The sequence below is a fragment of the Maribacter sp. HS genome, from assembly GCF_048059195.1.
Lineage (GTDB): Bacteria > Bacteroidota > Bacteroidia > Flavobacteriales > Flavobacteriaceae > Maribacter > Maribacter dokdonensis.
Genome location: NZ_JAYLVV010000003.1, coordinates 922,532 through 964,596, shown reverse-complemented (window position 1 = coordinate 964,596; position 42,065 = coordinate 922,532). Strand labels below are relative to the sequence as shown.

Annotated in this window: 39 protein-coding genes (1 of these 39 cut by a window edge); 22 read left to right on the top strand and 17 right to left on the bottom strand. The window is 36.4% G+C overall.

The genetic code is table 11. The annotated features are described in order from the left end of the window. Window positions 1-155: 155 nt before the first annotated feature. The 9 genes from VBZ51_RS09320 to VBZ51_RS09280 all read left to right on the top strand — a co-directional run bounded on the left by VBZ51_RS09320 (window position 156) and on the right by VBZ51_RS09280 (window position 9,444). Window positions 156-791, top strand: coding sequence for a hypothetical protein (locus VBZ51_RS09320; protein WP_058104453.1), 636 nt, complete (start codon window positions 156-158; stop codon window positions 789-791). After that, entirely contained in the window at window positions 788-1,819 is a 1,032-nt protein-coding gene (locus VBZ51_RS09315) for a ComEC/Rec2 family competence protein (protein WP_058104454.1), read from the top strand. Before VBZ51_RS09320 ends, VBZ51_RS09315 begins: the two co-directional genes overlap by 4 nt. A gap of 172 nt (window positions 1,820-1,991) precedes the next feature. Next, window positions 1,992-2,444 (top strand): hypothetical protein, encoded by a 453-nt coding sequence (locus VBZ51_RS09310; protein ID WP_058104455.1) that lies wholly within the window; start codon window positions 1,992-1,994, stop codon window positions 2,442-2,444. Window positions 2,445-2,742: 298 nt separating this feature from the next. Beyond that, window positions 2,743-3,180 carry a DUF6326 family protein gene (locus VBZ51_RS09305; RefSeq protein WP_245188876.1) on the top strand — a complete coding sequence of 146 codons (438 nt, stop codon included), beginning with the start codon at window positions 2,743-2,745 and terminating at the stop codon, window positions 3,178-3,180. A gap of 167 nt (window positions 3,181-3,347) precedes the next feature. Then, on the top strand, window positions 3,348-4,121 hold the full coding sequence (locus VBZ51_RS09300; RefSeq protein ID WP_416576730.1) for a DUF6090 family protein: 774 nt from the start codon (window positions 3,348-3,350) through the stop codon (window positions 4,119-4,121). A 150-nt stretch (window positions 4,122-4,271) separates the two neighbouring features. Further along, window positions 4,272-6,086: a hypothetical protein gene (locus tag VBZ51_RS09295; protein WP_416576729.1), complete on the top strand. Its 1,815-nt coding sequence runs from the start codon at window positions 4,272-4,274 to the stop codon at window positions 6,084-6,086. A gap of 92 nt (window positions 6,087-6,178) precedes the next feature. Next, on the top strand, window positions 6,179-7,726 hold the full coding sequence (locus VBZ51_RS09290) for a fibronectin type III domain-containing protein (RefSeq protein ID WP_416576728.1): 1,548 nt from the start codon (window positions 6,179-6,181) through the stop codon (window positions 7,724-7,726). Between the two features lie 394 nt (window positions 7,727-8,120). After that, window positions 8,121-8,840: a 3'-5' exonuclease gene (locus tag VBZ51_RS09285; RefSeq protein ID WP_416576727.1), complete on the top strand. Its 720-nt coding sequence runs from the start codon at window positions 8,121-8,123 to the stop codon at window positions 8,838-8,840. Between the two features lie 94 nt (window positions 8,841-8,934). Beyond that, a complete protein-coding gene (locus VBZ51_RS09280) occupies window positions 8,935-9,444 on the top strand; it encodes a DUF3124 domain-containing protein (RefSeq protein ID WP_416576726.1) in 510 nt (169 codons plus the stop codon). Window positions 9,445-9,450: 6 nt separating this feature from the next. Here VBZ51_RS09280 and VBZ51_RS09275 read toward each other — a convergent pair whose 3' ends face one another. Both VBZ51_RS09275 and VBZ51_RS09270 read right to left on the bottom strand, forming a co-directional pair. Continuing rightward, window positions 9,451-11,649: a S8 family serine peptidase gene (locus VBZ51_RS09275; protein WP_416576725.1), complete on the bottom strand. Its 2,199-nt coding sequence runs from the start codon at window positions 11,647-11,649 to the stop codon at window positions 9,451-9,453. A gap of 164 nt (window positions 11,650-11,813) precedes the next feature. Next, window positions 11,814-12,791, bottom strand: coding sequence for an endonuclease/exonuclease/phosphatase family protein (locus VBZ51_RS09270; protein WP_416576724.1), 978 nt, complete (start codon window positions 12,789-12,791; stop codon window positions 11,814-11,816). A gap of 110 nt (window positions 12,792-12,901) precedes the next feature. On the opposite strand from VBZ51_RS09270, the gene hflX reads away from it, so the two are divergent. Continuing rightward, the gene (gene hflX / locus VBZ51_RS09265) at window positions 12,902-14,113 is read left to right on the top strand and encodes a GTPase HflX (RefSeq protein ID WP_058104467.1); all 1,212 of its coding nucleotides are present in this window, start codon (window positions 12,902-12,904) and stop codon (window positions 14,111-14,113) included. A gap of 275 nt (window positions 14,114-14,388) precedes the next feature. Here hflX and VBZ51_RS09260 read toward each other — a convergent pair whose 3' ends face one another. The 12 genes from VBZ51_RS09260 to VBZ51_RS09205 all read right to left on the bottom strand — a co-directional run bounded on the left by VBZ51_RS09260 (window position 14,389) and on the right by VBZ51_RS09205 (window position 25,535). Beyond that, window positions 14,389-15,309 carry a DUF3078 domain-containing protein gene (locus VBZ51_RS09260; protein ID WP_416576723.1) on the bottom strand — a complete coding sequence of 307 codons (921 nt, stop codon included), beginning with the start codon at window positions 15,307-15,309 and terminating at the stop codon, window positions 14,389-14,391. A 71-nt stretch (window positions 15,310-15,380) separates the two neighbouring features. Then, window positions 15,381-15,887, bottom strand: a complete 507-nt coding sequence (locus VBZ51_RS09255; protein ID WP_058104469.1) for a DUF2480 family protein — start codon at window positions 15,885-15,887, stop codon at window positions 15,381-15,383. 29 nt (window positions 15,888-15,916) lie between these two features. Continuing rightward, entirely contained in the window at window positions 15,917-16,249 is a 333-nt protein-coding gene (locus VBZ51_RS09250) for an SUF system Fe-S cluster assembly protein (protein WP_058104470.1), read from the bottom strand. Between the two features lie 5 nt (window positions 16,250-16,254). Further along, a complete protein-coding gene (locus tag VBZ51_RS09245; RefSeq protein WP_058104471.1) occupies window positions 16,255-16,680 on the bottom strand; it encodes a SufE family protein in 426 nt (141 codons plus the stop codon). A 73-nt stretch (window positions 16,681-16,753) separates the two neighbouring features. Then, window positions 16,754-17,968, bottom strand: coding sequence for an aminotransferase class V-fold PLP-dependent enzyme (locus VBZ51_RS09240; RefSeq protein WP_416576722.1), 1,215 nt, complete (start codon window positions 17,966-17,968; stop codon window positions 16,754-16,756). 75 nt (window positions 17,969-18,043) lie between these two features. After that, complete coding sequence (locus VBZ51_RS09235; RefSeq protein WP_416576721.1) at window positions 18,044-18,637, bottom strand: outer membrane protein; 594 nt, start codon at window positions 18,635-18,637, stop codon at window positions 18,044-18,046. 124 nt (window positions 18,638-18,761) lie between these two features. After that, window positions 18,762-20,078, bottom strand: a complete 1,317-nt coding sequence (gene sufD / locus VBZ51_RS09230; protein WP_416576720.1) for a Fe-S cluster assembly protein SufD — start codon at window positions 20,076-20,078, stop codon at window positions 18,762-18,764. A gap of 76 nt (window positions 20,079-20,154) precedes the next feature. Then, complete coding sequence (gene sufC / locus VBZ51_RS09225; protein ID WP_058104475.1) at window positions 20,155-20,907, bottom strand: Fe-S cluster assembly ATPase SufC; 753 nt, start codon at window positions 20,905-20,907, stop codon at window positions 20,155-20,157. A gap of 56 nt (window positions 20,908-20,963) precedes the next feature. After that, window positions 20,964-22,409 (bottom strand): Fe-S cluster assembly protein SufB, encoded by a 1,446-nt coding sequence (gene sufB / locus VBZ51_RS09220; protein ID WP_058104476.1) that lies wholly within the window; start codon window positions 22,407-22,409, stop codon window positions 20,964-20,966. A gap of 79 nt (window positions 22,410-22,488) precedes the next feature. Then, entirely contained in the window at window positions 22,489-22,818 is a 330-nt protein-coding gene (locus VBZ51_RS09215; protein WP_074671006.1) for a HesB/IscA family protein, read from the bottom strand. A 123-nt stretch (window positions 22,819-22,941) separates the two neighbouring features. Further along, window positions 22,942-24,288: a hypothetical protein gene (locus tag VBZ51_RS09210; protein ID WP_416576719.1), complete on the bottom strand. Its 1,347-nt coding sequence runs from the start codon at window positions 24,286-24,288 to the stop codon at window positions 22,942-22,944. After that, complete coding sequence (locus VBZ51_RS09205) at window positions 24,288-25,535, bottom strand: choice-of-anchor B family protein (protein ID WP_416576718.1); 1,248 nt, start codon at window positions 25,533-25,535, stop codon at window positions 24,288-24,290. Before VBZ51_RS09205 ends, VBZ51_RS09210 begins: the two co-directional genes overlap by 1 nt. Before the next feature lie 127 nt (window positions 25,536-25,662). Here VBZ51_RS09205 and VBZ51_RS09200 point away from each other — a divergent pair, with 127 nt between their 5' ends. After that, window positions 25,663-27,120, top strand: coding sequence for a Gfo/Idh/MocA family protein (locus VBZ51_RS09200; RefSeq protein ID WP_074670997.1), 1,458 nt, complete (start codon window positions 25,663-25,665; stop codon window positions 27,118-27,120). A gap of 98 nt (window positions 27,121-27,218) precedes the next feature. Further along, window positions 27,219-28,262 carry a thiamine-phosphate kinase gene (gene thiL, locus VBZ51_RS09195; RefSeq protein ID WP_058104480.1) on the top strand — a complete coding sequence of 348 codons (1,044 nt, stop codon included), beginning with the start codon at window positions 27,219-27,221 and terminating at the stop codon, window positions 28,260-28,262. Window positions 28,263-28,278: 16 nt separating this feature from the next. Here the strand turns inward: thiL and VBZ51_RS09190 are convergent, their stop codons facing one another. After that, entirely contained in the window at window positions 28,279-28,500 is a 222-nt protein-coding gene (locus VBZ51_RS09190; RefSeq protein ID WP_074670994.1) for a hypothetical protein, read from the bottom strand. 251 nt (window positions 28,501-28,751) lie between these two features. Here VBZ51_RS09190 and brnQ point away from each other — a divergent pair, with 251 nt between their 5' ends. Together brnQ and VBZ51_RS09180 are read left to right on the top strand one after the other, a co-directional pair. Next, the gene (gene brnQ, locus VBZ51_RS09185; RefSeq protein ID WP_416576717.1) at window positions 28,752-30,029 is read left to right on the top strand and encodes a branched-chain amino acid transport system II carrier protein; all 1,278 of its coding nucleotides are present in this window, start codon (window positions 28,752-28,754) and stop codon (window positions 30,027-30,029) included. Window positions 30,030-30,121: 92 nt separating this feature from the next. After that, on the top strand, window positions 30,122-30,742 hold the full coding sequence (locus VBZ51_RS09180; RefSeq protein ID WP_071340890.1) for a fasciclin domain-containing protein: 621 nt from the start codon (window positions 30,122-30,124) through the stop codon (window positions 30,740-30,742). 58 nt (window positions 30,743-30,800) lie between these two features. Here VBZ51_RS09180 and VBZ51_RS09175 read toward each other — a convergent pair whose 3' ends face one another. After that, window positions 30,801-31,571: an exodeoxyribonuclease III gene (locus VBZ51_RS09175; RefSeq protein ID WP_416576716.1), complete on the bottom strand. Its 771-nt coding sequence runs from the start codon at window positions 31,569-31,571 to the stop codon at window positions 30,801-30,803. 9 nt (window positions 31,572-31,580) lie between these two features. Then, window positions 31,581-32,873, bottom strand: coding sequence for an aminopeptidase P family protein (locus VBZ51_RS09170; protein WP_416576715.1), 1,293 nt, complete (start codon window positions 32,871-32,873; stop codon window positions 31,581-31,583). Window positions 32,874-33,020: 147 nt separating this feature from the next. On the opposite strand from VBZ51_RS09170, the gene VBZ51_RS09165 reads away from it, so the two are divergent. The 8 genes from VBZ51_RS09165 to VBZ51_RS09130 form a co-directional block, all read left to right on the top strand. Continuing rightward, window positions 33,021-34,472, top strand: a complete 1,452-nt coding sequence (locus VBZ51_RS09165) for a M20/M25/M40 family metallo-hydrolase (RefSeq protein WP_416576714.1) — start codon at window positions 33,021-33,023, stop codon at window positions 34,470-34,472. Further along, window positions 34,460-36,220, top strand: coding sequence for a M28 family peptidase (locus tag VBZ51_RS09160; protein ID WP_416576713.1), 1,761 nt, complete (start codon window positions 34,460-34,462; stop codon window positions 36,218-36,220). Before VBZ51_RS09165 ends, VBZ51_RS09160 begins: the two co-directional genes overlap by 13 nt. Window positions 36,221-36,257: 37 nt before the next feature. Further along, complete coding sequence (locus VBZ51_RS09155; RefSeq protein ID WP_416576712.1) at window positions 36,258-39,104, top strand: WD40/YVTN/BNR-like repeat-containing protein; 2,847 nt, start codon at window positions 36,258-36,260, stop codon at window positions 39,102-39,104. 4 nt (window positions 39,105-39,108) lie between these two features. After that, window positions 39,109-39,447, top strand: a complete 339-nt coding sequence (locus tag VBZ51_RS09150) for a cupin domain-containing protein (RefSeq protein WP_416576711.1) — start codon at window positions 39,109-39,111, stop codon at window positions 39,445-39,447. Window positions 39,448-39,459: 12 nt separating this feature from the next. Further along, window positions 39,460-39,849 (top strand): DUF2721 domain-containing protein, encoded by a 390-nt coding sequence (locus tag VBZ51_RS09145; RefSeq protein WP_058104488.1) that lies wholly within the window; start codon window positions 39,460-39,462, stop codon window positions 39,847-39,849. Between the two features lie 110 nt (window positions 39,850-39,959). Beyond that, window positions 39,960-40,391, top strand: a complete 432-nt coding sequence (locus tag VBZ51_RS09140) for a hypothetical protein (protein WP_074670976.1) — start codon at window positions 39,960-39,962, stop codon at window positions 40,389-40,391. Window positions 40,392-40,559: 168 nt separating this feature from the next. Continuing rightward, window positions 40,560-41,240 carry a succinate dehydrogenase cytochrome b subunit gene (locus tag VBZ51_RS09135; protein ID WP_074670975.1) on the top strand — a complete coding sequence of 227 codons (681 nt, stop codon included), beginning with the start codon at window positions 40,560-40,562 and terminating at the stop codon, window positions 41,238-41,240. 12 nt (window positions 41,241-41,252) lie between these two features. After that, window positions 41,253-42,065: the 5' end (the start) of a fumarate reductase/succinate dehydrogenase flavoprotein subunit gene (locus tag VBZ51_RS09130; RefSeq protein WP_416576710.1), read on the top strand. 1,203 nt of this gene lie beyond the right edge of the window; 813 of the gene's 2,016 nt are visible here — the first part of the coding sequence; its start codon is at window positions 41,253-41,255; its stop codon lies off the right edge, out of view.

Below are 42,065 nucleotides of genomic sequence, written 5' to 3'. Positions count from 1 at the left end.
AACCTAAGCGACGATATCTTTCTCAAGTATCTAGCCGAACCTCGAAATCACTCTTCCCTTTAAACTAATTTATCATTCAAAATATAGTATCTTCAAACTAAGAACCAAACATACGAGCCGAGACCGTTGTGCGTCATGTCGAAAAACCAATATAGATGAATAACCAAAAAACATTAAAAGAACAAAATGCAAAATTGATTTGGACATTTTTTTCCTTCAATGCTTTATTATTTTACACTTTAGCTATTGTACCTAGCTTCGAAATAAATGAATTTGATTGGGAAGAATTTGTTACAGGCAAAGGTATTTGGCTTTTAATAACTCCACTATTATTATTTATAATAAATGGCTTGATTAGTAGTAATCAGAAAGCTATAATTACATTTTGGAGAATTAAAAATCCTTTACCTGCCTGTAGAGCATTTTCTCATTATTCCAAAAAAGATGATAGGATTGACCTAAATAACCTCGAATTAAATTATAGTCCTCTTCCTCAACTTGCAAAAGAACAAAACTCATTATGGTATAAAATTTATAAAACCTATCAAGAAGAACCTTTAGTAAAAAAGAGTCATAAAGACTTCTTACTTGGTAGAGATATGTGTTCAATCGCTTTATTGTTTTTAATTTTTGGAGGTATAATTGGATTATTTATGATGCCAAGTAATACCAAATGGTGGTATTTGTTTTTTACTATTTTTCAATTTTTCATTTTGGCTATTGTGACTCAGAACCATGGAAAAAGATTCGTTTGTAACGTTCTTGCTCTTGAAACATCTAATAAAGTATGATAGATATAAGTATAGATATGCTTTCTTTAGGGAATGCAGATTCAATAATTGTTTGGCTCAAAGACCATAATAATAACAATTTTGTAATTCTCATTGATGGTGGAAATAAAAGCGATGGTGATAAGGTAATTGACCATATGGACAAATACATTTTGAAAGATGCAGGTAAGTTTGCGCCAGATTTAGTTATTTGCACTCATCACGATAAAGACCATATTGGAGGACTTATTAAAGTTGTTGAACATTATGGTAATAAGATAAAGCAAGTATGGATAAATAATCCAGCGGAACATGTTAGTTCAGCAACCTATCAAACTCTTAAAAAACATTTTCAATTAAAATCTGCAAATAAACAGTATCAAGTAATACTTGAATCCTTAACTAATGTAGATGATTTTATCAATTTAGTTGATTCCAAGGGTATTACTAGAGAAAATGCTCTTTATGGTCAATCGCTTTTCAACGGTGTAATAAAAATATTAGGACCTTCGAAAGAATTTTATGACTCGCTACTTCCTGGTATGGGAAATATAGAGAATTACGTTTCATCTGAAGCGTCTTATGCATTCAACTCAATTTTTGGAACAGCGATAGTTAACGAAACTTTAGAAAAAAATTCGCCATGTCCAATAGTTGATGAGGAAAATTCCACTTCGGCTACAAATAATTCAAGTGTTATACTTGAAATAATCGCAAAAGAAAATAGTCGATATTTATTTACTGGAGATGCAGGAGTACAAGCATTTGAAGATGTTGAAAATAGATTTAATCTGGAAAATATTCATTGGTTAGATGTTCCTCACCATGGTTCTAGAAGAAATCTATCCTCGAGACTTATTGAAACTATGTCACCTAATGTATGTTATGTTTCAGCCAAAGGAGGACATAAACATCCGAGAAGAGCTTTAGTCAATTGTCTAAAAAAGCATGGAGCAAAGGTATATAGTACTCATAAAGGAGGAGACAAATGGCATCACAGAGGGAATTTTCCAGATAGAGAAAACTATTCGTCAGCACCTGAAATATAGAATAAACACGAACGCACAAAAACGTATATAAAAAATAGCGGTTTAATCGCTTAATCATTACAAAATGAACAAATTAAAGGTTAGTTATAATCCGAAAAGTTAGTACTTAAAATCCGCTACTTTTCATATACAAGACCGTAGACGCTAACTGAAAAAAACCAATCTGAAATAAATGATATTTAAAGGAATTAATGACCAAACTGTTGAATTTAGCATAACTAACTACCAGTTTCCTGAAATAAGTGATTGCGAATATGACTCAAATTGGTTGTTGGTTTATTTAAAAGTAAAAAGTGATTATGGAAATTGGGAAACGATTGATCCTTCACTTTTGGTAAAAGATTTAAAAGAAATAATCGAATGGTTTGAAAAACTTTCAAATGACATTGAAACGGATTCTGATTCGCTTGTGTTTATGGAACCGAATTTGAAATTTGAATTAATAAAAAATCAATCAGATTTAAAAACTGTCCGACTAATATTTGACTTGGAATCTCGACCGCAAAATGCAAATGATAATAAAGAATATTATGTTGACTGCGAAATGGACAATGCGGAATTAAAAAAAGTTGCGAAGGAATTGACGAAAGAATTAGAATCGTTTCCCGAAAGAATAATCGGATGAAAAAAGCCAGCAAACAACAAAGTCTGAACGTAATGCAGAGTTTAGAGCTTAATCGAAAAGTCTGTATATATTTATAAAGTCGCTACCCCGATAGCTGTCGGGAATAGATTTAGCTTTGGATAAGAAAAAATAAAACTAAACAATAAGCTTTAGCTGCGTGCTAAGAAGGTAACATAAGGTTTCCTTGCCCATGTACTAAACTTCACCAAACGGATGGCTACAAGCTAAAAACCTAACAAGATTTAGAATTCAGGCAACCATTTAATTAGATTTTGCGTCTTTATATATACAAAGGCACTTGAAATCTAAAACTTTAAAGGACATGTTAGAAAACCCAAAGGTGAATATCAAAATTAAACTTGCTGCTTTATGGGCTTCAGCAACTTTCTGTTATTTATATGGAGATTATTTTGAACTCTACACACCAGGAAAAATAAACAGTTTACTTACCGGAGAAAATATTCTAGATAGTCCCACTAAATTATTATTAGCCTCAATGATTTTGGCAACTTCATCAGTAATGGTTGCACTTTCAATTCTCCTAAAACCGAAAATAAATCGTATTCTAAATATTGTATTTGGAATATTGTTTACAACAATGATGCTATTTATTGGCTTCAATTCAAATACCGAGTGGTATAGTTTCTATGTGTTCTTGGCATTTTTAGAAAGTATCATTACCGCATTAATTGTTTGGTATGCTTGGAAGTGGCCTAAAGAAAAACAAATACTTTAAAAAAAAGCCAGTTACCTTCAACGTAAATAATTTATTGCTGGTTCTAGTCTACTTACCAAAATTCATACAGATTGCCTATTCAGTTTTTATTTTCTAATTTAGGTACTTAACCACGCAGCAAACCATAGCCAAACATCTTGATCGTCATTATGATAACCCACTAAACAATGATAAAATTCTTTAGAAAAATTAGGCAAAATCTGCTCTCGGAAAGCAAATTCAGTAAGTACCTTATATATGCTATAGGAGAGATTATACTTGTTGTCATTGGGATATTGATTGCTTTACAAATCAACAATTGGAATGAAAAACAAAAAGAAGAAAAGAGTGAACTATTAATCCTTAAAACGCTACAAAAAGATTTTATCGAAAATAAAAAAATGTATTCGGACATTGTTGATAAACAGCAGTTTGTTATTGATAATTGTAAATCACTAATAAAATGTTTTGAAAATAAAGTTGTTGAATACAAAAGAGATTCTATTGGTACATTTATCTACTATGGTGCTTTTAATTACTATAGGGCAGAACCTATCTTAGGAAGTTATGAAGCTTTGATCGGAAGTGGAGATTTAAAAATACTGACCAACGAAACCCTAAAATCAAAACTGGCTTTATTTTCATCTGAAATAAATCAAGGATTTGAGGATGAAATATCAGCTATGAATTTACTGAATACATTAAATGATGAATTCTCATCAATTGGAACCTTATTTTTAGATCATAAACTTAGACAGTCCATGGGCTTAGGCAAGCTTAAAGAAAATATTGAGATAAAGGATAAAACAATTTCAGACCTATATCAAAATTCCAAAATTCTACATTCACTAGCTATGAAAACAGGTGCTGAACTTAATAGATTAAAACTACATATTAAAATGTTAGATTACTCCATTGAGATATTGAATTTGATTGAATCTGAACTGCAAGAGAAAGAATAAAGCAAGTATAAGAACGTATATAGCTAGTTCTCGTATACTTCTGAAAATATTACCCAAATTTTTATTTAATAATTATTGCCAAGTTTACCAATATCCCACACAACTATTCTCTTATAAATACGTTCTAAAAACCGAATCAATTATCAATACATGAAAAAAATAAGCTTTCTATTTCTACTTATCATAATTGCCTTTGTAGGTTGTAGTAAAGACAATAGTGAAGCAACTACCGCCGGCGATTTAAATGTCCGTGTAGTTTTAAACGGCAACCAACCAGTTGGTAATGCAGTGGTATATACCAATCCCCCATCAAAGCAGGGAACTACTGATGATTTTGGAAGTGTGCTGCTAACGGATTTAGAAAAGGGCAGCTATGAGGTATTTGCAAGCTTAGAGAATGTAGGATCAGGAAAATCAGTAGTCAATATTCAAACAAGTGAATTATCTGAAACAACCATAAACATAATACCGGGCATAAACGAAGGGCTTGCTCCTGTAATTCAAATAGTCTTGCCAGCAACATCGACCGAATATTCAGAAGGAGAAGACATTACATTCAGTGCAGACATTATAGATGATGAAACCCCTAACCAAGACCTAAAAGTTATTTGGGAAAGTGATGTAGATGGAGAATTAAACACAAATTCTCCAGATGTAAATGGAAATGCCACATTTACTACGAACACGCTATCTAGAGGCATACACCAAATTACCATAACTGCAGAAGATTCTGACGGCTATAGTTCAAGTGCATCTATTGAAGTAAGCACGCTATCCCCAAGTACAATAACATTATTAGAGCCCATTAAAAATGAAGGGAAAGTTCTTTTAGAATGGACGGAATATCCAAATTCAGATTTTTTAAAATATGAAATCTATAGATCGAACGGAAATTGTTCTGAATTTAATCAGGAATTGTTAGGAACCATATCCGAAAAGGAAACTTTAAACTTTACCGATGAACTTCCTCCTTTGGAATTTCAAGTATGTTATTTCATAAAGGTTACAAACAATGAAAACAATTCTAGAAATAGTAATCAAGAGACAGTTGATACACCAGGTGGGCACGTATTCAATTTTGAGCCATATGATATGCTAAAGCATCCAACGGAAGATTACATTTACCTGATAGACCAAGCCGGTCAAAAATTGATAAAATTTGATTATATAAACTTAGAGGTAGTCAATGAAACAAATCTGCAAGGTATTATAGGTTATAGTGATATTGGAGATAATGGGTATGGTGTCGAGATTTATACCCCAAGTGATAATGGATATATTTATGTTTACAATGCAGATAATCTTAGTTTAACAACATCTATAAACACAGGTTTAAAGACTGCAAGTGTAGTAACAAACGGATTAGGACATGTGATAGCCTCTGTTGAACCTTCACCATGGTGGGAGCAACCTATACGTACCTACTCTAGAGAAAGCGGAATACATATTGACGGAAATGGAGATCATGAAAGAGATAGGTTAAGAATGATACCTGGCAGAAATGAGGTAATTTCCATTACAACAACTGTTAGTCCAGTTGACATGGAATATTTTAAAATTGGTAGTACCGGAGAAATAGAAATACATCAAGATGACCAATATCATGGTGATTACCCCTTAAACCCAAGAATTTTCAGAGTTTCGGATGATGGAACATATTCAATAACATCAGAAGATGGTGCGGTATATTTAGCAAATAGTTCTATGGAATATAAGGGTCAGCTTCAACATGGTACTTTACGGTTTTCAGATTTTGCATTTAGTGATGATGGAGCAATCATTTATGCTGCAACAAGCAATAGAAAGTCAATACAGATAGGACATTACCCCTCTTTAACCAGAGATGATGAATTTTTAACGAAAGGATTTCCAATTTTGATCATCCGAGATGGCGATAAAATAATTTCCTTAAGTAAGGCATCTGAAAACGCTATTAATACAGGAATAGAAATCATTCAACTCTAATTAAGAATTTGCTGTCTAAAAAATAAAATGATATACCTATGCCCTGTTTGGATATAGGTATATTATACCCGAATTCTAATTAAATACCATAGATGTTTACTACTTTAAAATTAAATTTTTCTTATCGAAATATTACTGTTTTTTTAATTTTAAGCCTTTTGCTATCCTGTTCAAAGGGGGAAGATTCTGGTGAAGGTATTAAGCAAAATCCAGATGAAAATTCACCAGAAACTAATTTAACACCTTGTGAAGGCAATCTTAATGTAAATATTGATGAGGTAGGCAGTAATAGTGCCACAATAACTTGGTCCACAGATGCGAACTTTACTATTTACGAATTAGAATATGGCTTAAAAGATTTTACTTTAGGTCAAGGTTCTACATTTCAAGTATATGAAACATCAGCTATAATAAATAATTTAGATATTAATACGAATTATGATTTTTATATAAGGGGTCTTTGTACTGACGGAACAGGAAACTGGACTAGTCCCTTTTCAATTACTACTATATGTAATGAAGGTTTTTTTGAAGGAAGTGTAAGATTGGAAACTCAATCTGAAGTGAATGCATTTGGCGAAATGTGTTATTCAGGGATTAATGGCAATCTAAATATTAATGGATTTTTCGGTAATGACCCAATAACAAGCCTAGAAGCACTAAGTGGGTTAACCGAAGTAACAGGAGGTTTATTTATAGAATACAATGATTCGTTATTACAGCTTAATGGGTTAGAAGGATTAAAAAGTGTAAATCATTTACATTTATATCTAAATAGAAATCTAGTGTCTATTGAAAGCTTATCCGGTTTAACCGAAATTACTAGTATTGGAAATCCTCAAGGCCTTGAGGATGTAGCAGGAATAAGTATAGGCGATTGTTATGCATTAACAAGTCTCGAAGGGCTTCAAAATATTAACGAAGTAGGTAGACTTAGTATTAAAAAAAACTTTAACCTTGAAGATCTTCAAGGATTAAGGGGGGTCAAGCAAGTAACGGACCGTTTAATATTATATCAGAATTCAAAAATTGTTTCCATGGAAGGTTTAAATCTACTTGAATACGTTGGTGAACGATTACAAATAGATAATCTAAATTCATTAACCTCTCTTAATGGATTGGAGAGCTTGAGAACCGTTGGCACAGAATTACGTCTATATAACAATGATTCTTTAGTTTCTTTAGTAGCACTATCAAACCTGCAGTCCGTAAATGAGCTAATAATTCGAAGTAATGAAATGTTGAATAGTTTAAGCGGAATAAATTTGGATGTAATAGAAAACACGTTTTGGTTAGAAAGCAGATCGCTTGTTAATTTTTCTGGCATAACCGCTAACGCAACTTCGGCTTTACTAAACATTGGTTATTGTGATCAACTGACCTCTTTTAGTGGTCTTGAAACTCTTGTAGAAGCAGGTCCTATATATATTAATCAAAATAAATCTCTAGTTAACCTTGAAGGTTTAGATGGATTAAGGTCAGTGAACAACTTCATACAAATAACAGACAATACTATTTTAAGTGATTTTTGCAATTTAAGTGACCTTGTAAATATTGGAGGGTTCTCTGGAGATTGGAATGTCTCTTCCAATTTATTAAACCCAAGTCTTTTAGAAATGCAGAATGGAAATTGTAATTGAACATATTGCGAACCGTTACCCTAAAGTGGTTAGATTATCATGTTTTATAAAAACGAAGATTACAATACTAATTTTATTCTGTACTATTTCTTTTTATGGTTAACAAAAGGAGTTTGAAGTTGTACAGGTTATCTATAGAAACGGAGACACTATAAATGTTAAAATATAAGTACGAAATAGGTGTAAGAGTTAAGATTATCTAAGATATTGGAATAAACCAGACAAAAAAGAATAACACTAGAAAGCTTTAAAAGCTATAGTTGAGGCAATGAATTCTTCCAAACATTGATATTACGTTCTCAAAATTATGTTTTAGCTAAAAAATTTTACATAGCAAAAGAACGATTACACTCAAATTACCATAATTTCTTACTTATTAGTATCTTACCTTTCTATGCCCGATAAAATACATCTTGAAAATATCTTGTTTTTAGATATTGAGACCGTGCCAGAAAAAAGTGCTTTTGACCAATTGGATGATACAACCAAAGAACTGTGGGCACATAAATCTCAATACCAACGAAAAGACGAAATTACGGCAGAGGATTTTTATGAACGTGCCGGTATTTGGGCGGAGTTTGGTAAAATCATTTGTATTTCGGCAGGTTATTTTATTATTCAAGGTGACCGTAGAAGTTTTAGGATCACCACATTTCACGGTGAAGAAAACAAGCTTCTACAGGATTTTAAAGACCTATTGGACGAGCATTTTAACCATGCCAAGCATGTGCTTTGCGCCCATAACGGTAAGGAGTTCGATTTCCCGTACATTGCCCGTAGAATGATTATTCACGGCATATCATTGCCCCAGAAACTAGACTTGTTTGGCAAAAAACCCTGGGAAGTACCACATATAGATACCATGGAGCTTTGGAAGTTTGGTGATTACAAGCATTATACCTCCCTAAAATTAATGGCACATGTACTGGGCATACCATCGCCCAAAGAGGATATTGATGGCAGTATGGTACGCGTGGTCTATTATGAACAGAACGATTTAAACCGGATTATCACCTATTGCGAATTAGATGTGCTTACTACTGCCCAGGTCTATTTACGACTAAGAAACCAACCGGTATTAAAAGATGATGAAGTAAAGAAAGTAGCCAAATAATAGATTTGAGTTAAAAAAAGCATCTAACGATATAAATACATGACTAATGATGTAATTTTGTTTGTACCATCATTGTTTTAAAAGCGACTTATTTATGAAAAAGTGCATCCTATTATTCTCGGTAATTGTCTTAGTAGCAAGCTGTGTGCAAGAAAAGGAAATAAGCTCTATAAATCCTGAAAACTGGACCAGGAGAAAGGCTACCATAAAAACGATGGATTCTTTAGAGCATGGTAAATCTTACTTATCTATCTATTCCCAAATATATAGCAGCTCTGAGCATAAGACCCATAATTTAACGGCTATGGTAAGTTTACGCAATACCAGTGATATAGACACCATATACTTGACCAAGGCCGAGTATTTTGATACCCATGGCGTATCATTACGCAACTATTTTAATCACCCAATATATTTGGCACCTCTTGAAACCGTAGAAATCATTATTGATGAAATGGATGTTGAAGGTGGTACAGGTTCTAATTTTATTTTTGAATGGCATGCACCCAAAAATTCCCCAGAACCATTGTTTGAAGGCGTAATGAATTCCACTGTTGGGCAACAAGGACTTTCGTTTACCACACAATCCAGAAGAATTAATTAAAGCTATTTAGTACTTATAGAACTTAGTACTCTTATTAACATCAAAATCCTGAATCTGTAAAACGTAAAGACCAGAAGGTAGGTCAGAAACGTTGATTCTTGAATTTGTGGCCGCATCCATTTTTAATTCCACACCGCTAGTGCTCATTATTCTATAAACCGCCGTATCAGATGTTTTTACGTTCAACTGAATTTCATCTACCGCAGGGTTAGGGTAAACATTAAAAGGAATTTGAGAATCGGCACTTAAAGCGCTTAACGTTTCCAATTGGGTCTCTTCGCCCATAAAAGTAAACGTAGCTACATCACTATATTCAGAAGCAATGTTCTGTGAGCAGAATGTTCTTAATCTAAAAGAGTAGGTTTGATCCAATGACAATCCCTTCCAAATAAAGCTATTGACAGAAATATACTCGGTAGTCCATTCTTCCTGATATATTTCTTTGTACTGAATTTCATATAAGGCATCATCACTATCATTCCAATTTAAGGTTACTTGAGCTGCTTCTGCTTGTTCCAAGGCAACCTCAGGAGCATCAATAGAACAAGAAGTCATTAAAACGCCAGATACGATCAAGGAAAAATCTTGAGCATCGTTAACAAGTTCTCCCTTATGGGTAACGGTAATGGTATACGTACCACTTGCATTGGGAATTTCAATTCTTTCAAAAGGATCTACTTTATTATCCCCTTTGGTAGCTACACTATTGGCTTGAGCCGGGTTCAATTTCCAAGGTAAAAAAGTTTGTCCGTTTTTTGTAATCCTAATATCAAGATCGTTTACCAAGGCAGCCGTTGTGCTGTTCAGCTCACCCGTATTTACAACGCTAGATTGTACATCTGTCCAAGAAATAGAAGCGATCAATGTGTCATCACCATTGGCAGTAACCTCAAATGAAAAAGAATCGCCGTTTTGTAAAGACTCTTCTGCCACATGGCTTGTAAAATCTTTATTGTTCAATAACTCGGCAGCACTTTTAGCATTCATGATACCCCATCCCATTTTGTAATCAGGACCTTCATCATCTATATCATCTGCAGTATGCAAAGCCAAACCCTTTAATGTAGCGGCTTTCATGTACGCACCGTAAAGCTCATTATGATATTGTTGCAACAATAATAACGAGCCGGTAACCCCAGGTGTAGCCATTGAAGTACCCGAAGATGTTTCATAACTAGTATTACTGGCAGCATCTGTAGACAACACAGAACCACCGTTACCTGCCAAATCTGGCTTAATTCTACCATCATCAACAGGACCAAAGCTACTGTATGCGGAAACATCGGCACTTTTTAGGTTTCCGTTGTTATCTATTCTAGAATTGGCACCGGCAACCGTAATATTGTTCTTAGAAATTGTAAAACCCAATAACACATCAAATCCGTCTGCAGTTTTACCGTATGTAGGTGTGTCATTATCCATGCTTTTTTGAGCATTTCCAGCTGCGGTAACCATTAAATAATAAGGAGCGTTGTACATAATTTTATCCCAGTCCTGAGCAACTTTGGTATAGGCACCAAAATACCAATCTGGTACACGATCAGCCTTAATCCCATAAGAATGGTTAGAAAGCAAAAGACCATTGGCAGCTGCTTCTGCAACCTCTATTTTATCTCTTGTCCAATCATGAGAAATAACATTGGCCTTATTAGCAACGCCTCTAGCATCTTTTTTAAGACCTGTAGAGATAATACTGCCCGTAACATGGGTGGCATGGGTATCTACTTCAGAATTCTCATCTCCGATCGCAATTCTAGAAGTATACTCTACATGATGTTGTAATGCAATACCGGCATCCCAAACCCCAACTTTCATACCATCACCGTTTAAATCCAAACCCATCAAACCATCTGTATTTAAAGTACTTGCTCTTGACACCAAACCTGCTTCATCTGAATATGTTTCGTAGTATAGCGGACTACCATCTGCACCTATACCCTGTAATTCAATTTTTTTACCATTAGCCAACGTTTCTTTAATTTTCCAATTGTTCAGTTTGGCCACCTCTTTTAATTTTGTTCTTTCAAGAGCGTACTCAGAAATTAAGTTAGACCTGAAACTTGCCAAAGCCGTTTTCTTATTGTTTTCCGAAATTTGCAAACGTTGTTGAGAGGTTTGTGCCATGGCCATTTGGCCCATAGTGAACACAAATAATAGTAGCAAAAGTATACTACTAGCACGGTAGGTAGATTTGTAGGTAGTCATCGTTAGGTTATTATTGTAAGATTTGGACTACAAATATAATAACCATGGGCAGTGTTCGGTGAATGAACACTTTTATTCGATGAATTACCTAAACATTACGGCGAACCTGTTGTGAAAACGCTATTTTTTGATGTGTAGGATTTTTCTTTCTAACTATTTCCTTGTTAAGAGTTGAAAGTAAACATAGCATAGACCGGAAAGTGATCGCTATAACCTCCTAGATATTTGTCAGAAACGAAGGTTCTATACGGAGTACCTTTATATTTTCCCTTCTTTTCCCTAAGCGATTTATGGTCAAAAATATCAGCCTTATCAAAACTATGGGTGTTCTTTTCATAATTGAAAAATGAATTGGAGACCAAAATTTGATCGAACATATTCCACTTGCTTCCATACACGGAAGACCCTCGGCTATTTGGTATATGCAACGTTTCCATAGGGTTAAATAGTCCGGCTTCATCTTTTAAGGTTTGCATACTTAAAGAAGATGGATCATCATTAAAATCGCCCATGACAATAATATTGGGGTCCAATTCTTCCATTTTAATAGCTTCAATACGCTGAATTATTTCCTTTGCCGCAATTACGCGTTTATATTCCGTCTCAACACCGCCATCTCTTCTAGACGGCCAGTGATTTACGAATACATGCACCAACTCTTTATTCAACTCTCCCTTTACATATAGTATATCCCTAGTGGTATCTCTTACGCCCCCAACATTGTCTACCAACAAAGCCAATGGTTCTGCATGCAACACTTTAAAAAAGCGTTTACGATAAATTAGCCCAGTATCTATACCACGTTCATCGGGAGAATCAAAATGTATAAAACCATAGTCCACATCTTCTAAAGGATCGGTATCTAATAATGCTTTAAGCACACTATTGTTCTCTGCCTCTGCCACACCTATTAAGGCAGGTGGGTAAGGGTGTTCCTCATCCCCTATCTTAAAAATAGTTTTTGCAAGTTTTTGAAGTTTACGCTGGTATTTTTCAACGGTCCATTTTTTTACTCCATTAGGGGTAAAATCCTTGTCCAAAATGTTCACGTTGCGTTCTGGATCAAATAGATTTTCTAAATTGTAGAAAGCAACCGTGTAGCGCTGTTTTTTAGTCTTTTTCTTAAAAAATGGTAATCGCATGTATAATATTAATGAGTAAACTACTTCCGAGCACGTACTCTTGATTATCGAGTCAATAAAAATACGAAATAGCTTATGGGTAATTGCTTAATTTTGCACTTTACGGTATTATGATAGAAAAGAAGAGTATAGATTATGAAAAAGCGGTTCTTATTGGTATTATCAATAAGGAACAGAATGAAGAAAAGGTAACTGAGTATTTAGATGAGTTAGAGTTCCTTACCTACACCGCTGGTGGAGAAGTAACCAAAAGGTTTGTACAACGTATGGATGTACCTAATCCAAAAACACTGATCGGCAGTGGTAAAATGGAAGAGGTAGAACGTTATGTTCAAGAGAACGAAATTGGTTCTGTTATTTTTGATGACGAACTATCACCTGCACAGCAACGTAACATTGAAAAAATATTACGCTGTAAGATCATTGATAGAACAAGTTTGATTCTGGACATTTTTGCACAACGTGCACAGACCAGTTATGCCCGTACCCAAGTAGAGCTGGCACAATATGAATATTTGCTGCCAAGACTTACCGGACTTTGGACCCACCTTGAACGACAAAAAGGTGGTATAGGTATGCGTGGACCCGGAGAAACCGAAATTGAAACGGATAGACGTATTGTACGTGATCGTATAACACTGCTTAAAAAGAAGTTAGCGAAAATAGACCGCCAAATGGAAACCCAAAGAGGTAACCGTGGCGCTTTGGTACGCGTTGCTTTGGTGGGGTATACCAACGTGGGCAAATCTACCCTAATGAACGTTATTAGTAAGAGCGATGTTTTTGCCGAGAACAAACTGTTTGCCACCTTGGATACCACGGTAAGAAAGGTAGTTCTGGGCAATTTACCCTTTCTTTTAAGTGATACGGTAGGATTTATTAGAAAACTACCTACGCAATTGGTAGAAAGCTTTAAAAGCACCTTAGATGAAGTTCGTGAGGCAGATTTACTTTTACATATTGTAGATATCTCTCATCCACAGTTTGAAGAGCATATAGACTCTGTAAACAATATTCTATCGGATATTAAAAGTTCGGATAAAAAAACCATCATGGTCTTCAATAAAATAGACCAGTATGAGCATGAAACCATTGATGAAGACGATTTAGTTACCGAGCGTACCGGAAGGCATTTTACCATTAATGATTGGAAACATACCTGGATGGAAAAAGTGGGTGACCGTGCTATTTTTATCTCTGCATTGAACAAAGAAAATTTAGATGAGTTTAGAAAACGTGTTTATGATGAGGTAAGAGACATTCATGTAACCCGTTTTCCATATAATAATTTTCTTTATCCAGAGCATTTGGACGAATACTAAATACCAATTTTAATAGAATTGATGCAGTTCATCGATGAAATGAAACCGATGGTAAATCTCACCACACAATGCGATCAGTTCACAACATAAATTGTTTTCAGCAAGACCTTATGCATTAATTTTACAGTGTACTTAAGCAAAGGTATTGACCCCAAATCGATATTTTACTTATGAAAACAAAAAGTAAAACCCCAAATTTTACGATAATTACTTAACCGAAAAAAGCCCTCTGAACAGAGGGCTTTTTTAATTTGTACACTTAAAACTTCTTATACTTAGAACGCATAGTTAAGACCTACCAAGAAGTATGTCTGTAACTTGTTATCTACAGTATCAAATGTTTCAGCAGGGTTATCAGTTAATGCGAAATTTAAAGCTTCTTGCTTGTTGTCACGTAAACCAAATTCAAAACCTAAACCAATACCGTTCCATAACGTGTAACCAAAAGAGTTGATCCAAGTTAAGTTAGAAAGGTCTCCGCTCTTGTAGCTTTGAAACATAGATAGGTTAGACTTGAAATTGATCGCTCCAAATTTTTTGGTATAATCGGCAACGATCTTAGCACCTAAAGAAGACTCAAAAACTGCATCGTTATCACTAAATACAAAGTTGTAGTTTAATGGGTGTATTACAACCACCAAATTGGCATTAGGGTTCCAAGTAGCACCAACCCCTAAATCAAGGTATCCTGGATCGTTGAAGTTATCTAATATAGTTGTTCTATATTCACCTAAACCAGAAATGGCCCACGTTTTGCTAATATTTCTACCGTAAAGAGATGTGATGTTAAATACATCGGTACCTTTTTGAAAGCTATCATCATCGGTATCGTCGTTCTTATCATCGAACTTTACCCATCCAAGGTTTACATTCGCAGAATTTCTCCAAAAGAATTTTTCTTCCTTTAAGTTGGCAAACGCATTTACGGTTACACCAATGTTACCAGAAGCTAAATCTGGAGTTCCTTGACCATACCAGTTGTTAAAGCTGCTCAAGTTTGCACCAATAGTACCAAAGGCACCTTTTTTCCAACCTGGCAAGGCGTCAATTTTACCTTGTATAGCATCTGCTCTACCTTGTATAGCCGCTATTGAATCTTTAGCTGCACCTAACTGCGTTTTTAATTCCTCTTCCGTTTGAGAAAAACCAACGGTTGCTACAAAAGCAAGAGCTAGGGTTAATACAATTTTCTTCATAATACTTAATGTTTATAGTTTATAGTGGCGCAAAGGTAATATTATTGACGCCATCTATAAAAATGAAAATGTTATTTTCTTTTGTATAAAGGCACAGAAGAGCATGCCTCACCGTACATGATAGACTTTGCTACAGGCTTTAAACGCTCAGCCAGAAAAAGATATGCGTTGGCAGGAACAGGTTTTTTACTACAACCTTTTATAATAATTAATCTATCTTGATATTCTGATATATCTATATTTTCAATTACGGATTGATATATACTAGTTTCCAGATCTACCAATGAACCCTGTACCGCCTTTTTGGCAATACCACTAAGCTTTACACTTAGCAATAAGTAAGCCCAGCCAGGTATTATAGCATCTGTAGAACAATGCATGGCAACGTATGCATCTTTGTATTGCGACCAGTCATGGGCATCAACAAAGGCTCTAAATTCTTTTTCTTTGAGAATAAAGCCTTCATACAGCCAATCTTTGATGTCCAAAACCATTCTTTCACCTTTTGGATAGTAATCCTCAAGATTAAAGGTGATCAATTTGCTCTGGGCAACTTTATTTACAATTTCATCTTCCATAGAAGCACGTTATCAATTGCTTGATCTAATTAAAGTAAACCTAATTCTAATTTAGCCTCTTCGCTCATTAAATCTTGGGTCCAAGGTGGATCAAAAGTAATTTCAACCTCTGCATCTTTAATGGCATCCAAAGATTTTACTTTCTCTTCAACCTCTGCAGGCAAGCTTTCCGCTACTGGGCAGTTAGGAGAAGTAAGGGTCATTAAAATCTTTACTTCATTGTCCTCGTTCACCAATACATCATAAATTAAGCCTAATTCATAGATGTCCACAGGAATTTCCGGATCATAAATCGTTTTTAAAATACGAACAATTTTCTCCCCTAATTCTGCACTATCCTCTGCTATATTTTCGTCACTCATAATTTCTATTCTTCAATTTGTGTTTGATACGCCACTGCGTATAACTTCAGTTGTTTGATCATACTCACCAAACCATTTGCCCTCGTGGGCGATAAATGCTCTTTTAATCCAATTTCATCAATAAATTCTGTGTCCGCATCTAAAATATCTTGTGGCTTTTGATTGCTGAACGCCCTAATTAAAATGGCAATAATACCTTTAGTAATAATGGCATCACTATCCGCAGTAAAAACCAACTTATTATCTTCAAGCTCCGCATGTACCCAAACCTTGCTTTGACAACCCTTTATAATATTATCATCGGTCTTGAATTCTTCTTTGATCAATGGCAAAGATTTGCCCAACTCGATCATATATTCATACCGTTGCATCCAATCATCGAACATGGAAAATTCGTCTATTATCTCTTCTTGAATCTCTTTTATTTCCATTGCTTTATTTTATACAAAAATACGATAACAATTGATGCATTTCAAACCTTTACATTACCAATGAAACTTTGTGTTACAACAACATGCTTTTTGCTTTTAAAACACCCGCGATAAGCACATCTACTTCATCTCTAGTATTATAAAATGCAAAACTTGCACGCACAGTACCCGGTATTTTAAAGAAGTCCATTATGGGTTGAGCACAATGATGACCTGTACGTACCGCAATACCCAATTTATCTAGAATGCTACCCATATCATAAGGGTGTATACCTTCTATATTGAATGATATCACAGACGTTTTGTTCTTAGCTGTACCGTAAATTTTAAGTCCGTCTATCTTCAATAGTTCTTGCGTAGCGTACTCTAATAATGCTTGTTCATACTTGGCAATTTCCTCAAAACCTATGGCATTCATATAATCCAATGCCGCGCCAAAAGCAATACCACCACAAATATTAGGCGTACCCGCTTCAAATTTATGTGGCAAATCTGCATAGGTAGTTTTCTCAAAAGTAACCTCCGCGATCATTTCGCCACCACCTTGGTATGGTGGTAACTTATTCAACCATTCTTCTTTACCGTATAGCATACCAACTCCCGTTGGTCCACATATTTTATGAGCGGAGCAGGTATAAAAATCAACATCTAAAGCTTGTACATCTGCAACTAAATGCGGAGCTGCCTGTGCCCCATCAATTAATACGGCAGCGCCAACCTTATGTGCCTTTTCTATAATTTCTTCAATAGGATTAATGGTACCTAACGCATTTGAAATATGATTGCAGAATACCAATTTCGTTTTATTGGACAACAACTCTACGTACGCATCCATCAGTAATTCCCCTTCTTGATTCATTGGAATTACTTTTAAAACTGCACCGGTACGCTCGCATAACATTTGCCAAGGCACAATATTGGAATGATGTTCCATGGCAGAAACAATTACCTCATCACCTTTCTGGATCAATGCAGAGAATCCGTTGGCAACAAGATTTATACTATGCGTTGTTCCGGACGTGAATATGATTTCATAAGATTTTGCAGCATTAAAATGCTTCTGAATCTTTAATCTAGCCTGCTCATATTTATCTGTAGCCTCTTGCGAAAGCGTATGCACCCCACGATGTATGTTGGCATTGTAGTTCTGATAATAATCTACAATAGCATCAATAACCTGTTGTGGCGTTTGCGATGTAGCGGCATTGTCCAAATAGACCAATGGCTTACCATTTACCTCACGCTTAAGAATTGGAAAATCTTCTCTTATCTTTTTAATATCTAACATAGTCAATCTTCTTATATACAAAGATACCCGATAATGAAAACATATCGGGTATGAAGGGTATTGTAATATGTAATTTTAGAATCTAAATCCTACTCCTATTTTTAGGCGATCTATATTTTCTCTAAAATCAATGTTTATTCTTTCATTATCAAATACAACCTCATCTTTAACTTGAAGTAAAATCATATCATACTTTAATTGTAAAAAGAATCTTGATGATATATCATAGGAGATTCCGATATCAAAATTGAATCCTCCATCAGCACCACTGCGATCTGAAAAATCTGTACCTGAAATTGATCCACTAAAATTATTACTCACAACAGAATAACCAATACCGACCATAGGATGCCATTTTGGTGCAAATGGCACACTAAACTCCGCAAACAACTTCGGTTGAAAAAGATATGTTTTAGACTTGAACGTATCTTCATTATTATTACCTGCTTTGTCATATACAAAACCACCATTAAGGTCTAAACCCAAACGAACTAAGTCTGTTCTAAAAAAGCGGTATTTTATACCTAAATCAATTGCTCCATCATTATTGGAAAATGTACCATCATCTAATGTGAATGGGTAATTAGCCTCCACACTCCATTTCTGATCTTGAGCATGTAAAACAATACAGGTAAAAGCTAAAAATGAGGCAAGTAAAAGTCGTTTCATAAAATTCCAGTTAAATATTTATAAGACGAAAATAGCTTAATAGTAGTGTAAGAAAATACAACGGCTCGTTAAGAATAACCTAACGAACCGTTAATTTTAAATAATCTTGAATTGAAAAAATATATTACAAATCAAACCCAAGGTTCACCCCTAGCTTCTTTGCTATCAATTTATTTATTCTAATCTTTAATTCCGGAATACGAACAGATGACAATACGTTATTTGCAAAGGCATACATTAATAATGCTCTTGCTTCTTTCTGTGGAATACCTCTAGATTGTAGGTAAAACAATGCATCTTCATCTAGTTGACCAATAGTACAACCGTGAGAACATTTTACATCATCGGCAAAAATTTCTAACTGTGGTTTTGTATTGATGCTAGCCTTGTCACTGATTAAAATATTGTTATTCTGCTGAAAAGCGTTGGTCTTTTGAGCAATTTTATCAACGATAATTTTACCATTAAATACCCCAGTTGAACTATCACCATAAATACCTTTGTAATCTTGGTGACTTTCACAATTAGGTTCAATATGATGAACTAAGGTATGGTGATCTACATGTTGCTTTTCACCTAATATAGTAACACCTTTCATGGTAGAATCTATATACTCCCCATTCTGATAAAAATTAAGGTTGTTACGAGTTAGTTTACCCCCAAAGGAGAAGGTATGAACCTTAACGACACTCTTATCTTTTTGATCGATATAGGTATTGTCTATTAATGAAGCAGATTCAACATCGTTCTGAATCTTATAAAAATCTACGATAGCACTTTTAGCGGCAAAAATTTCCGTAACCGCATTGGTAAGTACCTCGTTTGAGGTTAAACTCTGGTGACGTTCAATTATTTGTACCTCGGCATTTTCTTCAACAACGATCAAATTACGTGGTTGCAACATTAGTGAAGCCTCATTACCTGTGGAGAAATGTAAAATTTCAATAGGTTTTTTAGGCATCTTGTTCTTAGGAATATAGATATATGCCCCTTCTCTACTAAATGCAGTATTCAAAGATGTCAATGACTCGTCTTTACATGCAATTTTATTGAAATACACATCTATAACCGGTTTGTACATTGGCTTGGTAAGTGCAGCACTCATTAAGCAGATATCTACACCGTCATGCGTAGTCTCAGAAAGGTAAGAACTGTAAATACCATCTACGAAAACAATCTTATAAGAATCGATCTCGTGTAAAAAGTAACGCTTTACATCTTTATATTCCAACGCATTATCCTCCTTTGGAAAAATGCTAAAATCAATTTTCTGTAAGCTATTAAGCGAAGTATATTTCCATGCTTCCTCCTTTTTGGAAGGAAACCCTTTTTCCTCAAAGTTCTTTATAGCCGCCATACGAACATCGTGTACCGGATGCTCTACATCCACGTTGTTCTCAAACGCCATAAAAGAGGAAATCAATTTATCTTTTAAATCCATATATCTTTAGTATTAAGTCCTTAGTACAAAGTAATAAGTACTCTATACTAAGTACTTTGTACTTAGTACTAATTTTTTAAACCGCTGTTTCTTGCTTTAACCAGTCGTATCCTTTCTCTTCTAGTTCCAAGGCAAGTTCCTTACCGCCAGATTTCACAATTTTACCATTGTGCAAAACATGAACATAATCAGGAACTATATATTCCAACAAACGTTGGTAGTGTGTAATTAAGATTACGGCATTATCCTTACTCTTTAATTTATTTACACCACTAGCGACAATTCTTAGGGCATCAATATCCAAACCAGAATCGGTTTCATCCAAGATAGCCACCTTTGGCTCTAACATTGCCATTTGAAAAATTTCGTTTCTCTTTTTCTCGCCACCAGAGAAACCTTCATTCAATGATCTTGATAAGAACTTACGGTCGATTTCCAATAATTCAGATTTCTCACGAATTAATTTCAACATATCCTTGGCAGGCATGTCCTCTAAACCTTTTGCCTTACGAGATTCGTTAATGGCAGTTTTCATAAAGTTGGTTACAGAAACGCCTGGAATTTCCACTGGGTATTGAAAAGAAAGAAAAACACCTTTATGCGCTCTTTCTTCTGGGGATACATCTTCTAAATCTTCTCCGCTTAGTTCAATAGACCCTTGGGTAACTTCAAAGTTCTCATTACCTGCAATTACAGAAGCTAATGTACTCTTACCTGAACCATTTGGTCCCATGATAGCATGCACTTCACCTGCTTTAACTTCTAGATTAATTCCTTTTAATATTTCCTTATCCTCTACACTAGCATGTAGATCTTTAATTTTCAACATAATATGTTACTTTAAATATTCTGGTGCCTATGGCTTTTTTTTAATATTGACTTTTCTTATCCTACAGAACCTTCTAAACTAATTTCCAATAGCTTTTGGGCTTCTACAGCAAATTCCATCGGTAGTTTGTTCAGTACCTCTTTACTGAAACCGTTTACGATCAATGCAATTGCCTTTTCAGTATCTATACCTCTTTGGTTACAGTAGAAAATTTGATCTTCACCAATTTTACTTGTTGTAGCCTCGTGCTCTATCATGGCGCTTTTGTTCTTTGCCTCAATGTACGGGAAGGTATGTGCACCACACTCGTTACCCATCAACAAAGAATCGCATTGAGAGAAATTACGTGCACCTTCTGCACGGCTGTTCACCTGCACCAGTCCACGGTAACTATTTTGGGATTTACCTGCAGAAATACCTTTAGAAATAATAGTACTCTTGGTGTTCTTACCAATATGAACCATTTTAGTTCCGGTATCTGCTTGTTGGTAGTTATTTGTTACTGCAATAGAATAGAATTCCCCTATGGAGTTATCTCCTTTTAAGATACAAGAGGGATATTTCCAGGTAACGGCAGATCCTGTCTCTACCTGAGTCCAAGAAACTTTGGCGTTCTTTTCCACCAATGCTCTTTTGGTAACAAAATTGAATACTCCGCCTTTACCATCTTTTCCTCCAGGGAACCAGTTTTGTACCGTTGAGTATTTAATTTCCGCACCATCTAAAGCAATAAGCTCTACAACGGCTGCATGTAATTGGTTTTCATCTCTAGAAGGTGCAGTACAACCTTCAAGGTAACTTACATAACTATCTTCATCGGCGATAACCAAGGTACGCTCAAACTGACCTGTACCTGCTTGGTTTATTCTAAAATAAGTAGAAAGTTCCATTGGGCAACGAACACCTTTTGGAATGTAACAGAAACTACCATCAGAGAAAACCGCAGAATTTAGGGCTGCGTAAAAATTATCTCTTTTCGGAACTACAGAACCAATATATTTTTTCACCAATTCTGGGTGATCTTTAATAGCTTCTGAAATGGAACAGAATATAATACCTTTTTCCGCCAAGGTCTTCTTAAATGTTGTTGCTACGGATACAGAATCCATTACAATATCTACCGCAACGTTTTGGAGTTTCTTTTGCTCGTCTACAGATATTCCCAACTTTTTGTACATCTCCAACAACTCTGGATCAACATCATCTAAAGTTTTGTTCGGATCTGCTTTCTTTGGGGCGGAGTAGTAAGATATCGCTTGAAAATCTGGTTTTTGATAATGTACATTAGCCCATTCTGGCTCTTCCATTTCTTTCCAGTACTTAAAAGCCTCTAATCTCCAAAGCGTCATCCATTCCGGCTCTCCTTTTTTCTTAGAAATAGCAATAACGATCTCTTCGTTTAAACCATTGGGAAACGTTTCGGACTCAATATCTGTATAGAAACCATACTCGTATTCTTTGGTTTCCAGTTCTTTCTTTAATTCTTCTTCTGTATATGCCATATATTGTACTTAAAAAGCAAAACAAATAGGTTTAAAAACTAACCATATCCCTTTTACATATTTAAAACTTCACTTCATTCTATAATGAAAAACTTTCGCCACAACCACAGGTTCTTTGTGCGTTAGGGTTGTTAAAAACAAATCCTTTTCCGTTTAGACCACCTGAGTATTCCAGCACAGTTCCTACTAAATATAAAAAGCTTTTTTTATCTACGATAATTCGTACATTATTGTCTTCGAACACTTTATCAGCATCATCTTTCTTATTATCGAAGTTTAACTCGTAAGATAATCCACTACACCCGCCACTCTTAACACCAACACGCACAAAATCCTTAGAAGCATCAAAACCCTCTTCTGTCATGAGGCTGATGACTTTCTGTTTAGCCGTTTCTGATACTTGAATCATAATATCTCGATTTAATCTAAAAATAGTTTACAAATATACGTTATAAGTAGGTTTTTACCATAGAACCTTACATTATTATAACGTATAAGTCAATAGAGAAATCCTATGATCAACTGTTGAAGGTTATTTAATTTTTAGAAGTACAAGGTCTGTATTTCCTTTAGAGGTCAAGGTATTAAAATCAGTACTTGCCGTTTCTCCCACCACCATTACACTTCCGTCCTTATTTTCAATGAGATCATATGCAAAATCCAGTCCCGATCCTCCATAGGATTTCTCCCAGACCAATTCTCCTACACTGTTGGCTTTCAACAGCCAAATATCATTCTCACCATAATTAAACGAACTGTTCTTATCATCACTTTTTGAATTACCGGTAATGTAGAAGCCGCCATCTTTACTCTGCACAACAGCTTGTGCCAGATCAAACTCCGATCCGCCATAGGTCTGCTCCCATACAAGGTTGCCTTCGGTATCAATTTTAATCATCCACACATCAGACCCTCCATGATTGACCAATACATCTCCATTGTCACTAAATGTATTTCCTACCACAACATAACCATCATCTGAGGTTTTTGCTATATCATATGCAACCTCAATACCATCGCCCCCAAATGAATGCTCCCAAAGCAGATTACCAAATGCATCTACCTTAACTACCCAGAACTCATAACTACCATTGGTGCTACTAACATCGTAATCATCACTTTCAGTAAAGCCGGCCATTACAAAACCACCATCATTACTCTGAACCACGCTGTGAGCACGGTCATTGTTTGTTCCACCAAAATAACCTCGCCACTGAATACTTCCATTTTCATCTATTTTGGTTCCCCAAAATTCACCCACCCCATGGCTGGTAAAACTGTTTCCTTTTTCAGTATTGCCGTCGGCCCTGGCCGAGGTAATATCTAAAAAACCCGTAAAAAAGTACCCACCTTGTGACGCCTCAAGAATATCGTATGAATGATCATGTCCAGAAAAGCCGTAGCTACTTTCCCATTCCAAAACACCTTGTGCATCTAATTTTAAAATCCAGTTGTCATGAAAACCTTGATTATTGGTAGCATCACCATCACTACTCATGGCATAACCCGTTAGCGCATAACCACCATCTGTAGTTTGAACCAAACTCTGACCGATATCGTCCATACTACCGCCATAAGTTTTGTTCCATTGTAAAACTCCGTTGGCATCAAATTTTAAAAACCAATAATCATTTTCTTCCTCAAACTTTGCAGCAATATCACCATCAATACTACCTGTATATCCTAAAACGGCAAAACCGCCATCGTTTGTTCCAATAATTGCCTGAGCACTTTCGTTTCCACTACCGCCAAAATTTTTGACCCAAACCAACTCCCCTACAAATTCAGATTCTAGCCCGTTAAAAGCAACTTCTGCATCTTCTTTTGCACAAGAAAAAACAACACACAGCACCAAGAACAAAAGAATTCGTCTTATCATCAGTTCGATTTTTTAATAATAAAGAAACCGCTATTGATATCGCTTACAACAATATTGGCACTTTCAAAATAAGGATAAACACTCCAAACACCTGAAAACTGCGTATTATCATTTTCAGGGTAGGTATCAAAATACCCTGTTTCAACAACCACACTGTTCTCAATTTCAGAAATATCCAAAATTCGCACACCGGCAGTATAATTGGCCAAGAAAAACTCATCTTGCAATACATAACCATTATGATCTATGGCATTCGTAGGACCTAAATACGTGTGATGCAATACGGGATTCTCTAAATCTGCCATATCAAAAATTAGCGTACGTGTTTGAAAACCTTGTCTCACCTCATCCAGTTCATCACCTAGGATAAAAAAACGCTGACCTTCCGTAAACCAACCTTGGTGTGTATAGCCAATATTAGGATATGGCAATGTGGCCAAGGTTACCGGTGCACTCTTGTCCGATATATCCACGACTACCACTAAGTCTTCATTAGCACCCACAAATATTTCCGCCCCTTGATAATCAGCATCAGGTCCATTATATGTAATCACTTGGGCATCATGCGTATAGCCATTTAAACCCCAACCACCTGCAAGTACAGGAACAATAGGATTTTGTAGATCAAGAAAATGCACTCCGCCGTTAAACTCATCATCCCTATCAGTACCGACCGGATAGGCAAAACCAGAGGTTTCATTTATTACAATGTTATGTGCATTTCCAAGTCCGGTATAACGCCCATCCGCCGTAAATTCTTGGGGAGGGCCAACAACATTTCGCAACTGCTTTAGATCAAACACCTGAACACCATGACCGTTAGCCTCTGAGACCACATAAGCAAAATCTTCATACACTTTTACATCTCTCCAGGAACTGGCAGTTGTAGCTGTTGGTAGTTTTCCTAAGTACATGGGGTTTTCAGCATCGGAAATATCTATAAATACCGTACCATTATCCAAGCCCATTATGGCATACTCCTTACCTGTTTCGGCATCGGTCCACCCCCATATATCATTAGCCTCGCTAGCAGAAAAATCGTCTAAAGAAATATGCGCTACCAAATCATAGCCATTACAAGGGTAAATGCCTGCCATTCCATTATTGCATGGTACACTTCCTATTTCGTTAGGTATGTTGGAAGGCGTTTCATCTTCTACCTCATCATCTAGCTCTGAATTGGCGCTATCATCTGAAGAACAGCTAAAAAGCAAAGAAAATGTTAAAAACCAAATCACCTTTCTCATGCAATCAATTTATAGTCAACACTTAAAGATACTAAATGCATTCATATAGAATGTATTAAATCCGTTAACCATTTAAATTTCAAAAGAATTCGATTATCTTCATTACCGAATCAAACAACAACAACTTATGTCAAACAACAAAATCAACGACAAAAAGAACACCCGCCGAAAATTTATGAAGAATACCGGTATGGCGGCAGCCGGTTTTATGATCGTACCAAGACATGTACTTGGAGGAACGGGCTTTATTGCTCCCAGCGATAAACTTAACATCGCAGGTATTGGCGCAGGAGGTAAAGGGCAAAGCGATATTGCATCGTTTGCCGAGAGCCCCAACGTTAACATTGTTTCGCTTTGTGATGTAGATGATAGGCAAGCGGTTACTTCTAGAGAAAACTTCCCAAAAGCCAGTTATTACAATGATTTTAGGGAAATGTTAGATAAAGAAGGTAAAAACATTGATGCCGTTTCTGTTTCTACACCCGATCACAACCACGCCGTTGCAGCTTACCAGGCAATGTCAATGGGCAAACACGTGTATGTACAAAAACCTTTGACCCATGATATTTGGGAAGCAAGAATGTTAACAGAGGCTGCCAAAAAATTCAAAGTTGTTACTCAAATGGGTAACCAAGGTGGTTCTGGTGACGGTGTACGTACCATGAAAGAAATTTATGACACCGGAATTATAGGTGAAGTACATACCGTAAAATGTTGGACCAACAGAGCAATTTGGCCACAGGCATTACAAACACCAACTAAAAAAGATCGTGTTCCTAAAGGTCTAAACTGGGATCTTTGGTTAGGTACCGCACAAATGCGAGATTATAACAATGCCTACCTTCCATTTGATTGGAGAGGTTGGTCAGATTTTGGAACAGGTGCACTAGGTGATATGGCCTGCCATATTATGGATCCGGTATATAGAATTCTTCCGATTTTATATCCTGATACCGTAGAGTGTAGTGTATCCGACTCCTTCAGTGGCAATTTCCAATATAAAGATTACCCTAAAAGTTTCCCGAATTCCAGTAAAATACACCTTAGCTACCCAAGAACGGATGGCAAAGGAAAAATAAAAGTAACCTGGATGGATGGCGGACTATTACCTGAAAGACCAGAGGAACTAGGTGATGATGAAGCTTTAGGAAACTGGGATGGTGGTGTATTGTTCATAGGTACCAAAGGAAAGTTAATGGCAGATTGTTATGGTGCAAATCCGCGTTTACTTCCACTGAGCCTAAACGAACAGTTTGAAGTTGAACAAACCATTGCTCGTGTACCAGAAGGGCACTACTTACAATGGGTAAACGCTTGTATGGCCGGTTACGGTAATGCAGAGACCAGTTCATCCTTTGATTATGCCGGACCATTTACAGAAAGTATCCTAATTGGTAACTTAGCATTAAAATCTTATTTTGAAGTAGACCCTACGGTAGAGAACCAAAGCTTTTGGGGCGGTGGCAAACAATACCACGGTAGAAAACGCCTACAATGGGATGCCGCAAATATGAAAATCACTAATTTTGAACCCGCAAATAAATACGTAAAACGCACCTATAGAGATGGTTATTCTTTAGGATAAACACGCAACAACTTTATAATTTTAGTACTAAGACCGATGCTTTTCAGCTTCGGTCTTTTTTATGCCATACATCTTATTTTACTTCTTATTTTTGCAACATGCTAGAAGATAAAGAACAAGAAAGAACATCATTGGAGAAACTGGGCGAATTTGGGCTCATTGAACACCTTACCAAGGGTTTTGAAATAAAACAAGCATCTACACTCAAAGGAATTGGTGATGATGCCACAGTTTTAGATTTCAAGGATAAAAAGACTGTAATAAGTACCGATCTTTTAATTGAAGGCGTTCATTTTGATCTTGCCTATATGCCACTGAAGCATTTAGGGTATAAATCTATCATGGTAAACCTATCCGATATTTATGCCATGAACGCTACGGCTACCCAAGTAACCATTTCTATTGCAGTCTCTAATAGATTTCCGCTAGAAGCTCTTGAAGAATTATATGCTGGCGTAGCTACGGCATGTAAAACATATAATGTTGATTTAGTGGGTGGTGACACTACCTCTTCCAAAACAGGTTTAATGATCAGTGTTACCGCAATAGGTATTGCCAATGAAGAAGATATTGCTTACCGATCAGGTGCACAACCAAACGATTTATTGGTTGTATCCGGTGATTTGGGTGCGGCATATATGGGCTTGCAAGTTCTGGAAAGGGAAAAAGAGGTTTTTAAAGTAAACCCTAATAGTCAACCCGATTTAGAACCTTATTCTTATATCGTAGAGCGACAGTTGAAGCCTGAAGCAAGAAAGGATATACCTGAGTTATTAAAAAAATTGGAAGTTCATCCTACATCAATGATAGATATTAGCGACGGTCTATCCTCAGAAATTCTTCATTTGAGTAAAAGTAGCGGATTGGGAATTGACTTGTACGAAGACAAAATTCCGTTAGACCCTACCGTAATATCTGCTTGTGAAGAATTCAAGATAGACAGTACCCTTGTAGCGCTAAGCGGTGGAGAAGACTATGAGCTATTGTTCACTATTGACCAAAAAGAATTCCCAAAAATTAAAGGCAATCCTAACCTTACCGTCATAGGGCATACCACGGGAAAAGACGAAGGGGCTTACTTAATTTCTAGGAATAATACGAAGATTCCGTTAACCGCGCAGGGTTGGAATTCATTTGACTAATAAATACCTATTATGACTATGCTACCTGTTGTTGCGTAGCCGTATGTCTTCTTTGGTAAATATGTTCTAATGTTCTATTGATATCTTGTAATTCAGGTGTCAATATAGACAAGTTGCCACTTACGTCTGTGGTTACTTCTTTTTGACAATGAATACATTTGTACTCCTTAATGTGAGATGTCACTTTCTTAGAAATGGAATAGTGATGGCCAAAGATGCTGCAGAATATTTTTTTCATGCTGTAGGTTTTATTGCAAGAATTCCGATTTGGGTGATCGAGAAAATGCGGTTAATATATTAGGTTGAAACTCAAGGAAATTAGCATACGCTTATTTTCCTTTTGTTAAAGTACAGTATATTAAAGGACTGAACCACTAATTGTTGTGAGTTTCACCTATGCTGTTGTCAATGCTCTTTTTTTTGCGGTTTCAAAAAATGAAAAAGCTTGGCTTACCTGTTATTTAATAATCTTTCACTTAATTTGTACCTATGTTTAAAAAGAAGGAAACCCTTGTAACCGCCTTTGCTCTATTCTCTCTTTTTTTTGGAGCGGGCAACCTTATTTTACCTCCCCTATTAGGGTTTAATTCTGGAAATCAATGGCTGGTAGTTACTATCGGTTTTGGACTCTCTGCCGTGGCCATTCCCGTTCTCGGAATTTTGGCTCATGCAAAATTACAGGGTTCCCTAATAGACTTTGGCAATAAGGTCTCACCTATTTTCAGCTTAGTATATGCATTTTTCATATACGCTATTGCCATAGCACTCCCCAGCCCTAGAACAGCATCTGTAACGCATGAAATGGCCATTCAGCCATTTTGGGATATATCTTCTTGGTATACCAGCAGCATCTATTTTGCTTTTGTGTTATTGTTTGCGCTTAACCGTTCTAAAATATTGAATATACTAGGCAAGATATTGACTCCGGCTATCATTTTAATTCTTCTTTTGGTAATAGGAATAACGATTTTCTCTTTCCCCTTTGATTTTGGAAGCACTACGATTGCCAGTCCGTTTGCCAACGGAATACTGGAAGGCTACCAAACATTCGATGCTATTGGCGCTGTAGTTGTTGGTGGGGTAATCATCATATCCATCAACCTAAAATATGTTGATGCAACTTATGACGAAAAGAAAACATTAATTAGAAATGCTGCCTGGTTTGCCGGTTTGGCCTTGTTTTTAATTTATATGGGTCTTATTCTTTCTGGAGCCTTGTCTCATGCTGTTTTTAATGCAGAAACGACCAGAACCGAAATATTATCCGGTTTAGCAAAACAGAGTTTAGGTAACATCGGTAATTTGTTCTTAAGTATACTGGTAGGTTTAGCATGTTTTACCACCGCAGTAGGTATCGTAACCGGTACGGCAGATTTTGTAGCATCAAGATTTAATGAGTCAAAATCGGCATATACCATTATGGCTATTATTGGTAGTGTATTAGGTGTTCTTGTTGGCCAGTTCAATGTAGCTTATATTATTGCCGTAGCCATACCCTCTTTAATGTTCATTTATCCCATTACCATTATACTCATTGTTTTGAATGTAGTGCCAGATAAATATGCATCGTCTTTGGTATTTAGAGCGGTAACCATAGCCACCATACTATTTAGTATTCCTGATTTCTTGGGAAGTATTGGAGCAATAACACCTGAAGCAAATACGTTTTCGTGGATTCCGCTTCAGCAGTATAGTTTAGGCTGGGTCTTGCCAGCTTTGATTGTGTTCGTAATTTTCAATATTTATATAAACGCCAACAAAAAATAAATTACTGAAAACTTATTACATCTAATTCATACCCAAAAACCAAACCTTCGCCATTTGGTTTCCGTAAGTGAGGTATACTAAAAAATTAGATTATGAAAATTTCAAATACGATTAAACTTGCCACTCTTGCCTTAACTTTAGGACTTACTACTTCATCCTTCGCTCAAGATGGTGCTATGGAAATGAAGAAGGACAAGAAAATGATGAAAAAGGAAAAAATGATGATGGAGACCAAAATGGTCGGTGGCGCTGAAATGTACCCTAATAAAAACATCATTGAAAATGCAGTGAACTCAAAAGACCACACAACTCTAGTTGCAGCAGTAAAAGCAGCAGAATTAGTAGAAACTTTAAAAGGTGAAGGTCCATTTACAGTTTTTGCTCCTACAAATGAAGCATTTGAGAAATTACCAAAAGGGACTGTTGAGACCTTGTTAATGACTGAAAACAAAGCGAAATTACAATCGATTTTAACATACCATGTAGTTGCTGGAAAAGTCAGCGCTATGGATTTAATGAAGATGATTAAAGATGGTAACGGAAAAGCTGAATTAACTACAGTAAACGGTGGCACTTTAACTGCAATGCTAAAAGGAAAGAAGGTTCAATTAAAAGATGCCGCGGGTAATATATCTACTGTGACAATTGCAGATGTAAACCAATCAAATGGAATAATTCATGTTATTGATGCCGTGGTTTTACCAGGTATGTAAGAATTAATATTCCCCCAATTTATAGGAACGGCCCATTAAAAATGGGCCGTTCTTTTTTTTAAAAATCTATTTCTAAACTAATAGGGCAATGATCACTGCCCATAATCTGATCATGAATTTCAGCGGACTTTACTTTGTCCCAAATAGATTCACTTACCAAAAAGTAGTCTAAACGCCAGCCCACGTTTCTACCCCTTGCACCACCACGTGCACTCCAAAAAGTATATTTATTGAACGTAGTAGGGTGTAGTTTTCTAAAGCTATCTATTAAACCGACTTCTTTCAACATATGGTCAAATCCATCGATTTCCACTTGGGTAAATCCCGATGTTTTGTTGTAATTACTTTTAGGGTTCGCTAAATCGTTCTCAGTATGTGCCACGTTAAAATCACCAGTAATGATCAACGGTTTTGATTTTGAAAGCTCTTTTAGGTAATTGGTAAAATCTTTATCCCATCCGGCACGGTAATCCAATCTTTTTAGTCCACTACCGCTATTTGGAATATAGACGTTCACCAAATGAAAGTGTTCAAATTCAGAATGGGTAATCCTTCCTTCTAAATCATGAATTTCTACCCCCATATTCTTGTTGAACGCCACAGGTTTCTGTTTAGAAAGAATTCCGGTACCAGAATATCCTTTTCTTTCGGCACTATTACTAAACAGTTCATAATCTGTAATTTCTTTCAATGCTTCGGCAACCTGATCATCTTGCGCTTTGGTTTCTTGAACACAAAACACATCGGCATCAAATTCCTTTACAATATCCTCAAATCCCTTTTTAACCGAAGCCCTAATTCCATTAACGTTCCACGATACTAATTTCATGCTTGCTATTTAGTTGTTCATTAATTCCTCTATCTCATCTGCCTTAATCGGAATATTCGCCATTAAGTTAAAAGGTTCTCCTTTTTCTTGAATAACCACATCATCTTCTAAACGAATACCCATATTTTCCGCAGGTATATAAATACCCGGCTCTACTGTAAATACCATATTGGCTTTCATTGGTGTTTTCAAAGCCCCATAATCATGCGTATTCAAACCAATATGGTGACTTGTACCGTGCATGAAGTATTTCTTGTATGCAGGCCATTCGGGATTTTCATTTTGTATATCGGCTTTATCCAACAAACCAAGACCTAAAAGTTCTGAGGTCATTATTTTACCACATTCCTTGTGATATTCTGCCCAAAGCGTACCCGGCACCAACATTTTGGTAGCATCGTCTTTTACACGTAAAACAGCATTGTACACCTCTTTTTGGCGTTTGGTAAATTTTCCGCTTACAGGTATAGTTCTAGTAAGATCACTAGAATAATTGGCATATTCTGCAGCAGTATCCATCAAAATTAAATCACCTGCATTACATGGTTTATTATTCTCTAGGTAATGTAAAACATTAGCATTATTACCAGATGCAATAATTGGCGGATAAGCAAAACCTTTAGATTTGTTTCTTATGAACTCATGCAGCAACTCAGCCTCAATTTCATACTCCATTACCCCTGGTTTCACAAAACTAAGTAGTCTTCTAAATCCTTTTTCAGTGATATTACATGCCGTTTGCATAATTTCAATTTCCTCAGGCTCTTTTACACCTCTAATTTCCTGCAAAATAGGATTACTCTTTGCTACGCGATGAGCAGGATATTCACGCTTACATTTTTCAATAAACCGATCTTCTCTAGTCTGCGTTTCTACTGCCTGCCTGTAATGTTCGTTTGTATTGAAATAAATAGTCTCGGCTTCGGTCATTAGATCGAAGAAGATTTTATCAAAATCTTGCAACCAACAAATGGTTTCTATACCAGAGACTTCCGTAGCTTTTTCTTTGGTTAATTTTTCACCTTCCCAAATGGCAATATGCTCATTGGTTTCACGAACAAACAAAACTTCGCGATTTTTTTTATTAATGGCATCGGGAAACAACACCAGTATCGTTTCTTCTTGATCAGCACCGGATAGGTAAAATATATCTCTATGTTGCTCAAAAGGCAAAACACTATCGGCTCCTATCGGGTAAATATCGTTAGAGTTAAAAACTGCAATACTTTTAGGTTGCATGCGGTCCATAAACTTTTTACGGTTCTTTATAAATAGGGAGTTAGGTATTTGATCGTATTTCATGAATTTATATTTTGATATAAAATTACGCATTATGTGTTGTTTCCTTAAAAAATAGGGCATGGAATTATAAAATTTACAAGAATGTTAGCACAACTTCTTAGCTACAAAATGGCTAACTTGTATACCTAAACCAAACAAAGACAACTCATGAGAAAAATTGCTTACCTCATCTTAGGTGCACTATGCCTACAGGCATGTTCAGAAACACCAAAAGAAGAAACACAATCCGATCTTTTTGCCCGTATTGATACCGAAATAAAACAAAATTCCAAAGGCTATAACACATTAAAGGAAGCTACAGAAACTATAGGTCATAGGTTAACAGGATCAACCAACGGTGCACAGGCAGAAGAATACACCTATAACAAATTCAAGGAATATGGTTTTGAAGATGTTGTCTACCAAACTTTTGAAGTTGAAGCATGGGCAAGAGGCGAAGTTACTTTAACCATCAACGAGGATGATATTAAGGTAGTGACCTTAGGTCATGCACCTGTAGAGGCACACGTTACCGGTGAAATTGTAGACATGGGCAATGGACTAGATGCAGACTACGCTGCCAAGCCAGATGCCGTAAAAGGAAAAATAGCTTTGGTATATATTAATATTCTACCAGGTAGCGAAGAAGGGTTAAGCAATTTACACCGTAGCGAGAAAACAGCTTTAGCCATAAAATACGGTGCTATTGGTATTATTATCATTAACCAAGTGGATAATGGTGTTTTGCTTACAGGTACAGCTTCGGTTACAGGAGAGTTGATTCCAATACCTGCGGTATGTATTGGCAAGGAAGATGGCATGGCATTAAAAGAAACGTTGAAGATCAAAAAAGCTACCGCCAAAATTGACATGACCAATACAAGCGATATGATTAAGGCAAGAAACGTAGTTGCAACATTACCAGGTACGGAAATACCTCAAGAAGAAATTGTCATTGGTGGTCATTTAGATTCTTGGGATCTGGCTACCGGTGCCATAGATAACGGTATTGGTTCATTTGCGGTGCTTGATATTGCTAGGGCATTTAAGGCTAATAATCTACAGCCAAAAAGAACCGTGAAGTTTGTAATGTTCATGGGAGAGGAACAAGGTTTACTAGGTTCTAAATATTTGGTAGATCAAGCTGTTGAAAACAATACCATTGAGAACATCAAATATATGATGAACCTAGATATGTCCGGCAACCCAATAGGTATGAATGCCGGCGGTAAATTAGATAATGAACAGTTTTTTAAAGATTTAGGTGCTGCCATTCAAAAACAGGACACTATTTATCAAAACAAATTCTCCAACAGATCAGGGCTACATAGCGATCACCAACCATTTATGCTTGAGGGAGTTCCCATTTTATCGGTACATAGTAATTTAGACCGTTCTATCTACGGATGTTACCATTCTGATTGTGACGATTTTCATTTGGTGAATGAAGACCATATGAAAAATACGGCACGTTTTGGCACAATGATGCTGTATGCTCTAGCAAATGCCGATACTTTACCAGCAACAAAAATGGATAGTGAAACTACCAAAGAATTCATGATCAAAAATGATTTAAAAGAGAAATTGATTATTGGCAACGAATGGAAATGGGAAGAGTAATCTCCATCAAAAGAATATTATTAAGGCAGGGCATTGTACCCGCATTACTCTGCCTTTCTTTTTTAGCAGGATGCTCTCAGCAGCCTGAAGAAAAACCAGTAGATTATTTTGAGCTTGTTCGCCCAGAATTCACGGGTCAGCTTGCCTATGAAACTACAGATTTTGTAGAAGATTATTGGCGTGTTGTGGGCAACACCGGTTTTAATAAAACAATTCACCTTATTGCAGATAGTCTAAAAGCAGCAGGTTATATATTAGAAGAGGATGCAAAAATTGGTGACCGGTTTACCTACCGTATTGAAAAGCGAGCAATGAACCGTCAAACCTGGGAACCTGTTTCGGCATCATTACAAATTGTAGGTCAAGAAATGCCCTTGCTACTTTCGCAAACCAATAGAAACATGACTTATTTAAATTCGGCTTCTACCCCAAAAGAAGGTATTAAAGCAGAAGTTGTATGGGTAACATCTGTTGAAGATATGGAGTCCGCCTCCTTGAAAGGCAAAGTATTTTTTGCAGAAATGAGTGCTAGAAAATTGTACAAAACCGCAATGAAAAACGGGGCAATAGGAATTCTTACCTACGACAACCCTGGGTATTTACAACCAGAGAAAAATACCACTTCAATTCAATTTAGAAGTCTTCCTTCACCATCTGATAGTGATTTCTGGGGCATTGCCCTGTCATATGAAGCAAAAGAAAAATTAGTGGCGCAACTTAAAACAGGTGCTACTGAAGTTCTAGTAAAGATAGAAACCAAAAGATATCCATCCGAAGAACTGACCATTGTTGCTGATATTAAAGGAAGTGAATTGCCCAATGAACGTTTGGTGTACAGCGCACATGTTCAAGAACCCGGCGCAAATGACAACGCAACGGGTGTTGGCACGCAATTAGAAATGGCTAAAACCGCAGCCAAATTATTCGGCGAAAATAAAATAGCATTTAAAAGAACCATGACTTTTTTATGGGGCGATGAAATTGTTTCTACCAACCGGTATATTCAAGAAAATCCAGAGCGTGCAAAAGGAATTAAATGGGGAATTAGTCTTGATATGGTAGGCGAAAATACTACAATAACAGGCGGCACTTTCTTGATTGAAAAAATGCCAGACCCAAGTGCTATTTGGACTCGTGGCAATGATAAACACAGTGAATGGGGCGGTGATGTTTTAAAGTTAGAAGACATGAAACCACACTATTTAAATGATTTTTTAACATCGACCTTTAAAAAACAGGGCGAATTTGCGAATTGGGTGGTAGAAACCAACCCGTTTGAAGGTGGCAGCGATCATACTCCGTTTTTACAAGCTGATATACCCGGACTTTTACTTTGGCATTTTACAGACCAATTTTACCATACCGATAACGACCGTATAGACAAGGTTTCACAAGAAACCATGAAAAATGTGGGTACTGCGGCACTAGTGAGTGGACTCACCCTAGTAAATTCAAATACCGCATTTGCCTTAGAACAAATATCCTTATTGGAACAAAAAGCCATAGATCGTTTACAAATTGAATTTCAGTTAAGCGTAAACGCTATTAAAAATGGCAACGCCATTGAGAATGAAAAGGCTATTCTAGAAGTTTGGGAAGATTGGTACGTTAAAGCTATCTCAACCACCAACGATGTAGTTTCAAAATCAAACGGCAATATTAAAGACGCCATAAAAGAATCACGATCAAGGGTAATGTTAAAATCACAAGAATTGATCAAGAAATTGAAAACCAGCTCTAAAAACTAATCAGTAACTTACCATCTGCAGCATCAAAAACATTATAATGAAACAGTTTTATTTCCTATTACTAATCGGTATTTCAATAGTATCGGCACAGGTTCAACCAACTACATCTAAAAAAATAGAGGAATCATTGATTGCCAAACAGGCTATGGATGCCAATTCACTGGTCAAAAATATTCCATTAAAAAATGTAGGTCCGTCTGTAATGAGTGGTCGTGTAGTAGATTTAGCGGTCAACGACAACAACCCAACAGAATATTACGTAGCATACGCTTCTGGCGGATTGTGGTACACCAACAATAACGGTAACACCTTTACTCCGGTAATGGATGAAACCCAAACCCAAAACCTTGGTGACATAGCAGTTCATTGGCAAAGCGGGACCATTTGGGCAGGTACGGGAGAAAATAACTCATCGCGCTCCTCATACGCCGGTATCGGAATTTTAAAGTCTACCGATAAGGGTAAAACCTGGCAACATATGGGCTTATCAGATTCGCACCATATTGGGCGCATTATAGTAAATCCTGATAATGCAAATGAGGTAACCGTGGGCGTTACTGGTCATTTATATTCTCCTAACAAAGAACGTGGCATTTACAAAACCACAGATGGTGGTAAAAATTGGAAAAGAACTTTGTTCATTGATGACAATACAGGTATCATCGATGTTGCGGTTTCCCCTAATAATTATCAGACACAATACGCGGCAGCTTGGCAAAAAGATAGAAAAGCATGGAATTTTAGCGGTAGCGGAGAAGGTTCTGGCATTTACAAAAGTACAGATGCCGGCACCACATGGACAAAAATTTCAACACCCTCAAGCGGATTTCCTACGGGAGAAGGAGTTGGTAGAATTGGCTTGGCCGTTTTTGATGACAACATTCTTTATGCCGTTCATGACAATCAATTTAGAAGAGAAAAATCCAAAGAAAAAAAGGAGAAGCAATCCGGCTTAACAAAAGATGATTTTAAATCGCTCTCCAAAGAACAGTTCTTGAAGCTGAACGACAAAGAGCTGAACGAATTTCTAAAAACCAATAATTTTCACGAAAAATATAGAGCTGCCAATGTCAAGCAAATGGTTCGTAGTAATGCCGTACAACCGGCAGATTTGGCGTTATATTTAGAAGATGCCAACAGTATGTTGTTCGATACTCCGGTTATTGGTGCAGAAGTCTACCGAAGTAATGATGGCGGTAAAACTTGGTCAAAACAAAACGAAGACTATATAGACGACCTTTTTTATAGCTACGGGTATTATTTTGCCCAGATAACTATTGACCCCAATAATGTTGATTCCATTTACTTAGCCGGTGTACCCATTATAGCTTCTAAAGATGGCGGCAAAACATATACGTCAATAAATGGTGATAACGTTCATGCAGATCACCATGCATTATGGATCAATCCAAAATTACCTGGGCATCTCATTAACGGGAATGATGGCGGAGTTAACACGAGCTACGATGACGGTAAAAATTGGTTTAAGAACAACTCTCCCACGGTTGGTCAGTTTTATGCCATTGCCGTTGATCATGAAAAACCATATAACATATATGGCGGATTACAAGACAACGGAGTTTGGATGGGACCGCACAATGCAGAGGAAAATAGCGAATGGCAGCAAACAGGGCAATACCCTTGGAAATCTATTTTAGGCGGAGATGGTATGCAGGTAGAGATTGACGATCGCAACGCTAATATCGTTTACACGGGATATCAATTCGGAAATTATTTTAGAATCGATTTAGAAAAAGACCAAAGAAATTATATTCAACCAAAACATGAGCTAGGCGAGGCTCCCTACCGTTTCAACTGGCAAACTCCTATTTTACTTTCTCCCCATAACCAAGATATTTTATATATGGGCAGTAATAAAATGCATCGTTCCTTAAATAAAGGAGACACATGGGAAACTATCTCAGCTGACCTGACCCAAGGAGGAAAACAAGGTAATGTAGCCTATGGTACCTTGACCACAATTTCTGAATCTACCTATAAATTCGGATTGTTATATACCGGTAGTGATGATGGTCTAATTCAACGAACTGATAACGGTGGTGGTAGTTGGATAACCGTATCTAATAACCTACCTCAAAATTTATGGGTAAGCAGGGTCATTGCTTCAAAACATAACGAAAATAGAGTATATGCTACATTAAACGGATACCGTTCAGACGACTTTACTCCCTATGTTTTTGTAAGTGATGACAAAGGGTCTACTTGGAAAAACATTTCTAATAACATACCTACTTCTGCCGTGAATGTTATAGTAGAAGACCCGGAAAATGAAAACCTTTTATTTGTTGGTACGGATAATGGCTTATACGTTTCATTGGATAGGGGAACAACATGGCAGTCTTTCCAAAATGGAATGCCCTATGTTGCCATTCATGATTTAGTCATACAACAAGATGCTAAACATTTAGTGGTGGGTACACATGGTAGAAGTATTTATACCGCAAATATCGCTGCGCTTCAAAATTTGACTTCAGAAATTCAGAACAAAGCACTGCACGTATATACATTAAAGAATATTAAGCATTCTTCACGTTGGGGTAATTCTTGGAGCTCTTGGTCAAAACCGAGAACACCTGGATTAGATATTACCTTCTACTCTGATAGTGATGATGTGTATGAAGCCAAAATAATATCTTCAGATGATATCGTAGTGAGTGAAACTGAAATTATTGCAGACAAAGGTTTAAATGTTTTATCCTATGATGTTGCTTTCTCTAAAATTGGCAAGATGAATTACCTTAAAAAACACAAAACCGTTTTAAAACAAGCTGATAATGGGAGCACCTATCTACCAAAAGGAACCTATACCATAGAAATCAAAGGAAACGGAACTGTTGAAAAAGCAACTTTTGATATAAAATAGCACAATGAAAATAGTAGATTGGAACGAGCTACCGGAACTAGGTGTTAGCCATGACCCAAGCATTAAGAAAAAGATATTGATAAATCGTGGTGAAATACCACAATTAATGATGTACGGTACCGCTGTTTTCAAGCCTGGTCAAAAAGTTGAGCTTCATAAACATGATACTATGTTTGAAGTTTTTCATATACAGACCGGTAAAGCCGTATTTACTATTTCAGGAAAGGATTATGAGGTTGGCCCTGGAAAATGCATTACTATAGCCCCTGGTGAAATACATGGCCAACACAACCCATTTGACCAAAATGTAACTTGGACTTATTTTGGAATAGCTACGGATTAATAATTATTATTTATGGAACTCACTTTAGGCATACCAGCGCTCCTTTTCCCCGCCATTTCATTGACAATGTTGGCATACAATGCAAGATACTTGGCTATTGCCGCATTAATACGCCAATTACATCAAAAATATCAAGAAACGGCATCGCAATCCGTTGGTCTACAAGTTCAAAAATTACGTAAACGACTCACCATTATAAAAAACATGCAAGCCACTGCAATCTTCAGCTTTTTATTGGCAGTAATTACAATGACCCTTATTTATGTAGAACTTACATTTTGGGCAAATTTGATATTTAGCATTAGTTTATTTGCGCTAATGGTGTCTTTGGTTTTATCCTTGATCGAGGTACAGCTATCGACAAAAGCACTAGAAATTCAGCTAAAGGATATGGAGAACTAATGGAGTTACTTGTTTAAAGAACCCCAAACTAATTACCTTACCGTTCGTCGATGTTTTTATAAGCTATTTAACTAATATCCAGTATATTTGCCGTCCGATAATTAATTGGCATGAAAAAAGTTCGAGATCTCGAATTAATTAATCAAATACGGGAAATAAGGGAGTTTGAATTTGGCGTATTCTATTTCTTTAAAGGCGGTATTGTTATTTCTGAAATGCACGAAGGCGTTCTCTTCAGATGGGATAATGCAAAAAAAGCCGTTTATGCCGCTCAAGAAATTTACGACGATCATATTCCATTCATTTATATTGCCAATAGAATCAATAGATATCATGTAGCTCCTTTTGACTGGTTCAAGTTCTACAAAAATAGGTTTGATATGCAACATATTGCTGCGGTAGGTCCTTTAAAAGGTCATGCGTTAAGCATGTTCTTAAAAAAATTGATCTTTCCAAAAAGGATAAAAAGGTTCGTAGATTTAGACAAAGCTGTGGCTTGGGCAACTGAAATTTCCGAAAAATCTACAGAATCAGTAAATTAACATTATAATTTTGTTGAAAGATTAATTATTTGAAAGCCTTATTTACAAAAAAATCTTAAACATCTTCAAAATAGATTTTATAATCAGTCTAAATAGACATACTAAATCCTGTTAATTCTTGTTAATAACTAGCTTGTGATGTAAATTCGCATATAAAATTATCAACTAATGAGCGGATTTTTTAAATCTTCGATTGGTAGAAAGTACGCAATGGCACTTTCTGCTTTCTTTTTAATGTTTTTTCTACTTCAGCATTTTGCAATTAACATTTTATCGGTTTTCAGTCCTAATGCCTTCAATGAAGCTTCGCACTTTATGGGTACATTTTGGGCCGTACAATATGTTCTGCAGCCTGTTTTAATTTTCGGTGTAATCTACCATTTTGTGATGGGTTTCATCTTAGAAGCCAAAAACAGAAGTGCTAGAGTAAAAAAATACGCAAAAAACAATGGTGCTGCCAATTCATCATGGATGAGCCGTAATATGATTTACAGCGGTTTGTGCATTTTGGCATTTTTGGTACTTCACTTTATTGATTTCTGGATCCCAGAAATCAATACAAAATATATTCAAGGCGATATGTCTGGTTTATTGGGTAACGGTGAAGGCTTTCGTTATTATGAGGAACTTGCCCATAAGTTTGAAAGCCCATTACGTGTTGGCGCTTATGTAATCGCCTTCGTATTCTTATCGTTACACCTAATGCATGGCTTTAGTTCTGCATTTCAGTCTGCCGGGGCAACGAGCATGAGAAAAGAAAAATTACAATTGTTTGGTAAAGCGTATGCTATAATAATTCCATTAGGATTTATTTTCATTGCACTTTTTCATCATTTTAATCATCATTAATACCTATTACTTATGTCTGTATTAGACTCAAAAGTACCTAAAGGTCCGTTGAAAACGAAGTGGACCGATTATAAGAACCATATAGATTTGGTAAACCCTGCCAACAAACGTAATATAGATGTTATTGTAGTTGGAACAGGATTGGCGGGTGGTTCTGCTGCTGCAACTTTAGCAGAATTAGGCTATAATGTAAAAACATTTTGCTATCAAGATTCTCCAAGAAGGGCACACTCTATTGCTGCACAAGGTGGTATTAACGCAGCAAAAAATTACCAAGGTGATGGTGATTCTACATACCGTTTATTTTACGATACCGTAAAAGGTGGTGATTACCGTTCAAGAGAAGCAAACGTATATAGATTAGCAGAAGTTTCTGCAAATATTATTGACCAGTGTGTGGCACAAGGGGTTCCTTTTGCACGTGATTATGGCGGACTACTTGACAACCGTTCATTTGGTGGTGTATTGGTTTCAAGAACTTTTTACGCCAAAGGTCAAACCGGACAACAATTATTATTAGGTGCTTATTCTGCAATGAACAGACAAATTGCCCGTGGTAAAATTACCCCGTTCAATCGTCATGAAATGTTAGATGTAGTAAAAGTTGATGGTAAGGCTCGTGGTATTATTGCCCGTAACTTGGTTACCGGTGAAATTGAGCGCCACTCTGCACATGCAGTGGTTATTGCCTCTGGTGGATATGGCAATGTATATTTCCTGTCGACCAACGCAATGGGATCTAACGCAACGGCTGCTTGGAAAATCCATAAAAAAGGAGCGTTCTTTGCCAACCCTTGCTACACTCAAATTCACCCAACCTGTATT

What these genes read in the sequence shown, in the direction of transcription:
- VBZ51_RS09320 (WP_058104453.1), top strand. Translation starts at nt 156, where the DNA reads ATGAATAACCAAAAAACATTAAAAGAACAAAATGCAAAATTGATTTGG.
- VBZ51_RS09315 (WP_058104454.1), top strand. Translation starts at nt 788, where the DNA reads ATGATAGATATAAGTATAGATATGCTTTCTTTAGGGAATGCAGATTCA.
- VBZ51_RS09310 (WP_058104455.1), top strand. Translation starts at nt 1,992, where the DNA reads ATGATATTTAAAGGAATTAATGACCAAACTGTTGAATTTAGCATAACT.
- VBZ51_RS09300 (WP_416576730.1), top strand. Translation starts at nt 3,348, where the DNA reads ATGATAAAATTCTTTAGAAAAATTAGGCAAAATCTGCTCTCGGAAAGC.
- VBZ51_RS09295 (WP_416576729.1), top strand. Translation starts at nt 4,272, where the DNA reads ATGAAAAAAATAAGCTTTCTATTTCTACTTATCATAATTGCCTTTGTA.
- VBZ51_RS09290 (WP_416576728.1), top strand. Translation starts at nt 6,179, where the DNA reads ATGTTTACTACTTTAAAATTAAATTTTTCTTATCGAAATATTACTGTT.
- VBZ51_RS09285 (WP_416576727.1), top strand. Translation starts at nt 8,121, where the DNA reads ATGCCCGATAAAATACATCTTGAAAATATCTTGTTTTTAGATATTGAG.
- VBZ51_RS09280 (WP_416576726.1), top strand. Translation starts at nt 8,935, where the DNA reads ATGAAAAAGTGCATCCTATTATTCTCGGTAATTGTCTTAGTAGCAAGC.
- VBZ51_RS09275 (WP_416576725.1), bottom strand. Translation starts at nt 11,649, where the DNA reads ATGACTACCTACAAATCTACCTACCGTGCTAGTAGTATACTTTTGCTA.
- VBZ51_RS09270 (WP_416576724.1), bottom strand. Translation starts at nt 12,791, where the DNA reads ATGCGATTACCATTTTTTAAGAAAAAGACTAAAAAACAGCGCTACACG.
- hflX (WP_058104467.1), top strand. Translation starts at nt 12,902, where the DNA reads ATGATAGAAAAGAAGAGTATAGATTATGAAAAAGCGGTTCTTATTGGT.
- VBZ51_RS09260 (WP_416576723.1), bottom strand. Translation starts at nt 15,309, where the DNA reads ATGAAGAAAATTGTATTAACCCTAGCTCTTGCTTTTGTAGCAACCGTT.
- VBZ51_RS09255 (WP_058104469.1), bottom strand. Translation starts at nt 15,887, where the DNA reads ATGGAAGATGAAATTGTAAATAAAGTTGCCCAGAGCAAATTGATCACC.
- VBZ51_RS09250 (WP_058104470.1), bottom strand. Translation starts at nt 16,249, where the DNA reads ATGAGTGACGAAAATATAGCAGAGGATAGTGCAGAATTAGGGGAGAAA.
- VBZ51_RS09245 (WP_058104471.1), bottom strand. Translation starts at nt 16,680, where the DNA reads ATGGAAATAAAAGAGATTCAAGAAGAGATAATAGACGAATTTTCCATG.
- VBZ51_RS09240 (WP_416576722.1), bottom strand. Translation starts at nt 17,968, where the DNA reads ATGTTAGATATTAAAAAGATAAGAGAAGATTTTCCAATTCTTAAGCGT.
- VBZ51_RS09235 (WP_416576721.1), bottom strand. Translation starts at nt 18,637, where the DNA reads ATGAAACGACTTTTACTTGCCTCATTTTTAGCTTTTACCTGTATTGTT.
- sufD (WP_416576720.1), bottom strand. Translation starts at nt 20,078, where the DNA reads ATGGATTTAAAAGATAAATTGATTTCCTCTTTTATGGCGTTTGAGAAC.
- sufC (WP_058104475.1), bottom strand. Translation starts at nt 20,907, where the DNA reads ATGTTGAAAATTAAAGATCTACATGCTAGTGTAGAGGATAAGGAAATA.
- sufB (WP_058104476.1), bottom strand. Translation starts at nt 22,409, where the DNA reads ATGGCATATACAGAAGAAGAATTAAAGAAAGAACTGGAAACCAAAGAA.
- VBZ51_RS09215 (WP_074671006.1), bottom strand. Translation starts at nt 22,818, where the DNA reads ATGATTCAAGTATCAGAAACGGCTAAACAGAAAGTCATCAGCCTCATG.
- VBZ51_RS09210 (WP_416576719.1), bottom strand. Translation starts at nt 24,288, where the DNA reads ATGATAAGACGAATTCTTTTGTTCTTGGTGCTGTGTGTTGTTTTTTCT.
- VBZ51_RS09205 (WP_416576718.1), bottom strand. Translation starts at nt 25,535, where the DNA reads ATGAGAAAGGTGATTTGGTTTTTAACATTTTCTTTGCTTTTTAGCTGT.
- VBZ51_RS09200 (WP_074670997.1), top strand. Translation starts at nt 25,663, where the DNA reads ATGTCAAACAACAAAATCAACGACAAAAAGAACACCCGCCGAAAATTT.
- thiL (WP_058104480.1), top strand. Translation starts at nt 27,219, where the DNA reads ATGCTAGAAGATAAAGAACAAGAAAGAACATCATTGGAGAAACTGGGC.
- VBZ51_RS09190 (WP_074670994.1), bottom strand. Translation starts at nt 28,500, where the DNA reads ATGAAAAAAATATTCTGCAGCATCTTTGGCCATCACTATTCCATTTCT.
- brnQ (WP_416576717.1), top strand. Translation starts at nt 28,752, where the DNA reads ATGTTTAAAAAGAAGGAAACCCTTGTAACCGCCTTTGCTCTATTCTCT.
- VBZ51_RS09180 (WP_071340890.1), top strand. Translation starts at nt 30,122, where the DNA reads ATGAAAATTTCAAATACGATTAAACTTGCCACTCTTGCCTTAACTTTA.
- VBZ51_RS09175 (WP_416576716.1), bottom strand. Translation starts at nt 31,571, where the DNA reads ATGAAATTAGTATCGTGGAACGTTAATGGAATTAGGGCTTCGGTTAAA.
- VBZ51_RS09170 (WP_416576715.1), bottom strand. Translation starts at nt 32,873, where the DNA reads ATGAAATACGATCAAATACCTAACTCCCTATTTATAAAGAACCGTAAA.
- VBZ51_RS09165 (WP_416576714.1), top strand. Translation starts at nt 33,021, where the DNA reads ATGAGAAAAATTGCTTACCTCATCTTAGGTGCACTATGCCTACAGGCA.
- VBZ51_RS09160 (WP_416576713.1), top strand. Translation starts at nt 34,460, where the DNA reads ATGGGAAGAGTAATCTCCATCAAAAGAATATTATTAAGGCAGGGCATT.
- VBZ51_RS09155 (WP_416576712.1), top strand. Translation starts at nt 36,258, where the DNA reads ATGAAACAGTTTTATTTCCTATTACTAATCGGTATTTCAATAGTATCG.
- VBZ51_RS09150 (WP_416576711.1), top strand. Translation starts at nt 39,109, where the DNA reads ATGAAAATAGTAGATTGGAACGAGCTACCGGAACTAGGTGTTAGCCAT.
- VBZ51_RS09145 (WP_058104488.1), top strand. Translation starts at nt 39,460, where the DNA reads ATGGAACTCACTTTAGGCATACCAGCGCTCCTTTTCCCCGCCATTTCA.
- VBZ51_RS09140 (WP_074670976.1), top strand. Translation starts at nt 39,960, where the DNA reads ATGAAAAAAGTTCGAGATCTCGAATTAATTAATCAAATACGGGAAATA.
- VBZ51_RS09135 (WP_074670975.1), top strand. Translation starts at nt 40,560, where the DNA reads ATGAGCGGATTTTTTAAATCTTCGATTGGTAGAAAGTACGCAATGGCA.